We start from the raw sequence: 57,390 nt of genomic DNA, 5'->3' as shown, positions 1-57,390 counted from the left end.
GCAAAATAGATTTATTCCTTATTTTTACCGGTTTTGGAACGTTTCATTCCAGGAGGAAAACGGCTGCGAGATTTTCCTTTACAATTTTATTGCATTCTATATTCCCGTTTGATAAAATATCACTTGTTCTTATTGTTGATGAAAATATCGAGTATAATAGATCTCGAATGCTTTTTAGGAGGTGAAACGAATGCCAAACATCAAATCTGCGATCAAACGCACAAAAACGAACGCTGAGCGCAATGCACACAACGCTACAATCAAATCTGCAATGCGTACTGCTATCAAAAGAGTAGAAGCTCTTATTGTTAACAACGATGCTGACAATGCTAAAGCTGCACTATCTGTAGCTGCTAAAAGAATTGACAAAGCTGCTCAAAGTGGACTAATCCACAAAAACGCTGCTGCTCGTTACAAATCTCGTTTAACGAAATCTGTAAACGGTCTTTCAGCATAATGTAAAAAATCCTCTTCACGGGAAGAGGATTTTTTTTATGCATTTTTACTGTTGAAAAGCTTCAGAAGGAATAACTCAATGGTCAGTTTCTTATCCATCTTTCCCGTTTTCATGACATAATCAGCTTCTGCCAGCTCATTCATGATGGCTGCAAGCTCGTTGCTTTGAAACAGCTGTGCCTGCGCCAGAGCAAGCTTGACTCTGAAAGGATGCACTTTGAGGTTCCCTGCTATCTGCTGCTGTCCATAGCCTTGTGCTGCAAGCTCTTTCGCCTGCAGCAGGAGCCTGAACTGATTGATTAGAAGGGACAGAATTTTAATCGGTTCTTCGTTTGCTTTCAGCAGGTCATAAAAGATCTGCATCGCTTTCGCCCGGTCTTTGCGGACAACTTTTTCAATTAGTTCAAAAATATTCTGCTCAAGTGTTCTCGCCACTAAAGAGGATACCGTGTCCGCTGTAATGGTTCCGCCTTCACCTGTATATGTACTCAATTTTGAAAGCTCCTGCGAAATGGCCATAAGATTTCCTGCAGTCAGCATATAAAGCATGTCCCGGGCCTCGTTTTGAAGAGTGATCCCATGCGTATCCGCCAGTTCATTCATCCATTTTTTCGTTTCACCTTCTGAAAATCCGTTCATTTCCACCGTTTCGGCTGTTTTTTTCAGGAGTTTTGTGATTTTTTTCCGTTCGTCAAGCTTTTCATACGGAGCTGCAATCACAAGAATGGTATAAGGTGCTGGGGAGTTTATGTACTCCTCAAGTTTTTCAATGCGGTGCTCAAGCTTTTCCTTCTTTTTCTCGCTTGTTAAAAACGCCGGGTTTTTTAAAATAACCACTCTCCGCTCACCGAGAAAGGGAAGCGTTTCAGCATCTTCTATTGCAGCTTCAAGCAGCGTTTCCGACAAATCGTACTGCGCAAGATTAAAATCCATTTCGGACGGTTCCAGTGCAGCATCTATGATCAGCTGAAGGGTTTCCTGAAGAAGATAGGATTCCTTGCCCAGCAGCAGATATACAGGCTTCAGCTTTTTATTTTTCAGGTCTTTCCAGACATTTACTACCATGTAATCACCCAGTTTCCATCATGCTTCTCTCATCGTATAGGTCCTTTGCTATTTTTTCAAGAGGAAAAGCCAAATGGAACAGGGAACCTGATGACAAGTCCCCTGATTTATATAAACGCCGCCGCACATGACCCGGGTTCCACATACTGGCTGGCGATCGATCTGATTTCTTATAGTCTCCTCTTGTCCCCATCTTTCTATAGGTGTAAAGTGTTGACAAATGGGCGATTGGAAAATGATAGATTTTTTGGCGGATTTGACTTATACTATAAGGCATAATAGGAGGGGTAAATTGTGAATGAATTTGAAAAGAATGTTCAAAGTAAACGCAACGACGCTGTAGACTCTGGAGTGGGATTTGTTGTATCATTCGGTTTTTTCGCCACGATCTTCATCATGGCAACTGTTATTAAGTTAATCGGTTCATGACAACCCTTACATAGAGGCTGCCGGGCAGTCTCTTTTTCATTTTTCCTTTCCTGATACGCTATCGTATGGAGGGTGGATAGAAAATGTTCCATTGTCCCCCTTAAATTTATAAGCAATTGACCCATCCCGGTCCGTCCGGTATGTTTTGGCCCCATTTTGCTCAAGGAGTTTCAGCACTTCCGGATGGGGATGATTGTATCTGTTTTTCCTTCCGGCCGAAATCACGGCTATCTTGGGCTGCAGCTGCTGAAGAAAGGGATTAGAAGTGGAACCTTTGCTTCCATGATGGCCAATTTTCAGAACATCCGCCCGTAATCCCCTGTAGGCTTCAAGGATCCGCTTCTCCCCCTCATGTTCAAGATCACCGGTAAAGATCCACTTCAGACCTCCTATTTCCGCGTACAAAACAAGTGAATCATCGTTTTCACTGTCTGTAAGCTCTGCAGGTGATAATGCTTTCCACTTGAAATATTTGTCATCCATAACATCTCCGCTTTTAAGAGCGGTTATTTTTATCCCTCTTGCCAAAGCCTCATCTACAATTTCTTTTTCAAAATCCCCTCTGATAAATCCTTTTGGAACGACGATTTCCCTTACCTCCACTTCATCTAAAAGTTTCAGTGCTTCCCCTGCATGGTCCGCATCCCCATGAGTCAAAATCAGCTTATCGAGCGTGTTCTTACCTTTAGATTTTAAAAATGGCAGCAGCGTATCCTCGGCTATGGAGTAGGATGACCGTTTTTCCTGCCAGGCTTCCCTGCTGAACGAGAGGATGCCTCCGGTATCAATCAGATATGTTCCCTGATTATAAGGCGCAGACAAGAATATGGAATCACCCTGCCCGACATCCAGAATGACAACCTCTCCTTCTGCCTGAAAGTGTGCAGATTGATGCTGAAGGAAGAGAAGCAGAAAAATGGCTGCTGCCGGCCCTTTCAGCCGGCTGAAAAGGAAATTCCGTTCATATGCTGCAGCAGCAAAGCAAAAGCACATCGTGTAAAGGGAAAGCATCAGCCATGATGGCTTCCCGAATAAAAGCATAAAAGAATATTTGCTGCCTGCAAGCAGCACCGCATCATTGCTGATGGAAATGACGGCATCTGTCACTCCAATCAGCACTGCCCCTGCAGAAGGAACAGCCGCTTTTAAGAGAAAAGAGCCAATACAAAGTGGAAGGACGACCGCTGAATAAAATGGCACAAACAGCAAATTCACCAGTACACTTACCGCTGACATCTGATAGAAGCTGTGCAGAATGATCGGGAGAGAGGAAGCCTGTGCAATCACTGATACAGCTGTGAGCTGCTGCAGACGGCTTGAAAATGAGGATAAAATTTTAACGGATAAAAGAAGGGCCAGACTGACTGCAAAGGACAGCTGAAAACCGATGTTAAATAAATAATAGGGATCTGCGGCAAGCATCACGATAAATGCAATGGAAATCGCATCAGCAGCCGTGAGCTTTACTTTCAGCTGTTTAACCGCAAGATAAATCATACTCATGCCGGCAGCCCTCAGGACAGACGGAGCCCCGCCTGCAAGCAGGCTGTATACGGGAAGCAGCAGCAGAAGAATACGGGCAGTCCATTCATGTGTCACACCTGAGCGTATGAGAATGAAGTAAAAGCAGGAAACAAGAATGCTGACATGCAGTCCTGAAATCGCCAGCAAATGGATGATGCCCAAATCCCGGTACGCCTCGTTGATCTCCTCTGGAATAAGCTCTCTGTATCCAAAAAGCAGCGCCGCAGCAATGCCTCTTGATTGGGGAGAAAATTCCGAGGCAGCAAACTTAATCCCTTTTTCTCTGTACTCAGCCAGCTTTTCAAAAAAAGATGATGCCCCGCCGCTGCAGTCTTTGATCGAATCCGGGGTCATAATCCAGTGAATTCTGCTATACCTCAAATAATCATGATAGTCAAACGCATTAGGCACAGTCGCTTCTAATGGATGCGTGAGATTGCCATTAAATGTACAGGAGGTGCCTGCTTCAATCTGTTTGGCCAGGTTCATAAGTTCCCGTTCAGACTGAACGTAATAGACGGCAGACAGCTTCTCCCCATGCGCAAGAATCACGCCTTTCATCTGATTTCCGTCAAACTCAGGCGGTTCTAAAAAGGCTGCGCGGAGAACGGTTCTGCCTTCTGTAAATTGTGAAACATTTCGATTGTCGGTTTGGGTGTAGTAAATGGTAAAGAACATAAACGTGAGAAGTGTAAGAATGAAAAGGGTCTTTTGTTTACGGAGTAGAAGATAGGAAAAGAAGAAGAACAACAATATGAGCATATGGGGATGATCAGGAGATTTTGCAGCAGCAACACCTAAACCGGATGCTGCCGCAAAATAGATAAGCCTTCCCTGATAGCTTATTTTAGAGATCTGCAAGATATTCACCTTTTAAACAGCTTGTCTGCTTTTTTTATGAGCATGTCGCGGGCATCCGCATCATCAGCACTTACACGTTGAAGAAGTTCTTCTACGAACTCCCTTTGCTCCGCTTCAAGGGAATCCGTCTCGCCTACCACTTGCTCTACTGCAACTCCCGCCTGTTCAAATAATTCGATAGCATAAGGGTGATTCCTATAGCTTTTTGCATAATAAACTTTCTTTATACCGCTTTGAATAAGAGCTTTGCAGCACTGCAGGCAGGGAAAGTGGGTCACATATATTTCTGCTCCCGCCGCCGGAACGCCGAATTTTGCACATTGAAGCAGCGCATTCATTTCCGCGTGGATGGTTCTTACACAATGGTTGTCAATGACGTAGCAGCCTTCATCTATGCAGTGCACCCCTCCCGCAATGGAGCCGTTGTACCCGCCTGCTATAATCCTCTTGTCTCTTACAATGGTCGCTCCTACTGCAAGCCTCGTGCACGTGCTTCTTAATGCGAGCAAGTGGCTCTGGGCCATAAAATACTGATTCCAGGAAATTCTGTTCATATTATCCCCCATTTGTAAAAGTGCATGATCTTCTTCTAGTGTACTGATACTTCTAAAACGCAGTCAATTCATTTTACTGAAATACTGTCTTTCACTTTTTCAAACGATTTTTCTCCGATTCCTGAAACATTCATAAGATCTTCAACGGCTTTAAAACCGCCTGCTTCCTCCCTGTAGGCAATAATGGCCTCTGCTTTTGCCGGGCCTATCCCTGTAAGGGTCTGCAGTTCCTCAGATGACGCCTTATTCAGGTTCACCACTTTCTCTCCTCCCCCGCCCGAAGCATTTGCCCCTGCAGGCTGCTGAGTGAGCTCATTCGGGATTTCTCCAATCTTCGGAACCTGAACCACCATACCGTCTTCAAGCAGTGCGGCAAGGTTAATCTGTGCAGCATCCGCCTGTTCAGTAAGTCCCCCGGCAGCATCGATGACATGATGGTATCTTTCTCCAGGCTTCATTTCATAAACGCCAGGCGCTTTCACCTCACCCTTCACGTCCACAATGATTTCCTCCGGCTGACTTTCCGCACTTTGATCGGGTGTGGTTTCGGGAGGTTCGAGTTCCATTGATAAAGCCTCTTCATCAAGCAATTTTGTCTTCTCGCCCCCTGAATCTTGCTCCTGAGATTGATAAACATACAGAAAAGCAGCTGCAGCGGCAATCAGAACAGCGATTTTATATTTTTTAAGTAATTTCATTTTAAGCTCCTTAGTTGTATTCATAAATGGGAAACAGATTTCATAAAGTGTAGGAGTAAGTATGATAAAAGGAGGGGATGACACATTGAACGCAGGTTTTATTGGAACAGGCAATATGGGGAAGATTCTGATTGAAGCGTTTATTGAATCTCATGCACTTAAGCCCTCAGACATTCATATTACAAACCGCACCTTTGAAAAAGCGGCAAACCTGAGAAAAGAGCATCCTAAACTGAACCTGTACTTAACGCCCGAAGAAATTGCTCGGCAAGCTGAGCTTATTTTTATATGCGTCAAGCCGCTTGATATTCACCCCCTGTTGCTGAAATTGTCACCCTATCTCCGGCATGATCAATGCATTATTTCCATAACGAGCCCAATCAGTGTGGAGCAGCTGCAGTCGGTTGTCAGCTGTCAGGTCGCCCGTGTTATACCGAGTATTACAAACCGGGCACTGTCAGGAGTGTCACTGCTGACGTTCGGAAGATGCAGCGGGGATATGCGAAAGAAAATTGAAGAACTCTTCCAGACCATCTCTCATCCATTTACAATTGACGATCAGATTACACGTGTCTCCTCAGATATTGTAAGCTGCGGGCCGGCATTCTTCAGTTATCTGCTTCAGCGGTTTATTGATGCAGCTGTCAGGGAAACAGACATCACAAAAAATCAGGCGGTACAGCTTACAAGTGAAATGGTCGTCGGTCTTGGGAAATTGCTTGAAAGCGAGAGGTATACACTGCCAACCCTTCAGGAGAAGGTGTGTGTAAAAGGCGGTGTTACGGGAGAGGGGATCAGTGTGATGGAATCTGAACTGGGCGATGTCTTTGAACACCTGTTTCAGAGGACCCATAAAAAATTCGATCAGGATCTGAGAGAAGTGGGAGAACAGTTCGGGAGATATGAGTGACTATACTAATCATTCTTCAAGCAGCCTTCTATTCCTTCTTCATACGAAAAAAAACCATCAAAAAAATGATGGTTTTTTAGCGGTTAGATAAGGCTTAACCCAGTGACCCGTTCTTCCGAGCGGTAAAAAAGATTCTCTCGGATTTTTCGTCAGGCTGATCCTGTGAAAAATCCACACTTATCTCAAGCAGTTCCAGCCCCGCAGCCGCAATCATATCTTTGTAGCAGTCAATGGAGTAGGTTCTTTGAATATGGAATTCATCGAAGCGCTCATAAAGAGAATCCCGCTTTACAAAAAAGGATAAATCGTGCTCGATGCTGCCGGGCTCATCGCCCAGGAAACTGTTCCAAATAAAGCTTACATCCTCATCATTTCCTGCAAAAGTAGCGCCATTAAAAATTTCATGAATTTTATATAATGAGTGCACATCAAAAATAAGCAGACCGCCATCAGCCAGCTGGTCAAAGGATGCTTTAAGAGTATTTTGGACATCTTCTTTTGACTGCAGATAATTCAGGGAATCACAGCAGATAAAGACACCGTCAAATGATTGATTCAGATCGCTTTTCTCACGCATGTCATGCTGAAGATACTGGATGCTGAGACCCAGTTCTGCTGTCTTCTGATAAGCGACTGAAAGCATCTCTTCACTGATGTCCATGCCGGTAACGCCGTATCCTTTTTGCTTGAGCCTGATGGATATCTCCCCGGTGCCGCAGCCTAAATCAAGAATGCGGCTGCCTCCGTTTCCATATCGCGTCATTCTTTCATGAAGAAAATCCGTCCACTGTCCGTACGGGACGTCTTTCATCAATTCATCGTAAATTTCAGCGAATCCTTTATAGATCATGGAGCGAGAACATTCTCCAGATTCTCATGCGGAGCATCTCCCCAGAGCTTTTCAAGCTTATAGTAACCCCGCTCTTCTTTATGGAAAACATGAGCTACAACATCTCCCATATCAATCAGTACCCAGCGTGCTTCATCGAAGCCTTCCAGACGTTTCACGTTAATCCCTTTTTCGCCTGCCTGATCTTTCATCTCTCTTGCGATGGCCTGAACCTGTTTATCTGAATTCCCGTGACAAATCAGAAAGTAATCCGCAATTAATGAGATTCCTTCCATTTTAAGGGCAACAATGTCTTCCCCTCTTTTATCATCTGCTGCTTTTGCCATGATTTCCAATGTTTCTTTACCAGTCAATAGCTTGTTCCTCCTTTTTCTTCAAACACTAAATAATTATATGATTGCAGAGTCTGCGGATAGATGGGCTGATTTTTTTTCAGCAAAAACAGGATCGTGTTTTTCATCGATGCAATCAGCGCCTGATTCAGATTCGTTTCAGCGATTTTGCGCACTTCCTCAGCACCAGGAAAAATTCTTCCTGGCTCAATGTAATCTGCCACATAGATGATTTTATCGAGCAGCGTCATGTTTTCTCTGCCTGAGGTATGATAGCGGATCGCATCAAGGACTTCTTCATCCTCTATCCCCGCTTCCTTTTTCACAAGGTACGCCCCTACAGGAGCATGCCACAGCTCTGGACTGTGAATCAGCAGATCAGGGGACATCTTCTGCTCCGTAATAATCTGCTTCATTTCTTCCTTGCTGCGGAACTTTGCATAATCGTGAAAAATAGCAGCTGTTTCTGCTTTTTTGAGGTCTCCCCCGTACCTTTGAGCGAGCTCGGCCGCCGTTTCCATCACGCCGATTGTATGAACATATCTGTGTTCTGTTAATTGTTCTTTTACAATAGCAAGTGCCTGATCACGATTCATATAAATGATTCTCCTCTATATACCCTATCACTTCTTCAGGCAGCAGAAAATCCGCCGACTGCTGCTGCCTGAACCGTTCCCTGATCATTGTGGAAGAAATCTCAATGATCGGAGCAGTGACTTCACAGACAGGATAGGTTGTCTCTGTTTGATATCCTTCCCGTTTCACTCCGACAAATTGAACAAGTTCAGTAAGCTTGTCTATATTATGCCACTTCGGCAAATATTCGATCATGTCCGCTCCAATGATAAAATAAAACGAGCAGTCAGGGTATTGTTCCTTCAAAAGGACAATCGTGTCATACGTATAAGAAGGTCCGACCCGCTCAAACTCAATACTCTGAACCTTAAATTCCGGCTTCTTTTCTGTACACAGCCTGAGCATATGCATGCGGTGAAGGCTGTCTGATATTTCTTCTGAGTCTTTATGGGGAGGGTTCTGGTTCGGCATGAACCAGATCTCATGAAGGTGAAGAGCACTTAGAACTTCATTTGCCATAATTAAATGTCCAAAATGAGGAGGATCGAATGTTCCTCCGAATATCCCAACCTTCTTCATCCTTCAACCTCCTTGTTATCTAGGCAGCTTCAGCTGCTTATTCTCTCTGGACTCTTTGTACAGAACAATCGTATTGCCGATCACTTGTACAAGTTCAGCTCTTGCGCCTTTTGAAAGGGCTGCTGCAACTGTATCTCTGTCTTCTTCGCAGTTTTGCAGCACACTTACTTTAATTAGTTCTCTCGCTTCAAGCACATCTGCAATTTGCTGAATCATATTGTCATTGACCCCGCCTTTGCCTACTTGAAAAATCGGGTTCAAATGGTGAGCTTCTGAACGCAAAAAGCGTTTTTGTTTTCCTGTTAACATGAATTTCCTCCTAATTGTGCAAATACCAGCTTACTCATTCTTGCAGTATCCGGTTTTTCACCGGTCCATATTTCAAATGAAAGGGCCGCTTGATAAACAAACATGCCAACCCCGTTCAGGATTCTCGCACCTGCTTTTTCCGCTTCTGTCAAAAAAGCGGTTTTTACTGGGTTGTACACGATGTCGCTTACAATCGTCCCTTTTCGGATGCTGCTTGCCGCAAAGGGCTTTTCTGTTTCATTTGGATGCATGCCGATGGCCGTTGTCTGAATGATGACATCATAATCAGATAAAAGGGATTCCGCCTCGTTTAATGAAAAGACGTTTCCCTTTACCTTATGCGGACACTCCTGCATAAGCATGCGGGCTTTTTCAGGCGTCCGGTTGGCAAGATCAATGGCTGATGCGCCTTCTGATGCTAGTGTGTAAAAAATCGCCCTGGCAGCCCCTCCAGCACCGATAATCAAATACCTCTGCTCATGCAGAGGCTTTTCCGTCAGCTGCTTCAGTGATTCCAAATATCCCTGTCCATCTGTATTATACCCGATTAATCTGCCCTCTTTATTCAAAACCGTATTAACAGCGCCAAGCAGCTCTGCGCTTTGATCAAGTTCATCCAAAAAGGGGATAATGGCGATTTTATGAGGGATGGTAACATTAAATCCGGCAATGCCAAGCGCTCTTGCACCTTCAACCGCAGCTTTAAGGTGTTCTTTTTCCACATGAAAAGCATGATAGGCCGCACTTATTTTCTTATGCTGAAGCTGATCATTATGAATCAGCGGCGACATGGAGTGTCCGACCGGACATCCAATAAGACCGTATACTTTGTTCAAAAGAATCTCTCCCCGTTAAATTAAGGATGATCTTAATGTAACATTTACACCTTTAGGCGCATAAGCCGTTACTTTTTTGTTTCCTTCGTTGACAGTCACCCATCCAAGCCCGGAAAAGACAATATCGGTCTTATCATCCTTAATTGTAAATTCATGAGGTGTCAGTTCCGGGAAGCTTCCGAGCTGGTCTGTTCTTGGCGGAGTCAGCATGTCTCCTGCATGGCGTTCATACAGCTCGTCTGCATTTTCAAGCTTTGTGCGGTGGATCGTTATTTCTGCAGGCACATAGCACGTAAGAGACGTTCTTCCGCCGCTTACATAGTCAAGACGGGCTAGACCGCCAAAGAATAAAGTCTGAGACTCGTTCAGCTGAAAAACCTTTGGTTTGATCTCTTTTTTCGGAGACAGCAGTTTTAAGTCTCTTTTATCGACGAAATGGGCCATCTGATGATGGTTGATAATGCCCGGAGTATCATATAAAGCTGATCCGTCATCAAGCGGAATTTCAATGAGATCTAGAGTTGTGCCAGGAAAATGCGATGTGGTAATCACATCTTTTTCACCCGTCACCTCTTTAATGATGCGGTTGATGAAGGTGGATTTGCCGACATTTGTGCAGCCGACCACGTAGACATCCTGTCCGTTCCGGTACTCTTCAATCGCTTCAGTGACTTCAGGAATGCCCTGACCTCTTGCAGAGCTGATCAGAAATACATCCACAGCGTTTAATCCGAGTTCCTTAGCTTCCCTTTTCATCCAGTTGGTCAATTTTTGTCTTTTGACCGACTTTGGAAGAATATCTGCTTTATTGCCGACGAGCAGAATCGGATTGCCTCCGACAAAACGCTGAAGGCCGCTCAGCCAGCTGCCGTTAAAGTCAAAGATATCAACGATTTTCACCACAAGTGCGTTCGTGTCGCCGATACTGTGAAGGATTTTCAGAAAGTCATCATCTGTCAGGGAAACATCCTGAATTTCATTATAGTTTTTTAGGCGGAAGCACCTTTGGCAAATAATCTGTTCCTTTTGCAAAGCACTCTCCGGTGCATATCCAAGCTCGTCCGGATGTTCTGTCTGTATTTTCACACCGCAGCCGATGCAGACAAATTGTTCCTCTGTCACGTTTAATCCTCCCACTGAATCAAGCCTTTTCTTTTCAGAACAGCAAGAATTCTTCTTTCAATTTTGCGGTTAAGTCTCGTTACAAAACCGTCAGTAGATGCAACAGGCACGACTAAAATCGTATGAAAACCGTTGCGGTTGCCACCGAGGACATCTGTCAGCAGCTGATCGCCAATCACAACAACATCCTTTTTATCAAGCTCCATGTTTTTCAGAGCTCTGCGGAATGCTTTGCCCATCGGTTTTCTTGCTTTATAGATGAAAGGAATTTGAAGGGGGTCTGAGAAAGAGCGCACCCGTTTCTCTACATTATTAGAAACAATGGTAACCTTGATGCCATGTTCTTTTACATCTTTGAACCATTCAATAAGCTTCGGAGTGGCACTTGGACGGTCCCATTCTACCAGGGTGTTGTCAAGATCCGTAATGATGCCTTTTACTCCCTTGTCTTTTAATGCCTGTGGAGAGATTTCATAAATATTCTTCACGTACTCTCCCGGCAGAAATAATTTCAACATTCTATAAACACCTCATCGGACATTTTTTAGCCAAACTACATCATATCTGATTTTAATCTTTCTTTCAAAAGAAACTTGGCGTTCTGCAGAAATTCAGAAGAAATCCGGTAAATTTTTCGACAATATGTTCGGCCTTCCGTTCTGTGGATAAGTCTATTCACATTGTTCACTCATATAGATTCCTCTGCTGGCAGGATTATAAACAAGATATTAACAGCTTATCCACTTTCTTCTGTGGATAACAGAACGATTGTTCTATTTTATATTTCGTGTTAGATTAAATTTACTAGAAGAAAATAACATAAAAGTATATGCATGGTGCTTATTTTATAGAACATTATTTCCATAATGGAGGTGCAAGCCGGCAAGCCGGCGATCCTATGAGAAAACTTTCCGATGAACTGCTCATTGAATCCTACTATAAAGCGACAGAAATGCAGCTGAGCGAAGATTTTATAGAACTGATCAAAAAAGAGATCAAACGCCGGTCATTGACTCACGTTTTAAAAGCTTCGGGCTGACTTTTAAAACGTGAAGCTCCCTTCTTTAACGCTTAACAGCCAATCCCCCGAAAACCTAAACCTCTCTCCCCCAGCCTCTGCAAATACCGCTTTTTTCTTTTCAAAAAGGAGAACAGCAGTCGGTCCAAAAGAGAAATAAGCCAGCTCCTCTAATTTTTTAAGCCTTTCCTTAGCATGAGTCAATTCAATCGTATTTAAAACAGCCCCGGCATTAACATTAATTGATGATTAACCTGGACGAATCACATGATTTGGGTTATTATCAAATGTTCATGCTTCTTTTTTATGCTTTTCTAAAGAAATCATTGGAAAATTCTTGTTATCAATGCTCATCCTCCAAAAAAATATCTTTACTACTGTCAATATCATGCATAGAATAAAAGTAGGCCTGAATAGGTCATTTATGTTACTTAAGGAAGTGCCATTATGTTTTTAGCAGGCTATATCGATGCCACATTAAAAAAAATAAAAGCAAATACCGCCAACATGCTGACCCTTGTCAACCTAGGCCTGGGCGGCTTCGCCATAATCTATACTCTTAACGACGTGCTGAAGCTGAGTCTTCTGCTTATTTTTCTTGCTGCTCTCGCTGACAGGTTTGACGGAATGGTTGCCAGAAAATTCAACATCGAGTCCGAGCTCGGCAAACAATTGGATTCAATGAGTGATATTATATCATTTGGTGTTGCTCCGGCACTACTTATTTATAAAGGAATTCTTTTTGAACTTGGGGCGCCGGGAGCTTTTTTCGCCGTTTTATTTATAGGATGCGGTGCTTTCAGACTTGCCAGATTTAACATTACAGAAAACTGCGGATTTTTCAGCGGCCTGCCAATAACGGCAGCCGGATGCATTGCAACGCTCAGTTATTTATGGAAAGACTTCATGCCGGTGCATTTCTATATGTTCCTTCTGATGATTCTTTCTTTTTGCATGATCTCATCCTTCAGAATCCGAAAAATGTAAAAAACACCTCAGCCGAGGTGTTTTTTTTGGCTATTTGCAGTAATAGTTATTGTAGTAATAGCCTCCTCCTAAAACAAGCAGCAGGATCAGCAATACGACAATAAAAGCGTACCAATAGCCAAAGCCCGCATAAGGTGCATAGGGATAAGGATAAGGATATGGTGCAGGCGGTCCGTAGAATGGTGTGCATGAGCGCATAAGTAAGACCTCCTTTTGAGCTGTTCCCTCTAAATTATGTGATACTCAACTAATTTGTATAGGCTATAGCCATAGATTGTCAGCGCATTTAATAAATATTGCCTATTTTTCAAAAAAAGGGTTTACAATTTATCTGTTAGTGGATATAATTACCATTGTAATCAAAACCACGAAAAGGGAGGTCGAATCAAATGTCAATCATGTCAGCACAATCTAATTCAGCTCAATTGAATATACGTCTATTCGGCCGAACTGGTAAACGGTAATTATCCTATTGTCCTTACCGCCGCAGGTTGAGTAGCATCATCCTGCGGCGTTTTTATGTCCATTTTTATAAAACGCGACACGCCACAGGTATGCCCTGCGGCGTTTTTGTGTTCTCTGGGGATTTGAACAGCCTCTCCAGTGTATTGCAGCGGAAGGAACTTGACTCCTGCGGGATGAAGAGGGCACTGAAGATCCCGCAAGCGCAGCGAGGAAGCTTCAGGCACTCCCCGCGGAAAGCAAGTTCCTGGAGCGGAAAGGAACGGTATCGTTTACCAAAAACCTGTACTCATTTTTAACATTTCAAGGAGGTGAGAAAAAATGACGATCAACTTATTATTTGTATCACTTACAATCAACCGCAGAAAACAGACGCTTGAACAACTGCAGCATGAAGAACAAGTTTTCAAATCGTATGAAGCCATGCAGAATAAATGCTTCCAAATGTATAACGGCATCTAATGCACAGCCAAACTCATCAAGAAACAGCAGGAGGTGAAACTATATGACGATCAACCTATTGTTTGTAAGCCTGACAATCGAACGCAGGAAAAAATCAATCGAAGAGATCCACCACGAAGAACAGGTCTACAAATCTTATGAAGCCATGATGAACAAATGCTTCCAAATGTATAACGGAAACTAATACCCAATCATACTTAAAAAACGAAAGGAGAGAGCGAAAATGATGATTCAAATGAAACTCAGAATGCACCTTAATGTGGAGAAGGATACCGCGTAGCACGAAAAGCGGAATCAGCCGTTTAGCTCCGGGAGTCAGATAAGGAAGCGGCGGAAAAGGCGCTTTTTGCCTTTTTTGACGATTCCGTTCTGACAGAGGAGTTGGCTGATGGAGCTGGACACCACGAAAAGCGGAGCCGACCGTTCAGCCCTGACAGGCAGAAAAGAAATCACCGGAAAAGTCCGGGGTTGACTTTTTCGGTGATTTTGTTCTGACGGAAGGGCTGGGAGGCGGAGCTGGACACCACGAAAAGCGGAATCAGCCGTTTAGCTCCGGGAGTCAGATAAGGAAGCGGCGGAAAAGGCGCTTTTTGCCTTTTTTGACGATTCCGTTCTGACAGAGGAGTTGGCTGATGGAACTGGACACCACGAAAAGCGGAATCGCCTTGTTCAGCTCCGAAGGACAGAAAAGGATTCGACGGAAAAAGCCGGTTTTGCTTTTTGCGGCGAAGCCGTTCTGGCCGAGGAGTTAGGCGATGGAGCTGGACACCACGAAAAGCGGAATCAGCCGTTTAGCTCCGGGAGTCAGATAAGGAAGCGGCGGAAAAGGCGCTTTTTGCCTTTTTTGACGATTCCGTTCTGACAGAGGAGTTGGCTGATGGAGCTGGACACCACGAAAAGCGGAGCCGACCGTTTAGCCCTGACAGGCAGAAAAGAAATCCCCGAAAAAGTCCGGGTTTGACTTTTTCGGGGATTTTGTTCTGACGGAAGGGCTGGGAGGCGGAGCTAGACACCACGAAAAGCGGAGCCGACCGAAACCTGACATAAACCAACATAAAAAAGCGAAGATCTTTTTAAAGATCTTCGCTTTTTTCATCCCTTCCCCTTTTGCCGGCCCTTCTGCTGGCCCTTTTTTTCCTTTTCCGCCCGGTAAAATTCGTGGAACATCTTCATGAGAGCCCTCTTTTCGATCCTCGACACGTAGCTCCTTGAGATGCCCAGCTCCTTAGCGATTTCGCGCTGCGTTTTCTCTTTTTGCAGGTCAAGGCCGAATCTGCCTACAATCACTTCTTTCTCCCGCTCATCCAGAATATCGATAAATTCTTTTACTTTTTCAAGTTCCATGTTCAGCTGAATCGTATCGATGACGTCTTCTGACTCAGATTTAAGCACGTCAATCAGGCTGATTTCATTCCCTTCTTTATCCTGGCCGATCGGATCATGAAGGGAGACATCCTTTTTGGTTTTCTTTAATGCTCTCAGATGCATGAGGATTTCATTCTCAATACATCTTGCCGCATACGTAGCAAGCTTTGTGCCTTTGCCTTCTGAATAGCTCTCAATTGCTTTTATCAGACCGATCGTGCCGATTGAAATAAGGTCCTCCGAGTCCTCGCCTGTATTTTCAAATTTCTTAACGATGTGCGCCACCAGCCGCAGATTGTGCTCGATCAGCATATTACGGGCATGCTCATCCCCTGTTGCCATCAGCCTTAAGTATTTTTTTTCTTCGCTAGCTGACAATGGCTGAGGGAAGGCATTGTTTTTGACATAAGATACTAAAAAAACCAGCTCTTTTAATAAGTATCCTAATGCAGCTAAAACTCCTGACATTGACCCACCTCCACGAACAGATTGTAGGCAGCTGCCTATAATCAAGTCTATGTCCGGAAGGGTGTGAAAGTGTCTGTACTACGAAAGATTGCGGAAGTCCTTCCAGTTTTTCACCAAAAATTAAGCGCATACATTATGACATTTTTGAAAACTCTATTGATTCTTCCTTCTTTTTCATCAATAATGAATGCTGGTGCTGTCAAGCCCTTAGCCATCTTATGTTGGAGGTTGTTTTTTTGAAAAAATATTTGTCTCTAGCCGCTTTTCTTTTGTTTTTTCTGCTGCTGATCAGCTGCGGAAACCGTTCAGATAGATATACCATTGTAGCCTTTGGCGACAGCAACACGCGCGGAGCAAACTGGACCATCCGAAATTATCAGGATACAGATAAATGGGTAAACCTGGTCAAATCCACTCTCCCTGTAAACGATGGACAGACGTTCATTCATAATGCAGGAATTGGAGGAGAAACGACCGAGGATGCAAGAAAACGGTTTAAACGGGATGTGCTGAACACAAAACCCGACCTTGTTTTCATCATGTTTGGAACGAATGATGCTGTGATTCTGCCAAATGGGCAGCCAAAAGTCACACACAGCCGCTTCAGGGAAAACCTGCTTTATTATGTAAATGAGATTAAAAAGAACGGCGGAAAGCCCGTTCTGATGACATGCCTTCCTATCGTTGAAGGAAACGGCCATGACAAGCTTTACTACACGAGATATCCTAAAAAACTCTATTCCCATACAGACGGGGCACGGAACTGGCATAATTCCTATAATGACATTACCCGTGAAATTGCGTTTAAAAATGACATCACCTTAATTGACAACTGGACTACTATGGTGCAGGCTGCAGGAGGCGACTCCGATGAACTGCTGCTGAAATCAGGAATCATTGATCCGTCCGGAAATCATATGACTCCTCATGGTGCAAAGCTGATCTATGAATCCATCTTAAAGAGCAAGGTGCTTAACCAATAAAAAGAACCCGTTCAGAAAACGGGTTCTTTCTTTATTTATAGTAGAAGACTATGCCTGGTCCTGTTCATCCAGCTGTTTTTTATAATCGAGAGACCGTTTAAAGCAGAAAAAAGCTCCGATCAGGAAGAGTGCAGTTGTGCCCATCATCGCGTATTCCTGAATATCGCCAGGTTCCCCTCCCTTTACAGGAATGAGCATGCCGATATATAAAAAGACGCTGACTGCAAGAAGGACAAAAGCATATCTCTTAAAGTCTGTCATTAAGTGCTTTACCTGTTTTGTATTCAAACCAATCACCTGCCTGAATATGTGTCTATAAAAACCTTAACATATCAGAGCAGGCAATGATGCAGGCAAATTCAGGCAGCAGAGGAATTAGTTTAATGCATTTTTCAGATCTTCAACAAGGTCTTCTGCATCTTCAATGCCCACGGAAATCCGGACAAGGCCATCTGTGATGCCAAGCTCTCTGCGGCGCTCTGCCGGAATGGACGCATGCGTCATTTTAGCCGGAACTGAAATCAGGCTTTCAACTGCGCCAAGACTCTCTGCCAAAGTAAAGTATTTTACTTTTGAAAGAACTTCTTCTGCCTTTTCTTCGCTGCCGACATCAAACGAAACCATTCCGCCGAATCCGCCTGACTGCTTTTTCGCGATTTCATGGTTAGGATGATTTTTAAGTCCCGGGTAAAATACTTTTTCAACTGCCGGATGCTGAACTAGAAAATCTACGATTGCTGCCGTATTCTTCTCATGTGCTTCCATACGGAGAGCGAGTGTTTTAATACCGCGCATCAAAAGCCATGAATCCTGAGGACCAAGTACTCCGCCTGTCGAGTTTTGAACAAAGTGAAGTTCTTCTGCCAGTTGTTCAGATCCTGCGACTACAAGGCCTCCTACTACGTCACTGTGTCCGCCAATGTATTTTGTTGCACTGTGCAGGACGATGTCAGCTCCCATTGAAAGCGGGGTTTGCCAGTATGGCGTGCTGAACGTGTTGTCTACGATCGTCAGCAGTCCGTGTTTTTTCGCAAGTGCCGCTGCTGCTTCAACGTCCGTAATTTTAAGAAGCGGGTTTGTCGGTGTTTCGATGAACAGGGCTTTCGTGTTTTCTTTTACCGCCGCTTCAATTGTAGAGAGGTCACTTGTGTCAACGAAGGTAGAATCAATGCCCATACGGTTAAGAACCTTTGTCATTACACGGTACGTTCCGCCGTAGACATCATCAGTCAAAATCACATGATCTCCGCTGTTGAAAAGCATCATGACACCGGTTATGGCAGCCATGCCGGAACCAAACGCAAAGCCTGCATGACCTCCCTCAAGGTCCTTGATCAGCTCTTCCAAAGCATGACGGGTAGGGTTTCCTGTGCGTGAATACTCGAATCCCTTGTGATTGCCGACCCCGTCCTGCTTATAGGTGCTTACCTGATAAATAGGTGTTGATACCGCTCCTGTGTGCGGGTCACCGACAATGCCCCCGTGAATCATTTTTGTTTTCTGTTTCATGCTAGATTCCTCCTTCGTAAATCTTTTTGCTTAAATACCGTTCGCTGCTGTCAGCAAAGATCGTCACAATGTGTGAGCCCGGGGCCGCTTTTTCTGCCTCAAGAAGCGCTGCATGCATAGCTGCACCTGCTGAGCTTCCGACTAAAAGGCCCTCTTTCATGGCAAGCTCTTTCACTCTTTTAAACGCGTCCGTGTCCATGACTGTATGAATACTGTCAAAATACGTTTCATCCATATAATCCGGAAGGAATTCCATTCCGATTCCCTCTGTTTTGTGCGGTCCTGATTCTCCGCCGTTCAAAATCGATCCCTCCGGCTCGACGATAACGGTTTTCACACCGGGGTTTACCTCTTTTAAATACTGCGCCGTTCCCATAAATGTTCCGCCGGTTCCTGCCCCTGCGAGAAACACATCGATTTTCCCTTCGAGCTGCTCCCACAGCTCAGGTCCAAGCGTTTTATAGTACGTCAGCGGATTTGCAGGATTCCCAAACTGCTGAGGGCAGTAGGATCCGGGTATCTTCTCACAAAGCTCATGCGCTTTCTTAATGGCGCCTTTCATCCCTTCTGCTGTCGGGGTATTTACAACTTCTGCCCCGAGCGCTCTCATGAGATCCTGTTTTTCCATGCTGAACTTTTCGGGGACGCACACAATCACATTTACATTCCTGCTGATTGCGGCAAGCGCAAGTCCAATGCCCGTATTGCCCGCGGTCGGTTCAATAATCGTTCCGCCTTTTTTTACCTTGCCTGTTCTTAGTGCTTCATCTATCAGTTCTGCGCCAAGACGATCTTTAATGCTGCCGCCCGGATTCATAAACTCCAGTTTTGCAAACAGCCGCACGCCGTTTGGAAGCGGAAACTGTGTCAATTCCATCAGAGGCGTTCTGCCAATCAGTTCTTCAATGCCTTTTACGACTTTCATTCTGTCCACTCCTGTGATAAGAATGTCTGCACTCTTATCCTGTTATCCTTAAAAAAGAGGATCATTGCGATCCCCTCTGTTTTTAGCTTTTTAATGCACGGACAATGCTTAAAACAAGCTCTGCAGAGTTTTTCGCAGCTGTTTCCAAGTATTGTTCGAATGAAACATCCGATTCTTTTCCTGCAATATCAGACAGGGAGCGGATGATGACAAACGGTACGCCGAATTGATGGGCAGTCTGGGCTATGGCCGCAGCCTCCATCTCAACAGCGTAAAGGTCTTCAAATTTTGTTCGGATGTATGCGACTCTTTCAGGATCATTCATAAACGAATCACCGGTGGCAATCAGACCTTTCACAACCTGAATGCCTTCCTGTTCCTCGGCCTGCTCGGCAGCAATTGCAACCAGTTTTTCATCCGGAAGGAAAGCAGCCGGCATGCCGGGCACCTGACCGTATTCGTAGTTAAATGCTGTCACATCTACATCGTGATGTCTTACTTCTGTAGAAATGACGACGTCTCCTACATTCAGGGATTGATGAAAACCTCCTGCTGAACCTGTGTTAATGACCACGTCCGGTTTGAAGCGGTCAAGCAGGATAGCGGTGCTTACTGAAGCATTTACCTTCCCAATTCCTGATTTCAGCAGGATGACGTCCATCCCGCTGTATGTTCCAGTTGTAAATTCGCTTCCAGCGATGGTTTCGGTTTTTGCATGTTCAAGCTGATCTCTTAAAATAGAAACTTCTTCTTCCATTGCTCCAATGATGGCTGCTTTCATTTATTGATCCATTCCTTTCAAAAGGGGTTTTTGGCCGGCATCAGCCTGAAACGCTGTCGGTATTATTTTTTTACGGCTTCTATCAGCCACACAAATTCGTTGAGCTGCGTGAAGTCGGCAGTGAATGAATGTTTTTCAAGGATGCCGCGCATGACTGAATGTGTCGTGTAATATTCTGTTTCAAGGTCGGCTGCCAAGTTTAAGTAGTGCTGTTTTTTTGCTTTTTCGATCATGGCCTCGTAAGCCTCCTGATCTTCAAACATTGTGTCAGCAAACACTATTTTACCACCTTTGCCGAGAAGACGGGCATAAATTGCGACAGCTTTCTCTTTTTCTTCATCTGTTAGATGATGAAAAGCATATGTGCTTACAACCGTGTCAATTTCCCCTTCTGGAACAGGGAAGGTGAGAAAATCACCGTCGCTGATCTGAGCCACGTTCCCAAGCTTTTCAGCTGCTTTTTCTCTCATGGTCTTTGATGGTTCAATTCCGTAGACCTGCTTTCCTTTTTTCAGCAGTTCTGCTGTCAGGTTGCCGGTTCCGACTCCAAATTCAAGGACGGATTTTCCGGATTTGGATGCTACAGCATCAAGAATGGCGCTGTAGCCGCTGAACACTTCTTTATATTCTTCATCATGTCCGACTACTGTCGAATCATACGAGTGAGCCCAATCTTCAAATAGTTCTACAAATTCTCTTCCCATCATGCACCAATCCTTCGATGATAATTTAAATAATTCCTATGTGTATACTATGATTTAAAAATAGAACTGTTCTTAATTTACCACATGGTTTGTTTCAGAGGCAATGAAAAGACTTTCCAGAAGGGTATTTTATGCGATATTCTATAGAAAAGCGGAAGCGCCCGTTTTGCTCCGGCAGTCAGATAAGAAATCACCCGAAAAGTCCGGGTTTGACTATTTGGGGGATTTTGTTCTGACAGAGGAGTTGGGCGCTGCAGCTGGACAAGGTGTCAAGTCCCTTTCCGCTGCAATCCACTAAGGTTCAAACTTAATAACGTTTCTAAACAGCAGATGAGAATACAATTGGAGGCATCTAATATGTTTAAACTGGAGTTTATCAAAGATAAAGTCGAATTTTTCGAGTCGGAGAAGCTTTCAGATCTTGAGAAGAAGATCAGCGAGCAGATTGAGATCAATAAAGCGATTCTGCTTGAGGTGCATTCGGTTTCCCACCAGATGCATGTAAGTGAAGAAGGAAGACGGTTTTACAGCGCTGCGGTCCATTTTAAGGCAAAGTAAAAAGGTGAGACGCGTGTCTCACCTTTCATTAATTTTCAGGCTGTTTCAGTTTTTCGACTCTGACCGGCTTCCAGCCTTCATTTTCAACCCAGGTAATCTCTACTTTGTAATTTTGTGTTTTGTCTTTTGAAGAAATGGTTCCTTTTGCATCATTCGGACTGCCGTTGTTTCCGATAAACCAGATGGTCATATCTGATTCACTCAGTCCAGTAGCATAGCTCATAGCCTGAATCATTTCAGCCCAGTCCTGTGAGCTTTTGTCATATTGGGCAACGTGAGGCTCAGATTGCGAAGTTCCAACCGGTTTCCAGCCTGGATTTTCAATAATCTGATCTACGTTTGAATTCGGATCGCCTTCTGTTACGACAGGTTCTCCGGCTTCTTCATTTTCTTCGCCGTTTTCTTCGGCGGTTTCTTCTTTGTCAGCTTCATCTGCATCTTCTGTGCTGTTTTCTTCGCTGTTCTCTTCAGACGCTTCAGCCTGTTCTTTTTCTTTATCTTGTTGTCCTTTATTCTCATCATTCTTGACGGTACCTGATGCCGTCTCTTCGTTTGCTTTTTCTGACGCCTTTTCGCTGTCATTTCCGCCTAGCAGCAGCTGTGATCCAATGACAAGAATTAAAATGGCTACAATTCCAATTAAAATGTTCAGGACAACATTTGCTTTCCGGCGTTTATCACGGTTTTCAAAGCGTGATCCTTTACTTAGATTGCTCAAGTGCATTACACTCCTTTATCCCTCTAACATTCTGTCTTATTCTATCATTAGATTGCAATTCTATCTAGTAGAAGCATTTTCTAATCGGGATAATTCAGCTGCAACATCATAAAAGATGCTGTTGGCCGAGGATGTTTCACTTTGCGTATCCAGTTCAACAACTGCAAGGGCATATTTGGGATTGTTTGACGGGAAATAGCCTGCAAACCATTTGTGGACAGTTTTATGTCCTGTTTCAGCCGTGCCTGACTTTCCCGAAACTTCAAATGGCAGCGACTGAAATCTTCTGCCGGTTCCGTCTTTATCTGTTACAACGAGCCTGAGCAAATGCTGAAGTTTGGACGCTGTATAAGGAGAGATGCCGTCACCTTCCATATCCTGATCCGGAAATTCAAACATGGTTGTCCCGTTTTTATAAAGAATGCTGTCAGCAATCTTCACCTGCTTTTTTTCTCCTCCGCGCGCAATCGTCGCCATCATGTTCGCTGCTGCAAGCGGGGTTACGCGGACGTTTTTCTGCCCGATTGCCGTCTGCGCCACAGCACGAAACGCTCCTTTATCACGCGGGTCGTCCCAAATAGAAGGAGACTTCTCTTCAGGAAACTGCCTGAACTGGTTATAATGAAACACATTTCCGCTCCAGCCATTTTTTTCAGTCAAGCCTAATTTCCCTGCAAATTCCTCAATGGTCTGTTTGTCTTTTTCAATCAGCTCATCAGCTGTCGTTGTAAACGTGTAGTTGCAGCTTCTTGCAAAACTGCGTTCGAAATTGAGGATTCCCATGTCAGAATCATCGTCATGTTTACCATACATATCCAGCTGGCAGTTATACGAATTTTTCAGCTCCAGCCCGCTTTCAATCGCGGCAGCTGCAATGACCGTTTTAAAAACGGAGCCCGGGATTTGCGGAGTCAGCATATGGTTTATATGTGAACCGGAGTCTGACCTTTCAATCGCCGGTTTGCTTACCATCGCCAGCACTTCACTCGTTTCAGCGTCCAGGAGCACAAGCCCCCCTTTTTTAATGCCGTATTTCGTGACGACCGCATCCGCCATATTCTGTATCCTGCTGTCAATGGTCGTTTTGACGCTTACAGGATAAAAGGGATTTGCGTTTGCAATATACTTGACGTTTATGCCAAAGAGCGGATTTCCATCGCCGTCCACATGGTATAAAAGCTTTGTTTCTGCATCCGGAAGCAAAAATTCATCAAATGCTTTTTCAAGCCCGGTAAAGCCGACCTGCGTTTTGGAGGAAAGCTCCTTCTTATCCGGGTAGCGTTCTCTCAGTACATCCGGACTTTCTCCTGTGATGCCGATCATATGGTTTGCTGCTTCATCCTTCTTTTTTGCCTGCTGGTAAATGGCGAAAACTCCCGGAATCTCAAGGTCATTGATCGTATCCATTTCGGACTCGGTCAAGGTAATTCCCTCTGCAGAACCCATGATCAGCGGTTTGTGAGCATCCTCAAGCATATTTTCGAGGTCAAATGCAGAGTATCCGGTTATCTGAGCCAGTTTTTCTTTTGGCCACTCAATGTTTTTCAAAAACGGAAATAATACGAGTTTGGATTCCTGAAAATTTCCGACAGGAAGGAGATTTCTGTCCACAAACCGGCCGCGGCCGTCGTCAATCATGACTTCCTGCGTTCTCTGGCCTACACTCTCTTCAATTAAATTGACGTTTTCTCCCCCAAAGGATTCAGTGTTTATAAGCTGGATGTCAGCAAGTCTTGCAATCAGTACAAGCATGCATATAAAAATAAAAGCACCCGTCCATTTCATTCTCTTCTTCATTATCATCAAAAAAACACCTCGCCTTTGACTAGTGTCGACGAGGTGTTTTCTTATTAAACCTGCTTACTTAACGTTTGTGATTCTTACTTGCATTTCTCCGCCCGGAGTCTGCACGTTTACTTCATCTCCAACCTGGCGGCCCATGAGGCTCTTTGCGATTGGGGAATCATTTGAGATTTTGCCTTCAAATGGATCAGCCTCAGCGCTTCCGACGATTGTATATGTTTCTTCATCGCCGTTTGGAAGTTCAATAAATGAAATGGTTTTGCCGAGAGTGACAACATTTGAATCTGCATCATCCACAATGATTTTAGCATTGCGGATCATATTCTCAAGTGTTGTTACACGTCCTTCAACAAAAGCCTGTTCTTCTTTGGCTGAATCATATTCCGAGTTCTCAGACAGGTCTCCGAAGCTGCGCGCAATCTTGATTCTTTCTACAACTTCTTTGCGTTTGACCGATTTTAAGTATTCAAGTTCCTGCTCAAGCTTTTCTTTACCTTCAAGTGTCATAGGAAATACTTTTTCTTGTGCCATGATCTCACTCCTTCTAGTATAACTGCCCCCAAAATCAATTGGTATGTAAGACTGCACTGTGATAACGGCGGAGCAGTTGCTGCTCCCGCACGGTTTATGCATATGCTGAAGTGTCAGGTCATCTCAAAAACGACTGGCCGGGTATTTGCTTTATGTAGCTTAAAAGCAAGCCCTGGGCTTGCTTTTAAGACATCGTTCTTTTTCCGATGAAGCTTTCTGAACATGGGGATTTTCATCCGGTTCATAAAAGCTGTGAGAAACTTTAACAGCCTATACATAATATGGTCACAGTACTCTTTATCTATGCTATGTTATTACAAAATTGCGTTTAGTTCAAGAATTGTTTGAATCTTTGTAACCATAAGGTCGATGGCCACATGGTTCTGGCCGCCTTCAGGTATGATAATATCCGCATAGCGCTTTGTCGGCTCAATGAACTGGTTATGCATTGGACGGACAACGGAAACATACTGCTCAATGACAGAGTCAATCGTTCTTCCGCGCTCTTTTATGTCGCGAAGCATGCGTCTGATGATCCTGATATCTGCATCTGTATCAACGTACAGCTTAATATCCATCAAATTGCGCAGTCTCTCGTCCTCAAGAACAAGAATGCCTTCAAGAATAATGACGTCTTTCGGCTCAACGAGCAGGACATCTTCCGAACGGGTATGAAGCTTGTAGTCATAGACAGGCTTGTTGATGGCTTCGTAATTTAAAAGCTGTTTAATATGCTCAATCAAAAGCGTGTTGTCAAACGCAAGCGGGTGATCATAGTTTGTATTCAGCCTTTCCTCAAACGGAAGATGGCTTTGATCTTTATAATAAAAGTCCTGCTCCAGCATTAAGATGGAATGGCCTTTAAAGTAATCATAAATGGACTTTGTCACACTGGTTTTTCCGGAGCCTGAGCCCCCGGCTACCCCAATGACAATGGGCTTTTTCCCCATCAGTTCACTTCCCCTTCCGCATCATGTTATTTGGGAAGACTTTTCGGTCTGCTTTAAACCTCACAATTTGCAGAGGGTGACGGGCTGCATCAAGAACGTTTCCATCTTCATCCCACAGCTGCTCAATTTTTTGCGTGAAGTTTTCCATTTCAGGGCCAAAGAATTCAACTTCGTCTCCAGGCTTGAAATAGTTGCGCTGCTGCAGTGTAACCATGCCAGTCTCTTCATTGTAATCAAGTACAAGACCAACGAAGTCAAACGTTGTTTTCTTGCCGTGAATGCCGAACATTTGCTCCTCTGTTCCTGGAACACCTTCAAAGAAAGCAGGAGCTGTGTCGCGGTTTGCACACTTATCAAGCTCATCAAGCCATTCTTTTTGGATGACAAAATTTTCCGGATCAGCGCAATAAGCATCGATGACCTTGCGGTAAACACTGACTACCGTTGCAACATAGTGAATGGACTTCATGCGGCCTTCAATTTTCAGGCTGTCAATTCCAAGCTCAATCATTTTCGGAATGGACTGAATCAGATTTAAGTCTTTCGGACTCATGGCAAACGCAGCGTCATCCCCGCTGAACAAAGCTTCTTCCCCATTATCTGAGAGCTTGTAAAGATCGTAGTCCCAGCGGCATGACTGACAGCATCCCCCGCGGTTTGAATCACGCGCAGTCATATGATTGCTCAGTACGCAGCGTCCTGAATACGCAATGCACATTGCTCCGTGGATAAAGGTTTCAATCTCAATATCAACTTTTTCTTTCATTTCTTTTATTTCTTCAGCGCTTGTTTCACGTGCAAGCACCACCCGCTCAAGTCCCTCTTCTTTCCAGAACTGAACAGCTTTCCAGTTGGAGAGAGACTGCTGTGTGCTCAGATGCACTTCAAGTTTCGGAGCTACTCTGCGGCATGTTTCGATAATCATCGGATCAGCCACGATAATGCCAGAAACGCCTGCTTCCTGAAGGCCCATAAGGTACTCTTCAAGCCCGTCCATGTTTTCGTTATGGGCAAAAATGTTGGTCGTAACATAAATTCTTGCACCGTATTTGTTTGCAAACTGCACACCTTCAGCCATTTCTTCCAATGAGAAATTATCTGCATTAGAACGGAGGCCGAATTCTTTTCCGCCGATAAAAACGGCGTCTGCACCGTAGTGAACGGCGATTTTCAATTTTTCGAGATTGCCTGCCGGCGCAAGCAATTCCGGTTTTTTCACAATGACGCGTTTGCCGTCTATGATCTGTGAAATGTTATCTGCAGCAGTCACCATCATTTATTCCTCCTTGTTTCATTCCAGCTTCTATTAATAAACGGTTTCTTTAAAGAAAAATCCTGTATCGAGCGGGCGGTTTTCAGGCTGAATGTCTTCAATTTCTGAAAGAAGATCATCTTTTACATTTTCATACTCATCGCGGTCTTCCACGCAGAGATCGATCGCCTTGCGGTATTTTTTGGTTACCTCAATCAAATACTCAGACGTTTGTAGGACACCGTCAATTTTGAAAGAGTCAATGCCTGCATCAATCATGTCAGAGAGCTCATCAATAATGCACATATCATTCGGGCTCATGATGTGTGTGCCGTTTTCGTCCTCATAAATCGGATATTTGTTGCTGCGTTCCTTGTCGTGCAGGAACATCGCTTTTTCACTCTGAATGTTTTCAATCTTCATTGCTTTTCCCTGGTATTCGAAGTAGTTTCCAATGAGGGAGCGCTTGGACTGGAACATGCATGTCATTCCGTGGACCTGAACTTCAATTTCCACTTCTGCATGTTCTTTCGTGTCGATAATCGATTCCATGCTTAACTCACGTGCAAGAACCGCCCGTTTTGCCCCTTTTCTTCCCCAATAATTGCATGTATACCAGTTTGTAGCCGTCGTTTCCGTATTCCAGTGAAGAGGAAGCTCAGGAGCAGCTTCTTTTGCCGCCATGAGAACGGCAGGATCTCCAAATAAAACAGCATCCACGTTGATTTCTTTCAGAAAACGAAGATAATCATACAGATCTTCTATCTTTTCGTTATGAAAAATCGCATTCACAGCGGCGTATACTTTTACATCTTTAGAGTGGGCAATGGCGGTTGCCTCTCTCATTTGGTCACGATTAAATTCACCTGCAAGTCTTAGCCCGAAGCGCTGTTCTCCGAGAACAAAAGCAGTAGCCCCTGCATCTGCAAGGGGGATTAAATCTTCCATCTTGGTTGGTGTGACAATTAATTCAGGTTTATTCATCTTGTTCACCTCTTTTTATACTTACGGCCATTCCATCTCCGACAGGGAAAATCGCTGTGTGATAAGAAGGATGGGACATCAGCCATTCATTGTAGCTGCGGATTTTCCTGAGCAGTGCACGCCGTCTCCGGTGAAACGACATGTCCTCCTCTTCATTCGCAACAAGTCCTTTAAACAGGACGTTGTCCGTTATGATGCAGCCGTCTTTAGAGAGCATCGGCTCGTACATTTCAAAAAATCTCATATACTGACCCTTGGCAGCATCAATGAAAATAATGTCATACGGTCCTTTTTCAGCAATCTGCTCTTTCAGCTGAAGGGCGTCGCCGTGGAGAGCCGTTATTCTGTCACCGAGGCCATTTTCCGTGATATTCTGGGAAGCCTGTTTATAGCGTTCTGCATTTCGCTCAGCCGTAACAATTTCCGCTTGCGGAAGCGCCCTGCACATGCGGATGGCAGAATAGCCGATGGCTGTGCCAATTTCAAGTATTTTTCTTGGCTGTTTCAGCACAAGGAGACTGATCAAAACTTCGATCCCTGTCTTTTCCATAATCGGAACGACGTGCTGTTCTGCATATTTCTCCATCTTTCTGATGGATTCATCCTGCTCGGGAAGAAGGCTTTCTATATATGTTAAAATTGATTCGTTTTCCATTGTCTTCTCCTTTAAACGCCGCACTGGCGGGCGTTCAGGTCTATCTTATCTCATGAAAATAAGAGTTCTACCGAAGAACTCTTGGCTGTATTTATCGTTTTGTTTATCTTTGTCTTTGCAACTCGATATATTTTACCACAATAGAAAAGGGAATGCGAATTTTTTCGCCTTCCCCTGTTTCTTATTTATTCGTGATGTGTTCAGCTTTTGCTTTGTTATGTTCTGCAAGTGTTTTCGTGAAAATCACTTCGCCTTTTTTCGTTGCGAGGAAGTAGAGATATTCCGTTTTGGCAGGCTCAATTGCCGCCTTCATCGACTGGCTTCCCGGATTTGCAATCGGTCCCGGCGGAAGTCCCTGTACTTTGTACGTATTATAGGGTGATTCTACTTCAAGATCTTTGTAAAACACGCGGTCTTTATGCTTTCCAAGTGCGTATAGTACGGTAGGGTCGGTCTGAAGCGGCATTTTTTTGCTGATCCGGTTATAAAAAACGCTTGAAATCTTTTCCCTGTCAGCTGACTGGGTCGCTTCTTCTTCGATGAGAGAGGCCATCGTCAAAAACCTGTGAACCGGCATGTTTTTTTCTTCGAGCTGGTCTGCATAAGGCTTGACCACTTCATCTGTTTTCTTGATCATTTCTTCTAAGATCAGATCAAGCGGAGGTTTTTCCTCATAAAACGGATAAGTTGCCGGATAAAAATAGCCTTCAAGCGGGTACTTAATATCCTGGCCGTAAATTTCTTTTGTCACGGTTTCCGGATATTTTTTCTGCATAGCCGAAATAAATTCTTTGCTGTTCATTCTGTTCAGCACTTCTTTTTCAGGGTAGCCGGAATGTTTGGCAACCTGTGCTGCAATCTGTGTGAGCTGAATACCTTCAGGGACGGGAATCTGAAACACAACGTCTGTTATCACCCGGCCTGATTTAAGGCTTGCGATGATATCTTCAAGTTCCATCGCTGGAGTAAGTTTGTAGTCACCAGCCTGAAAACCTGATTCGTTTTTAAATTTCACATAGTATTTGAAAACCCTTTTATCTTTAATAATCTTTTCTTCTTCCAGAATAGCTGCAATGGATGAGACAGATGAACCTATAGGTATCTTTACATTCACTGCCTTTTTATCTGTTTCATCAGCCGGCTCAAGCGCGGATTTGATATATAAATAGCCTCCGCCGATCAGCCCTGTCATAGCTATAAGCAGCACAGCGACAACAATCAGGACAATCTTCCGGATGACTCTTGCTTCCTGCTGTTTTTCCAGGAGTTTGTGCTGCAATGTATGTTTGTTCGAATCTCCCTCTGACATTATGGACGAGCTCCCCCTTTCATCATCATGATTATACTACATAATGACCATTTTTTCGCCAAATTCCACCACATTTTTACGGGAGCGCCTGTCACGTCCCGCAAAAACAGAGAATTTCCCCTTTCAAGAGTGTTCCCTTTATACGGTATTAAAAGCAAAAAAAATAAACCGTCAAATGACGGTTTATTCTCATCTGACGATTTAATTTTCTTCCTCTTCGTTGTCAAGGAATGTATTCAGCATTTCTTCTACAAGATCCCACTCTTCTTCTGTTTCAATCGGAGCAAGTTCCCCGTCCACGCCGTCTGCAGTAGGCTCAAAGCTTGATGCATGAATTTCGATTTCTTCCTCGTCATCCTGTTCGCCAAGCGGATAGTAAAGGACGTAAGACTTTCCGAACTCCTCAGAAGCGAAAGTGAAAAGAATTTCGCAAAGCTGCTCGTTGCCGTTTTCGTCTACTACTGTAATTTGTTTTTCTCCGTGTTCCATGTAAGTCACCTCATCTATAGTTTGCTGCCGGTTAGTTCAGGCTGTCAAGGTAGCCCTGAAGGATCATGACGGCAGCCATTTTATCAATTACCTTTTTTCTCTTTTTTCTGCTGACATCCGCTGAGAGCAGAACACGTTCTGCAGCCATCGTGGATAATCGTTCATCCCAGAGGATGACCGGGATGCCGAAGGTTTTTTCAAGCTTTGAAGCAAACCTCTGGCTTGCTTCTCCCCTTGGTCCGACCGTTCCATTCATGTTCTTTGGAAAACCGAGAACAAATTTCTCTGCATGATGCTCATTTACAATCTGAGTCAGCCTGGGAAGCCCAAAATTCCCTGCTGTTTCATCAATTTTAATTGTCTCGATTCCCTGTGCTGTCCAGCCAAGTTCATCGCTGACAGCGACTCCGATTGTTTTGGAGCCATAGTCAAGCCCGATAATTCGCATATTAATCCTCTCTATGATGGTGTAAGTACGATTTGACCAATTCCTCAATGAGTTCGTCGCGCTCAAGCTTGCGGATTAAATTTCTTGCATCGCGATGCCGCGGAATATAAGCGGGATCTCCGGATAGCAGGTAGCCTACGATCTGATTGATCGGGTTATACCCTTTTTCCTTTAAGGCATCATAAACAGTGAACAGCACTTCATTTACGTTCGTCTCCACTGCTTCCTCAGAAAAATTAAACTTCATTGTTTTGTCAAAGGAACTCATCACACGCACCTCTTTCCCAGATTCGTCTGTTTGAATCTGCTTGTCCATTCTTATTACCATTCTACACTAAGTATGGAAATTATAAAACGGATTTCCCTTGCAGGAAGAAAAATCAGACGCTTTTCACCCATTCTGAAGCATATTTCAGGGCACTTTCAAGTTTATCAGGGTCTTTTCCGCCGGCCTGAGCCATATCAGGGCGCCCTCCGCCGCTTCCGCCGCACCGAGCCGCGACTTCTTTGATCAGTTTGCCGGAATGATAGCCTTTCTTAACTAGATCGCCTGTTACACCAGCTGCAAGACTGACTTTCCCGTCATGTGCAGCACCAAGAATAACAACCGCTGATCCAAGTTTTTGCTTCAGCTCATCCACCATAGAACGCAGACTGTTCATGTCTTTTGCACTTACTTTACTTGCAAGAAGAGTAACTCCGTCAATTTCAGCAGCCTGGCTCAGCAAGCTTCCAGCTTCTACGTTACCCAGTTTAGCTGTCAATGATTCATTTTCCCTCTGAAGAGAACGAACTTCCAGAAGCAGCGCGTCAACCCGGTTTGCAGCATCTTTCGGACTTGATTTAAGTTTTCCTGCAACGTCTGAAAGGATAGACAGCTGATCTTTGACAAGCTGATACGCACCTTGTCCCGTTACAGCTTCAATTCTTCGTGTGCCTGCGCCAATTCCTGATTCAGCCACAATTTTAAACATCCCGATGGACGCTGTATTGTCAACATGGCAGCCGCCGCACAGCTCAAGGCTGTAATCGCCGACTTGAACGACCCGCACAATATCTCCGTATTTCTCTCCGAACAGAGCCATCGCACCCATTTCTTTTGCTTCAGCGATCGGCTTAAGCTCAATATTTACTCCGATGCTTTTCCAGATCTGTTCGTTGACGATCTGTTCAATTTGCTCAAGTTCCTCAGGCTGCACCTGTCCGAAATGAGAGAAGTCAAAGCGGAGTCTTTCACCTGTTACAAGGGAGCCCGCCTGATTGACATGTCCTCCAAGGACATCTTTAAGAGCCTGATGCAAAAGATGTGTCGCTGTATGATTTTTAATAACGGCACTGCGTGTTTTTTCATCAACAGAAGCTGTTACCTCGTCATTTGTTTTCACTGTTCCGCTTACAACAATGGCCGTATGAAGGTTCTGGCCGTTTGGCGCTTTTTGGACATGCTTGACCTGAAGCTTCACAGCATCACTTTCAATTGTGCCCTCATCTGCAATCTGTCCGCCGCTCTCTGCATAGAATGGCGTTTCATTCAGAATCAGCTGCACTTCGTCTCCTTCATGCGCTTCATTGATGATCTCTCCGTTTTTCAAAAGAACGGAAACGGCAGCTTTTGCTGTAAGGCTGCTGTAGCCGACAAACGTGCTGTCCGCTTTAATTTCGCCGAGCACACCGCCCTGAACCTGCATGGAATCAACATCCTGCCTTGCAGCACGCGCTCGCTCCCGCTGGCCTTCCATCTCTCTTTTAAAGCCTTCATGATCGATTTCCATCTGCTCTTCCTGTGCATATTCCTCTGTTAATTCAACAGGGAAACCGTACGTATCGTAAAGACGGAATACATCCGCACCAGGAATAACTGAGCTGCTTTTCGCTTTTTGGACTTTGACCACTTCAGATAAAATAGCCAGGCCGTCATTCAGTGTTTCATGGAAACGTTCTTCTTCGTTTTTAATCACCTTTTGGATAAATTCCGTTTTAGCCTGCACTTCCGGATAAAAATCAACCATAATTTCTCCCACAACCGGAACGAGATCATACATGAACGGACGGTTGATGGAAAGCTTTTTGGCATACCTTACAGCACGGCGGAGAAGACGTCTCAGTACATAGCCGCGGCCTTCATTAGAAGGAAGTGCTCCGTCACCGACTGCGAATGTCACTGTTCGGATATGATCGGCAATCACTTTAAAGGCCTCATCTTTTTCAGCATCCACGCGGTATTTTTCGCCTGATGCGTTTTCTGTTGCGCTGATGATCGGCATGAACAGATCTGTATCGAAGTTAGTCGGCACATCCTGAATGACAGAAACCATCCGCTCAAGGCCCATACCCGTATCGATGTTTTTCTTCGGAAGCGGAGTATACGTGCCGTCGGAATTATGGTTAAACTCAGAGAACACAAGGTTCCACACTTCAAGATAGCGTTCATTTTCGCCGCCCGGATATAGCTCAGGGTCCTGCGGGTCATTTCCGTATGACTCTCCACGGTCGTAGAAAATCTCTGTATTCGGTCCGCTTGGACCTTCTCCGATATCCCAGAAGTTACCCTCCAGACGGATAATCCGTTCTTCCGGAACACCGATTTTATCTTTCCAGATCAGGAACGCTTCATCATCTTCCGGATGAATTGTAACCGAAAGCTTCTCAGGGTCAAAACCGATCCAGTTCTTGTCCGTCAGAAATTCCCATGCCCATTCAATCGCCTCTACTTTAAAGTAGTCGCCGATGGAAAAGTTGCCCAGCATTTCAAAAAACGTATGATGGCGCGCCGTTTTTCCGACGTTTTCAATGTCATTTGTGCGGATTGATTTCTGCGCGTTGCAAATTCTTGGATTTGCAGGGATCACCCGTCCGTCAAAGTATTTTTTCAATGTAGCAACCCCGCTGTTGATCCATAAGAGCGACGGATCTTCATGCGGCACGAGAGATGCACTTGGTTCCACTGCATGTCCTTTTTCTTTAAAGAAGTCCAAGAACATTTGGCGTACTTGTGCTGAGGTTAATGTTTTCATACTTTATTCCTCCTTATGTAAGATGCAAATAAAAAACTCCCGCCTCTGTGAAAATCGCGCTTGATTTTCACAGGGACGAGAGATTGCTCGCGGTACCACCCTGATTATAGACATACTAGTCCATCACTTCATTAAAACCGTAACGTGGTTTCACCGGCAGGTTTTGCCCGCACTCCGGAATAGCCTTCTGTTCCCCTTCATCTCAGGGCTCTCTCAGCGTACAAGCCCCTCTCTTGTCAGATGGTCTGAAACATACTCGTTCCTTCATCGTTTTCCTATTTGCGCTTTATACGCTGAATTATAGTTTAACGCCAACCCATTGTCAATGCTGTCTTCTCAGCTGCATGAGATGCATGAGTGTGACTTTCAGCACAGCAAGCACCGGAACAGCCAGAATCAGTCCGACGATACCTGCTATTTCACCGCCGGCAAGCAAAGCCAGCATAATCACAATCGGATGCATGTGAAGGCTTCTCCCGACGATCAGTGGACCGAGAATGTTCCCTTCAATAAACTGCAGCGTGAAAATAATGGCGGCAACAATTAAGACGGTGTTTACAGACATAGATGCAGCAATAATGACAGCGGGAATCGCCCCGATGACAGGCCCGAAATACGGGATAACGTTCGTAACCCCAATCAGAATTCCGATAACGAGCGGATACTTAATATCAAAAAACCAAAGAGAAACAAACGCAAGAAGTCCAATAATCACACAGACGAGCAGCTGACCTCTTATATAGCTGCCAAGCGACTGATCTACATCTCTGACAAAAACGGAAGCCTCCGCTCTCCATCTTTTAGGAGTCAAATACCAGGCTGCTTTTTTCAATTGCCCATAATCCTTCAGCATATAAAAAACCAGAAATGGAATCAGCGCGAGAACCAGAATGTAATCAACAGCCTTGCCCAGACTGCTCAGAATTTTATCAATCCAGTATGAAAACCATGCTTCAACATTCTGAAAACCCTCTTCAATTCTTGTATGAATTTCATTAGGGAACCGGTCCGTCTGGGTGTGAACCATCTCAAGCCAGCCTTGGTATTTCTGCTCAAGCACAGGAAAACTGGCCGATAATTCCTTCAGCTGAATAATCATCACCGGAATGCCTTTATAGAGGCCGTACCCGACCCCGCCAAAGAAAAGGGTGTAGATAATCAGGATCGAAAGTGTCCGGGGCACACCTGTCGAGTGGAGCTTTTCAATTACCGGATGGAGCAAATATGTAATAAAGCCTGCAATTAAAAAAGGGATCAGGATGGCCTTTATCATCATGTACAAAGGATCCCACAGTACTCTCAGCTTCATAAAGAGAAAAACAGAAAGCAGGGTCAGAAGGAATATTGCGATTCTCAGCAGCCATTTGACATATCGTTCTCTCAAGTTGCATCCCCTCCTCGTCTTTAGTTTGGTGATGGAGGGGGGAATTATTCATGGGCTGGGAAGAATGACGCGAACTCATTATCCTCTCTTTACTAATTGCAGGCTGTTTTTATGATAAATATAAATCTCAAACTGTACCTGTACCCGTTCCCTTTCGCTCCAGTCACTTGCTTTACGCGGGGAGCGCCTGGAGCCTCCTCGCTTCGCTTGTGGGGTCTCCAGTGCCCTCTTCATCCCTCAGAAAAGCGGAAGCGCCCGTTTTGCTCCGACAGTCAGATATGAAATCCCCCGAAAAGTCAGGGTTTGACTTTTTGGGGGATTTTGTTCTGACAGAGGAGTTGGGCGCTGCAGCTGGACAAGGAGTCAAGTGCCTTCCGCTTCAGTTCACTGGTGTTTTACGGGAGTTAAGATAGAGGAAAACTCTTTAAAGAAGTTGTTCTAGCTGCACTATTTTCTGACCTTCGTTTTACCTGTTGTCCTATACTATTGAAGCTTGTATTTATAGGGATGCATTTTCCCTTTTTAGTACCCCATATTTCCGCTGCTCCTTTTTATAGGAATGCATCCCCTTTATTCAAATGAAAAAGCAGCCAGGAGCCCTGACTGCTTTTCATCATGCGCGCATCAGAATAGTTTCTTAATGCGTTTTTTCATTTTTTTCATGTCTCGCTTAGAAACGGAAACACGTCCAAGTAAATCTGTAAGCATTGAGGTCATTCGCCGGTTCATACTCATTTCCCCCTTGCTGCTGCGTTTACATGCTGATTGTTCGGTCATCATCTGAGAAAAGATCATCAAGAGAACTTAACGAACCGTCCTCTTCCACCTGGTGGGTGAAAATCTGTCCTTTAGATACAGACAGCTCTATGAAGCATCCCCAGCAGTAATACTGGTTTACGCCGATTTTCCCTATATCTTTGCTTTTGCAATTCGGGCATTTCAACAATTTGGTGCACCTCGCTAATGAATAAAATCCATGACGATTGCATCTTTGCTGATCGTTAAAGTCCCTGGAGGATCAAGTTTCTTCTTTCCCTCCATCATGTCTGCAAAGAATCCGTCCGTCAGTTCATATGCTACAATGGTGCCCAAATGTTCAGAAAAATATACATCTGCGAGAAGACCAAGCTTCTCGCCCTCTGCAGAAAAAACCTCTTTGTATTGGATTCGGCGGCGTGATGTTAGGAAATAAGCTTCTCTGAATTCAGACAGCGATTTCAGCGTGCTTCTTCCTTTCATCATGATTCCGTCCTTGCCGATGGTGCAAATCGATTCACTCGGTACGATGCGCCCTTTCTTAAAAAAACCTTTTTCATGCAGCAAAAGTCCGGTGAAACGGCCGTTTTTATCAAGGCATGCATCACATACATACCCCGCTATATACCCGTCTTCCAGATCGACTACAGGAAGGCCTCTGAGCTCTGTGAATGTCCGCAGGAGAAACTCCCCCTTTCCGAACACTCTTAGATTCTGCTGTCTTCCATAAAGTCATACGGGGTAATGCCTTCCATTCCGATCATGGCATCTGCCGAACCGAAAGGAAGCACTGACTCCAGCTGCTTTTCTTCCTCCTGCTTTTGGGAAAGCTTCATTTTTAAAGACGTCTGCCTGCTCAGATGATCGCGGTTTTCAATTCCCCGGAGAAGCGCATCCTGCTCGCCGCAAAGGATCAGAAACTGCTTGCTCCGGGTGATGGCCGTATAAATTAGGTTCCGCCTGAGCATCCGGTAATAGCTCTTGACAACCGGCACAACCACAATGGGAAATTCGCTGCCCTGGGATTTATGGATGGAGCAGCAGAACGCATGCGTAAACTGAGTAAATTCTGATTTTGTATAAGTCACTTCATTTCCGTCGAATGAAATGACGATCATATCTTCTTTTTCCGTGTTTTCCTTTGCATAAAAGATCGAAACAATCTCCCCGATATCGCCGTTGTACACATTGCTTTCAGGCTGATTGACAAGCTGTAGGACTTTATCGCCCGACCGGTACACCGTTTCTCCAAACTTCATTTCGCGCTTGCCGGAGGATTTTGGATTGAACAGTTCCTGCAGCATCACGTTCAGCTGGTCTATGCCTGCAGGCCCTCTGTACATAGGAGCAAGAACCTGCACATCGCGTGCGGTATACCCTTTCTTAATAGCATTGGCGATCACTTTTTCCACCACTTCCTTTACCTGCGTGCCGCTGCACCTGATAAAGGAACGGTCTTTCGTCGGGGAGGCAAGGTTTTCTGGCAGCCTCCCTTTTTTGATATCATGGGCAAGCTCAATAATGGATGATCCCTCTGCCTGTCTGTAAATATCCGTCAGGCGCACGACTGGAACGGCATCCGACTCAAGAAGATCCCGCAAAACCTGGCCGGGTCCAACAGAAGGCAGCTGATCTTCATCACCGACCATAATCACCTGAATCTTTTCAGGCAGGGCTTTAAAAAGCTGATGGGCAATCCAGGTATCCACCATGGACATTTCATCTACAATCAGAAGCTTGGCCCCAATCGGGTTGTCCTCGCAGTGGTCAAAGCCTTCTGCCCCGTTCCATTTAAGCAGCCTGTGAATCGTGACGGCAGGAAGTCCCGTCGCTTCTGTCATCCGCTTTGCAGCACGTCCGGTAGGCGCCACCAGTGAAATGGGAAAAGGCTCTTCTTTTTTATAGTCCTTTGGGTCAAGAGAACACCCGTGCAGATCGGCATACAGCTCGACAATCCCTTTAATTACGGTCGTTTTTCCTGTTCCCGGTCCTCCTGTAAGAAGAAGCATCGGCGACATCAGAGCTGTCTGAATCGCCTCTTTCTGACTGGAAGCATACTGAACGTTCATCCGTTCCTCGAGGTTTCCAAGTGACAGGAGAAACTCTGACTCGGGAAAAAGGCTGTCATACTCCGTTTGCAGAAGAACCCGCTGAATGCTCTTCACAAGCCCCTGCTCCGCAAAATAGAGCGAAGGCAAGTACGTTCTGTCCTCTTCGATGATGATGCCTCTGTCTTCTGCAAGCTTAATAATCTGTTCTGAAATATCCGTTTCAATCACTCTCATGTCACTGGACTGATTCAGAAGATCCATTGCTTTTACAATAAGCTGTTCAGTTGAAACATATGTATGGCCTTCTTGAAGGCAAAGGTGTTCGATCGTGTAAAAGCAGGCTGCTTTGATTCGCTCGGGATGATTTCCCCCAAGCCCCATGCGGCCCCCAAGTTCATCTGCCCGCACAAAACCGATGCCTTCTATATCCTTTACGAGCTGAAACGGGTTTTCCTGAATGACCTGTACCGTTCTGTCCTGATAGGCCTGATAAATTTTCATGGACAGCTGCGGGCCGAATCCGAGCTGATTCAGGATAATCATGGCCTGTTCAAGTCCCTGATGCTCCTTCAGCTGATCGAGCAGCAGCTTCGCCTTGTCGTTCCCGAGTTTCGGGACCTTATCAAGAAGGGACGGATCCTCCATCATTTTTGAAATGGCCCCTTCCCCAAGCTCGTCCACAATGGCTTCAGCCGTTTTTCTCCCTATGCCTTTAAAAAGATCACTTGAGAGATACTGGATGACCCCGTCTCTCGTTTTAGGTATCTCTTTTCTATAGTGCTCTGCCTGAAACTGCTGGCCGAATTTTGGATGCTGCGTGACCATCCCAAAGAAGGTGTACGTTTCATCTTCATGCAGAAGCGGAAAATAGCCTGTCACGGTCATCTCTTTTTGATCAATGTTTTCACTTGTTTCAAGAACCTCCGTCTTCAGGACGGTGTAATGATTTTGCTCATTCTGAAAAATAACCGTGATGATTTTTCCTTTTAGAAACCGTTCCTGTTCCTGAAACAGATCCGCCTGTTGCTGCACAAGATCTCCTCCCCGCTACATCTCTTGCAATAATTGTTTCAGATTGGCAGCCATCGCGTGACCGGGCTGAATCTCAAGCGCGAGCTCAAGCATTTGGAGCGCTTTTTCAGGTTTTTCCTTAAATGCATATCCAACGCCTAGATTGTAAAAAGCATCAGCATGTTGGGGGTCCTTCTCAGCCACAATGCCAAATTGCTTAATTGCTTCATCGAGCGCATCCTGCTGGGCAAGACAAAGAGCATACTGAAAACGTGCTTCTGTATCTTCTTCATTTAATTCTGCCGCTCTCTGCAAATAAGGAAGCGCCGGCAGAGGCTGTTCCGTCACCACATAGCTCATTCCCAGCATGAAGTAGACATCTGAGTTGTCCATTCCTTTTTGTATCGCTTTTACGAACATGTTTTTCGCCTGCTCATAGCGTTCCTGATCGTAATAAACACTTCCTGCTCCGTAATAAGCCGTAGTTGCCTCTTCATCAAGCCCAATGGCTTTTTCAAAAAACGAAATCGCTTTTTCAGGTTCTCCCACTGCTGCAAGCAGGTTTCCGAAATTCACATAACAAACAGCATCATTTGGATTTTCTTCTATGGCTTCCGAAAAAAATCCTGCCGCCTTTTCAAAGTCGCCTTTTTGCATCGCTTCAATGCCCATTTTGTTTTTATCGCTCATCTTTGGCACTTCCTTTCCCTTTAAAAGAAAAACCTCAACCGTTGCTGTTGAGGTTTTCATAAGTCTGCGTTATCCGACATACCAGATTTTATCATCTTTTTTAAACACTTCGTCAATGGTTCCGCCGCCAAGACACTCGTCTCCGTTATAAAAAACGACCGCCTGTCCAGGTGTAATGGCTCTTACCGGCTTATCGAAGATAACCTGTGCTGTTTCAGCATCCGTCATTTTAACCTGAACGGCATGATCTTCCTGACGGTATCTGAATTTAGCCGTGCATGTAACCGTGCCCTCAGGCATCTTTCCTGACACCCAGCTGATGCTTGTGGCAGTCAGAGAATCAGAATAAAGCAGATCATTGTCAAAGCCCTGATCAACGTAAAGAACATTTTTTTCGAGGTCTTTGCCGATGACAAACCACGGATCTCCGCTTCCGCCGATTCCAAGGCCGTGGCGCTGGCCGATTGTATAATACATCAGCCCGTCATGCTTGCCTTTTACCTCTCCTGAAAGAGTCTGCATCAGGCCTGGCTGAGCAGGAAGATATCCGCTCAGGAATTCCTTGAAGTTCCGTTCGCCGATAAAGCAGATTCCTGTGCTGTCTTTTTTGGAAGCTGTCGCAAGGCCCTCTTCTTTTGCAATCTCGCGGACTTTTGATTTTGGAATATTTCCGATCGGGAACATTACTTTGGAGAGCTGATCCTGCGAGAGCTGATTGAGGAAATACGTTTGATCTTTGTTTGCATCCGCGCCTCTCAGCATTTTATATTCGCCGTCCCGGAATTCAACCTGCGCGTAGTGTCCTGTTGCAAGATAGTCTGCTCCAAGAGAAATCGCATGCTCAAGAAACGCCTTGAATTTGATTTCCTTGTTGCACATGACATCGGGATTTGGCGTTCTTCCCGCTTTGTATTCATCCAGGAAATAGGTAAATACCTTGTCCCAATATTGCTTTTCAAAGTTGACGGCATAATACGGAATTCCGATCTGATTGCAGACCTGAATGACATCATCATAGTCTTCAGTTGCCGTGCAGACGCCGTTTTCATCCGTATCATCCCAGTTTTTCATAAAGATGCCGATCACATCGTATCCCTGCTGTTTTAAAAGCAGTGCCGCAACGGAGGAATCGACTCCGCCTGACATCCCGACAACGACACGTGTGTCTTTAGGTGATTTTTGCATCTTTTCCACCTCCATAGTTCCTTCTAAGCTGTAAGCCGCTTTACAATGCGGGCTGTTTCGCGTGCTGTTTTTTCAATCTGTTCAAGTGTATTACCGTAACCGAAGCTGAACCGGATGGATGCTTTTGTCCGCTCGTGATTGCCGTACATTGCTGTCAGCACATGAGAGGGTTCAATGGAACCTGCTGTGCAGGCAGAGCCGCTGGAAACGGCGATACCCGCAAGATCCATGTTTACAAGCATTGCCTCTACATTTGTTCCCGGGAAATAAAGGTTCAGCACATGAGGAAGACTGCTTTCAAGAGTTCCGTTCACTTCAAACGAAACCTCTTCTTCCTTCAGTACTTCCATTAATTTCAGTTTAAACTCTCTATATTGAGCAGCTTTCTCCTCTTTCGTTTTCAGAGCAAGCTCCGCTGCCGCCTTTAATCCATAAATGCCTGGAACATTTTCTGTTCCGGCGCGTCTTTTCAGTTCCTGTTCACCGCCGTATGACTGCTGTTTAAGGGATATTCCTTCCCTCAGGTACAGGAATCCCGTGCCTTTCGGGCCGTTGATTTTGTGGCCGGAAGCAGAGAGCATATCAATTCCGTACTCTTTGACATTGATGTCAAGAAGACCGTAAGCCTGAACGGCATCCGTGTGAAAAAGAGCAGGATGGTTCTTTAAGACCGCTCCAATCTCCTGGACCGGCTGAACCGATCCTGTCTCATTGTTTCCGTACATGATCGTCACAAGGATCGTTTCGGGCTTCAGTGCATTTTTCAAATCCTCGATGGATATGCTGCCGCCTGTGTCAACAGGGAGATAGGTAACCTCAAACCCCTGTTTTTCCAGGTGCTTGCATGTATTTAAAACGGCATGGTGCTCAGCCTGAGTCGTAATAATGTGGTTCCCTTTATGCCGGTTAGCTGATGCAGTCCCGAGGATCGCCATATTATCGGCTTCCGTGCCGCCGCTTGTGAAAATAATTTCTTTCGGTCTGGCATGAAGACTTGCGGCAATAGCAGTTCTCGCCTCATCAAGCAGCCTTCTGCTTTCACGCCCGAACCCGTGGATGCTTGAAGGATTTCCAAATACGTTCTGCATATACGGAACCATCTGCTCAATCACAGCGGGATGCATGGGAGAGGTTGCAGCATGGTCCAAATAAATTCTATCCACAGTAAACCCACCTTTTAAATATAAAACATGTAAGATTCCTGCTCATCATCCGTATAATTTGCAAGATCTTCAAGTGTTGTGCTGTCCAGTACATCTTTGACAGCATCTCGTATCCTAACCCACAGATGACGCTTGGCAGGTTCTTCATCTTCCAGAACTTCAACGGGGCTTATAGGCCCTTCAAGCACACGGATAATATCCCCTGACGTAATAGCTGCCGGTTCATTGCCGAGCACATATCCTCCGTAGGCTCCGCGGATGCTTTTAACCAGTCCCGCATTGCGCAGAGGTGCAATCAGCTGCTCAAGATAGTGTTCAGACAGATCATGGGTCTGGGCAATGCTCTTTAATGATGTCGGCCCTTCGCCGTGTTTTTTCGCAAGCTCAATCATAATAGTAAGACCGTAGCGGCCTTTCGTTGAAATCTTCATTCTTCCACCCCTATTTATCTAACTGACTTGTTGAACCCTTTGTCTTTTTTCTGCTGTTCTCAAAAGCAAGGCATCGGTTGCCTTCTGGCAATATGGCAGAGTAAAGCCGATAATATAGCCGATTGACAGCGTACAGACGATTGTGCCGAAAAAGACAGGGCCCCCAAGTGACCAGCCTATAAGCAAAACAATCACTTCAATGCTGCTTCTGATCCTTGATACCTTCATTCCCGTTTTTTCAACAAGGGCAAGCATGAGTGTATCACGCGGCCCCGCCCCGCAACCTGCTGATATATATAACCCGATGCCATACCCCATGACCAGAATGCCAAGAAGCAGCATTCCGATTTTCCCGGCATAGCCGGGAGGCGTCTGCAAAAACGGAATCATCATATATAAATCGATAAAAAGGCCAACTGTAAGCATATTTACAAACGCACCGGCCTGCGGCATCTTCTTTGTAAAAATGGATGACAGGAGAAGAATGCCTCCTCCTACAATAATTGCCCAAGATCCGATCGTTAAACCAAGCTGATAATACAATCCTATATGAAGAACATCCCACGGCGATGTGCCGAGGTCTGCTTTAATGGTCAGCACAATGCCGAAAGCCATGATGAGGAGTCCGGTAAAATAAATACTCCATCTCACTCTCAGCTCAGCAAGTGATTTCCCTGGACGCATACGTTCCAACGCCGCCTTTCAGTCAACACCGTTTTCATTAAAATGAACCTAAGCCATTATAGCATATTTCCTATTACCCGAGCATTCAAATTGACTTATTAAGCATTTGGAAAGACAAATTGGTATACTGGAGTGAAAGAGCTTGAACCACCCGGGAGTGATGGAAATGAAACCACTGGCATTCAGAATGAGGCCGGAATCAATTGATGAAATCATCGGACAGGAGCACCTGGTCGGCAAAGGCAAAATGATCGAGCGGATGGTTAAAGCACGGCACCTGAGCTCCATGATTTTGTATGGCCCGCCAGGAATCGGCAAAACGTCCATAGCAACAGCCATAGCAGGAAGCACCAATACAGCTTTCAGAAAACTGAATGCTGTTGTAAATAATAAAAAAGACATGGAAATCGTTGCAGAAGAAGCCAAAATGTCGGGGAAAGTCATTTTGATTCTTGACGAGGTACACCGCCTAGACAAAGCCAAACAGGATTTTCTCCTCCCTTATCTTGAGGACGGAAAAATCATTTTAATTGGAGCAACAACGAGTAACCCTTATCACGCCATTAATCCTGCAATCAGAAGCAGATGCCAGATCTTTGAGCTGAAGCCGCTTGAAGCGGACGACATTAAAAAAGCCCTGATCAGAGCCCTGTCGGACGACAAAAAGGGGCTTGCCAAGTACAGGGCAGAAGTGGCAGACGACGCGCTCGATCATTTCGCCTCAAGCTGTGCAGGCGATGTTAGGTCGGCATTAAATGCCCTTGAACTTGCCGTCATTTCATCTGAACCGGATGATGAGGGCATCATCCACATTGACCTGAAAACCGCTGAGGAGTGCCTTCAGAAAAAGAGCTTTGTGCACGACAAGGATGGAGATGCCCACTACGACGTGCTCTCTGCTTTTCAAAAATCAATCAGAGGGTCTGATGTGAATGCAGCTCTTCATTATCTCGGAAGACTGATTGAAGCCGGCGACCTGATCAGCATTAACCGAAGACTGCTCGTCATCGCCTATGAAGATATCGGCCTTGCAAGCCCTCAGGCAGGAGCAAGAACACTTGCAGCCATTGAAGCAACAGAGCGCCTGGGACTTCCGGAAGCAAGAATTCCGCTCGCAAACGCAGTGATCGAACTGTGCCTTTCGCCAAAATCAAACTCGGCCTACAAAGCACTCGATGCAGCCCTTGCCGATATCCGTTCAGGCAAAAGCGGAGAAGTGCCTGATCACTTAAAAGATTCCCATTACAAAGGTGCAGGCAAACTGGGCCGGGGCATCGACTACAAATATCCGCATGACTATGAAAACGGGTGGGTCAAACAGCAGTACCTCCCCGACTCGTTAAAAAAGAAAAAATACTATGAGCCAAAACAGACTGGTAAATTTGAACTGTCACTTGCCCAGATTTACGAAAAGCTGATGAGGAACTAGTCCGGAAACAAAAAGCAGGCAGGAAAACGTCCGTTTTCCTGCCTGCTTTCTTATTGTCTATTAACCGTTTACCCGTGTAATTTTAATATCTTTCAGAAGGTCCATAATGACATGACCGCCCATGATCAGCCCTGCAACGGATGGCACCCATGCGTTGGATGACGGCGGCATTTTAGCCTTGCGGATTTGCGCAGCGTCATTTCCAACCTTTACCCGGACATCTTCGCGGATCACAATCGGACTTTCATCAGAAAACACCACTTTAATCCCTTTTCGGATGCCTTCTTTGCGGAGACGGGTGCGGATGACCTTCGCAATCGGGTCTGTGTGGGTTTTTGAAATGTCTTCAATCTTAAATCTCGTCGGATCGGTTTTATTAGCGGCGCCCATGCTTGAGATGATCGGAATCTCTCTTCTCAGACACTCTTTCATCAGATGGATCTTATACGAAATCGTATCAGAAGCATCAATCACATAATCAAGCCCGTGGCTGAAAAACTCTTCATATGTTTCTTCCGTATAGAACATCTTCAGTGCGATGACGTCACAATCGGGATTGATTTCTTTAATTCTGTCTCTCATCAGATCCGCTTTTGGCTTCCCTACAGTCGACACAAGCGCATGGATCTGGCGGTTTACATTCGTGATATCCACATCATCTTTATCAACAAGCACAATACGTCCCACTCCAGAACGCGCAAGAGCCTCTGCCGAAAACGATCCGACTCCGCCGATTCCAAGAACAGCAACCGTGCTGTTTTTTAAAATTTCAATTCCTTCTTTTCCAATCGCAAGTTCATTGCGTGAAAATTGATTCAGCAATCCTCTCAACTCCATTTATAGAATCCATGTCAGTATTTTTCCTGAAAATGAATATATCATACTTTCGGTGAAAAACAAGAGGGAATTCTTGATTGTGCATTGGGGGGCAGCGGCTGGTACAAGAATATTGTTTCCAGGTGCCATTCCGGTTTCGTTATTCGATCAATGCACGGATCTCCTATTTTGATGACACTATCGTGTTTTTCAGTTCCACCAAATCACTCTTTTCCTTCCTGGCACTTATCTCGTTTTTAAGTACCGCCAAAACGATTTTCTCCTTCCTTGGTGGCACTTATCTGTTTTTTGCGTACCACCAAATCGTTCTTCTTCTTCCTTGATGGCACTTATCTCGGTTTTCAGTTCCACCAAATCGTTCTTCTTCTTCCTTGATAGCACTTATCTCGTTTTTCAGTTCCACCAAATCGTTCTTCTTCTTCCTTGGTGGCACTTATCTGTTTTTTGCGTACCACCAAATCGTTCTTCTTCTTCCTTGATGGCACTTATCTCGTTTTTCAGTTCCACCAAAACGATTTTCTCCTTCCTTAATGGCACTTATCTCATTTTTCAGTACCACCAAAACGATTTTCTCCTTCCTTGATGGCACTTATCTCATTTCCAGTTCCACCAAGTCACTCTTTCCCTTCCTTGGTAGCACTTATCTCGTTTTTCAGTTCCACCAAATCACTCTTTCCCTTCCTTGGTAGCACTTATCTCGTTTTCAGTTCCACCAAATCACTCTTTCCCTTCCTTGGTAGCACTTATCTCGCTTTTCAGTTCCACCAAATCGTTCTTCTTCTTCCTTGATGGCACTTATCTCGTTTTTCAGTTCCACCAAAACGATTTTCTCCTTCCTTAATGGCACTTATCTCATTTTTCAGTACCACCAAAACGATTTTCTCCTTCCTTGATGGCACTTATCTCATTTCCAGTTCCACCAAATCACTCTTCAGTGCCCTCAAATCCCTCACAAAAAAATAAAAAGCCCCCACAAGCAAATGCTCATGAAGGCTGTACGTTCTATTCGGCAGAAGTCCCAATTGTGCCGTCGCGGCTATCTTGGTTTTGAACCCGCTCACAGCAGGTGGGTGTCCTGTTCCACGGGTGATAAGTCCTCTGATCGAATGATGAGGCATTTACACCGCAATGGAAACTTGAACTCCCGGATCAAGTAATGTTGGATCAAAACTAAGTGTACGACGTACACATCAGGACTTCTTTTTATCTTGTAAAAAGATTACCACATTGGAACGGTCTTTTCAAGCAATTCCAAGTAGGCATTATTCACCCTTTTTAAGCTTAAGGGCAAGGTTAAGGTCGTTCAGCTGGGCTGTGCTGACCTCGCTTGGCGCATGTGTGAGAAGGTCGCTTGCGCTCGCTGTTTTAGGGAATGCAATCGTGTCGCGAAGGTTCGTTCTGCCTGCAAGCAGCATGACGAGACGATCAAGACCAAGAGCGATTCCGCCGTGCGGAGGCGTTCCGTATTCAAACGCTTCAAGCAGGAATCCGAATTGCTCCGTTGCTTCCTCTTCTGAGAAGCCGAGCATTTTGAACATTTTCTGCTGAACATCTCTTTCAAAAATACGGATGCTTCCTCCGCCAAGCTCATAGCCGTTAAGTACGAGGTCATACGCCTGCGCTTTCATAGCTGCCGGATTGGTTTCAAACAGCTCCAGATCCTCGCGTGCAGGCATTGTGAACGGATGATGGGCTGCGAAATAGCGCTGTGCTTCCTCGTCGTATTCAAGCAGCGGCCAGTCAATGACCCACAGGAAGTTGAATTTGCTCTCATCAATCAAGCCAAGCTCTCTTCCAAGTTTGAGGCGGAGGGCGCCAAGTGCATCTGCCACAACTGATTTCTTATCGGCAACAAACAGCAGCAGATCTCCTGCTTCAGCTTCGGTTACCGTTCTAAGGGCAGCCTGCTCTTCTTCAGCGAAGAATTTTGAAATCGGGCCTTTCATCTCCTGTTCTTCTGCTTTCAGCCATGCAAGTCCTTTTGCTCCGTACTGGGAAACGAACTCTGTTAAAGCATCAATGTCTTTGCGGGAATAAGAAGCGGCCGCGCCTTTTACATTGATGACTTTCACTTCTCCGCCGTTTCCGACAGCGCCGCTGAACACTTTAAAGCCGCTGTCTTTTACAAGTTCAGAAACATTTACGAGTTCAAGGCCGAAGCGAGTATCCGGTTTATCCGAACCATAGCGGCCCATCGCTTCGTCATACGTCATCCGCGGAAGCGGAAGGGCAAGCTCCACACCTTTTGTTTCTTTCATGATGCGGGACATCATTTTTTCCATCAGTCCCATGATTTCTTCCTGGCTCATAAATGACATTTCAATGTCCACCTGAGTGAATTCAGGCTGGCGGTCTGCACGCAGGTCTTCATCGCGGAAGCAGCGGGCAATCTGATAATAACGGTCGAAGCCTGAAACCATCAACAGCTGTTTGAAAATCTGCGGTGACTGTGGAAGAGCGTAAAACTCTCCTTCATGTACACGGCTCGGCACAAGATAGTCGCGCGCTCCTTCAGGCGTGCTTTTAGTCAGAATCGGTGTTTCAACGTCAAGGAATCCGTTCTCGTCCAGGAAATTGCGGATTGATTTGGACACATTGTGGCGCATTTTAAACGTATCAAGTAGTGCAGGTCTTCTAAGATCCAGATAGCGGTATTTTAACCGCACATCCTCTGAAACCTCTTCAGACTTATCTTCAATCAGGAAAGGCGGGTTTTTTGCTGCATTGATGATTTCAGCTTTCTCTACCATGATTTCAATTTTGCCTGTAGCAAGGTTTGGATTAACTGTTCCTTCAGAACGCGCTGCGACTGTTCCTACGATGTCGAGGACGTATTCGCTGCGGGCTTTTTCTGCAATTTTCAGCGCTTCCTCTGAAACTTCAGGATTCACGACAATCTGCACGATGCCCGTTCTGTCTCTCAGATCAATAAAGATCAGACCGCCAAGGTCGCGTCGTTTTTGCACCCAGCCTTTAAGTGTTACTTTTTCTCCGATTGCTGCTTCTGTTACTTCGCCGCAATAATATGTTCGTCCAAACATCATTTCTCTCTCCTTTTGACTATCCTTTTATATACGCTGCAAGGTCCTGCAGGGAAATTTCTTTCTGTTCGCCTGATTCCATGTTTTTAACAGAAATCATGTTCTTTTCAAGCTCATCTTCGCCAAGCACAGCAACGTATCTTGCATTAAAACGGTCTGCCGCTTTAAATTGAGCCTTCATTTTTTTATCATCATAATCCTTTTCAGCTGTCAGCCCCGCTTTGCGCAGCTCATATACAAGGGATACAGAGCGGTCTTTCGGCTTGTCCCCGAGCGTCACGACAAAGCAGTCAATCGACTGGTCTACAGGCAGTTCCACGCCTTCTGCATCAAGAGCTGCGAGCAGGCGTTCAATACTTAGAGCAAAGCCGATGCCGGGCGTTTCCGGTCCGCCGATTTCCTGGACGAGGCCGTTGTATCTTCCGCCGCCGCAAAGGGTCGTAATGGCGCCGAACCCTTCTGCATCGCTCATGATTTCAAACGCAGTGTGATTATAATAATCAAGACCGCGCACAAGATTCGGATCAACTGTAAAATCGATTCCAAGGTCTGTTAAGTATGCCTGAACCTTTTCAAAATAAGCGCGGGACTCATCGTTCAGATAATCCATAATCGATGGAGCAGTTTTCATCAATTCATGATCACGGTCTGTTTTGCAGTCAAGAATGCGAAGCGGATTTTGCGTCAGTCTTTTTTGGCAGTCTGAGCAGAACTCCCCGATTCTAGGCTCGAAGTGCGCAATTAATGCTTCCTTGTGAGCTTTTCTGCTGTCTGCATCTCCAAGGCTGTTGATGATTAGCTTCAGTTTCTTCAGTCCAACAGCGCGGTAAAGCTCCATTGCAAGGGAAATGACTTCTGCATCCATAGCTGGATTGCTGCTTCCGAGAGCTTCCACCCCGAATTGCACAAACTGGCGGAAACGGCCGGTCTGAGGACGTTCGTATCTGAACATCGGTCCAATATAATAAAGCTTTGTCGGCTGTGCAGGCTGTGCGTACAGCTTTTTCTCAACGAATGCGCGGACTGTTGAAGCCGTTCCTTCAGGACGAAGCGTAATGTTTCTTCCTTTGCGGTCCTGGAACGTGTACATTTCCTTTTGAACGATGTCCGTTGATTCGCCTACTCCCCTCTGGAACAGCTCAGTGTGTTCAAAAACGGGTGTGCGGATTTCCTTGTATTGATACAATTTGCATATTTCACGTGCTGTATTTTCAATATACTGCCAGCGTTCAACTTCTCCAGGCAGAATATCCTGCGTGCCTCTCGGTATTTGAAATGCCATGTTAGATTCCTCCGATTTTTTCAAAAAATAAAAAAACTCCCGCCCCTACATAAAAATGTAGGGACGAGAGTTTGTATCCCGTGGTGCCACCCTAGTTGAAGCAAAAAAGACTGCTCCCGCTCAAAGACAGTTAACGCCTGTCACGTTCTCCTCCTACTAAAAACAAGATCGTTCAGAGGGAAACCTAGAGAGTGTTCTCTTCATCAAGTCATCATGGGAAAGCTTACAGCCAAGGCTTTCCTTCTCTGGTCATGTGTCATCCTGATTACTCTTCTCCGTCATCGGTTCTGATTATGTAATTCCAGTTAAGATTTATATACTATCATACGAATGTTCCGTAACTTGTGTCAAGAGCGATTTACCCGTTTTTTCAATTTCTTTGCTTCTTTTGCGTTCAGACCGTACTCTCCCGCGAGTTCATACAGGTTTGAATGCTGATCCTTCGTCAGTTCCCGTGAATTCACTCCGAAAATATCATGATTATTGTAATGCGACCCTTCGCTTTTTTCACTGTGCCTCATTTTTTTCTCCTTTACAGCAACTGTCTTTTCTCTAGTCTTTCCTGTTTAGCGAAAAAATATATCAAATGTCACAAGGGATATCCGATATAATAAAAGAATCTTTATAAGGTTAGTCAAAAAAAGGAGGACCGGTCATTGTTTCGAAAAATTCTATATCCCGTCATTTGTGCCCTGCTGCTTTTCAGCCAGCTGCCAATGATGCCGGGAACTGCGTCAGCTGAGTCGCAAAAAGCTGTAATCGCAGCGGACGGCCTAAACATCAGGAGCGGTCCGGGTTTAAGCTATCCGGTCATCGCAAGTGTAAAAAAAGGGGCTGTCTACAGCATTACGGATGAGAGCAAAGGCTGGTATGAACTGCAATTATCAGGCGGAAACAAAGGATGGGTTGCCTCGTGGCTTGTTACCCTTCAGAATAAATCCGCACCTTCAAAAGAAAGCAATTCAGACGGCACGGTCATGTCGAATGCCGAGGATCTCAGAATGAGAAGCGGCCCGGGAACAAGCTTTCAAGTGACCGGCACCTTCGACAAAGGAAAAAAAGCATCATTCGTGCAGCAAAACGCCAATTGGGTAGAAATTTCCTTTAATGGTGAGCGCGGATGGGTTTCAAGCCAGTTTGTCACCATCAGCAAGAAAACACAAACAGCTTCCCCATCTTCATCCGGTACGAAAACAGGGAAGGTAAAAGCCACCTCACTTAACGTGCGGAATAAGCCATCCACCTCGGCATCAACCATTGGGAGCCTGAAGAAAAATGCATCTGTTGCGATTTCAGGAACCGATGGCAAGTGGTTAGAAATTCGTTATAATGGCCAAAGAGGATGGGTACATAGCGATTTCATTTCAACTGAAACAGAAAAACAGACAGAAAAAACCGGACAGACAGGAAAAGTTACGGCAAGCTCCCTCAATGTCAGAAGCAGCGGCAGCCTGAACGGAAAAGTGATTGGCTCTGTTGCAAAAAACACTCAGGTTACCATTCTTGAATCAGCAAACAGCTGGCTTCATATTCAATATTCAGGCAGTAAAAAAGGATGGGTTTCAAGTTCATATGTTTCCCTCTCATCAAAGGGAAAAACAGAAGAGAACAAAAGTGGCACATCAAAAGTCAGCATTCTGCAAAACGGCACGAATATCCGCAAAGGACCGTCCACAAATGAAAAGATTGTAAGACGGGCCAATGCAGGCGAGCAATTTTCTGTTGTCAGTAAAGTTGGTGACTGGTATAAGATCCAGCTTTCCGGCAGCACAACAGGATATGTAGCAGGCTGGGTTGTGTCTTCATCAGGCAGCTCCGTATCAAGGCCCGGCGGAGATGTGACGTCTTATTTGAAAAACAAAACGGTCGTTCTTGACCCTGGTCACGGCGGACGCGATGGCGGGGCCATCGGAACGAGGGGTACCCTTGAGAAAGATTTGACCATGTCTACTGCAAAACTTGTGTACGACAAACTGAAAGCATCAGGTGCCGATGTTCATCTGACACGCAGCAGCGACAGCTACATCAGCCTCAGCTCTCGGGTCAGCACCGCTCACTACCGGGATGCAGATGCATTTATCAGCCTTCACTTTGACAGCATCGAAAACCGGAGCGTACACGGAATGACAACTTATTATTACAGCTCATCAAAAGACAAGCCTCTTGCCTCTCCCGTTCATGATGAACTGCTGAAGCAGGCTAGGCTTAAAGACCGCGGCACCAAATTCGGAGACTATCACGTCATCCGTGAAAACAGACAGCCGGCAGTCCTGCTTGAACTTGGCTATGTGAGCAACAGCGCTGAAGAACTCACCGTCAGCTCAGGCTCCTACCAGGAACGGGTTGCACAGGGCATCTATTACGGATTGGCCCAGTACTTCAAATAACAGCAAAACACCATCCAGGAAGCCTGGGTGGTGTTTTGGCTTTTATGAGCATAAAAAAAAGCCGGGTTCTCCCCGGCATTCAGCTTTTTGATTCTAATATCAGCGTAACCGGACCGACGTTTGTAAATGTCACGTCCATCATGGCGCCAAACTCTCCGGTTTGAACGCTGATGCCCTTCTCACGCAGCTTCTGGTTGAAATAATCATAGAGCGGCTGTGCGTGATCGGGTTTTGCTGCAGCCATAAAGTTCGGCCTTCTCCCTTTTCTGCAGTCACCGTAAAGCGTAAACTGAGAAATCGACAGGACCTCGCCGCCAACGTCCAGCAGGGAAAGATTCATCTTATCATCTTCATCTTCAAACACTCTGAGATTGGCCACTTTTTCTGCAAGGTAATCTGCATCCTGCTCATCATCATCATGCGTGACGCCGACCAGAAGCATGAACCCCTGTCCAATTTTTCCGACTGTGTCATTTTTGACTTTCACTTCTGCATCCTTAGCGCGCTGTAAAACAATTTTCAAACCGAACGAACCCTTTCTAGTTCATGATTCTTCTTACAGAATAGATATCTGAGATCTGCTTGATTCTCTCAACCACTTTATGAAGGTGGCTGATATTGGAGATGGCAATCGCCATATTGATTGTCGCCACTTTGTTGCGGTCGGATTTCCCTGCAACAGATGAAATGTTCGTCTTCGTCTCGTTGACAGCCTGAAGCACCTCGTTCAATAGGCCTCTTCTGTCATACCCAAGAATTTCAATTTCCACGTTGTACTCTTTTCGTGCATCAAGCTGCGTTTCCCATTCGACCGGAATTAAACGGGCCTGTGCCTCGTCCGTGTGTACATTCGGACAATCATCTCTGTGAACGGAAACTCCCCGGCCCTTCGTGATAAAGCCGACAATTTCGTCACCCGGAACCGGATTGCAGCATTTGGATAGACGGATCAGAAGGTTGTCAATACCTTTGACTCTTACCCCGCTGTCCCGCTTTTTGGACGGATACGGACGCACCTCAGAAATGACCTCTGAGATATCTTTTTCCTGTTCCATATCCCGCTTTTTGCGGAGCTTTTCCGTCAGTCTGTTGGCAACCTGGGCTGCCGTAATGCCGTTGTACCCGACAGCAGCATACATATCTTCGTCATTTGAGAAATTGAATTTCTCAGAAACGCGCTTCAGATTCTCCGTTGTCAGGATGTCCTTCAGTTCAAAGTCGAGATTTTTAATCTCTTTTTCAACCATTTCTTTTCCCTTTTCAACGTTTTCCTCGCGGCGCTGCTTTTTGAAAAACTGGCGGATTTTGTTTTTAGCCTGTGACGTCTGGGCAAGCTTGAGCCAGTCCTGGCTTGGTCCATAAGAATGCTTGGACGTCATAATTTCAATAATATCGCCTGTTTTGAGTTTATAATCAAGGGTCACAATCTTTCCGTTCACTTTTGCCCCGATTGTTTTATTGCCTATTTCTGAGTGAATACGGTAGGCAAAATCGATCGGCACTGAGCCTGAAGGCATTTCAATGACGTCGCCTTTTGGCGTGAAAATGAAGACCATGTCAGAGAACAGATCGATTTTAAGAGACTCCATAAACTCTTCGGCGTTTGTCGTATCATCCTGGAACTCCAGAATTTCACGGAACCAGGTCAGTTTCTGCTCAAGTGTTGACTGCTCTTCTGTCTCTTTGCCTTCTTTATACGCCCAGTGTGCAGCAATCCCGTATTCTGCAATCGTGTGCATATCCTTCGTGCGGATCTGCACTTCAAGCGGATCTCCTTTAGGACCGATGACGGTTGTATGAAGGGACTGGTACATATTCGCCTTCGGCATGGCAATATAATCTTTAAATCTCCCAGGCATAGGTTTCCAGCACGTATGAATAATTCCGAGTACGGCGTAGCAGTCTTTTATGCTGTTTACAATAATTCTGACGGCTAATAAGTCATAAATTTCATTAAACTGCTTATTCTGCAGGGCCATTTTCCGGTATATGCTGTAAATATGTTTTGGACGTCCTGAAAAATCCGCCTTAATGTTGACTTCCCCAACGCGGTTTTTCACTTCATCAATGACTTCGTCCAAGTAGGCTTCGCGCTCTGCACGCTTTTTCTTCATCAGATTGACAATTCTGTAGTACTGCTGCGGATTCAAGTAGCGGAGAGCCGTGTCTTCAAGCTCCCACTTAATTTTTGAAATTCCCAGACGATGAGCGAGCGGTGCAAAAATTTCCAGCGTTTCATTTGAGATCCTGCGCTGCTTTTCCTGCGGCAGATGCTTCAGTGTGCGCATGTTGTGGAGGCGGTCGGCGAGTTTAATCAAGATCACACGAATGTCCTGTGCCATTGCGACAAACATTTTACGATGATTTTCAGCCTGCTGTTCTTCGTGTGATTTATATTTAATTTTTCCGAGCTTTGTCACCCCATCCACGAGCATGGCGACTTCATCATTAAATGTTTGTTTCAAGTCATCAAGTGTTACATCTGTATCTTCTACGACATCATGTAAAAACCCACCCGCGATTGTTGACGGATCCATGTCCAGGTCAACCAGTATCCCTGCGACCTGTATTGGATGAATAATATATGGTTCACCCGATTTCCGGTATTGTTCACGATGCGCCTCTTCTGCATAATCATAGGCTTTCTGGACAAAGACGAGGTCTTCTCCGGTTAAATAGCGCTTCGCCTTTTCTATGACCTGCTCGGCAGTCAGTACTTGTTCATTAGCCATGGAATCACCTTTACAATGAGAACTTTATTGTACCTATTATCATGAAAAACACAGAAGATGTAAAGAGTTAGACCGTCTTTTCTGTGCCAAGCTTTCGGCCGGTACTTTGCCTGCAGTTAAATAAGAGAAAAAGCACCCATTCCCGAGTGCTTTTTTCTATGTGATTAAAACTTCATTAAAGTTAAGATATCGTATTTATCAAGCTTGCTGCGACCGTCAAGATAGCTGAGCTCAATCAGGAACGCAATCCCTGCAACAACTCCGCCAAGCTCCTCAACCAATTGAATCGTAGCTTCGATGGTGCCGCCTGTAGCAAGCAGATCATCTGTGATCAGAACGCGCTGACCTGGCTTGATTGCATCCTTGTGCATAGTCAGTACGTCTTTTCCGTACTCAAGTCCGTATTCAACACGGACTACTTCGCGCGGAAGTTTGCCTTCTTTGCGGACTGGTGCAAAACCTACTCCAAGAGAATAAGCAACCGGACATCCGATAATAAATCCGCGTGCTTCCGGTCCTACAATTATATCAACGTTTTGTTTGCGTGCATAGTCAACAATTTGATCTGTTGCATAGCGGTATGCATCACCGTTGTCCATCAACGTTGTAATATCTTTAAACTGGATACCCTGCTTCGGGTAATCCGGAACAACTGTCACGTATTTCTTTAAATCCATATTAAGTTTGTCCTCCTCATGCATTGACAAGCGCCTTCGATTGTTTCATCCGATCATCAAACCACTTCTTTAAGTCCTGGTACGACGAATACAGCAGCGTATTCTCAAGCTCCAGCTGGCGGAGTTTGGCAGAATACGAAGAAGATTCGGAGAGGTCTCTTTTAGGCGGCTGATGATTGACAGAAATAATGCCATTGTCTATTGTAGCAAATTCTAAGTCAAAAAACACCTGTGACATGAAATTGATTGTTTCACTTGACCATCCTTTGTGGCGTGCAAGGGCTTCTGCGTGCTTTTTTAAGTCAAATGTTTCTTTTTGCTTCAGGAAGCCATAGTACCATTTAAAGTGGTCTCTTGTCGGAATGGTGGCGAAAAAATGATCGGTATGCTGATGAAAAACCGCATAGATGCGTTCAGGAAGCACATTTTCAAACAGTGCGTCAAGACTTTCGATGGATGTCGGGGTATCAACAAAGGTGATGTACTTGCCTTCAATTTTTTCAGCCGAACCCTCATCTTCGAGATAGACGATATTTTGCCCTGAATCCTTAAGCATAGTCAGTGTCTCTTTTTGAAAAACAAGATAAACGTTTTCTTTATCCTTCATCTTATCAAGCGTTTTATTCAGATCGCGCGATCCTCTTGCATCAAACAGCTGCCACTCGTTTACCGCGAGATCCTGAATCATGAGCTGCGGTTTTCTGAAATTGTTCCATTCATTAATGGACAATTCCCCGACAAGTGACACTTTTGCAAGCGGCGCCATGTGATCATGCAGATGCCCGAATCCGAATCCGATGCAGTCAAGCTGTTTTTGATCCTGCTCCACTGCAAGCTTTAAGTGGGTCTGGTCAGAACCGATTTTTCTCATTGACCCCACTTGTACAGACTCGAGCAAAAACAGCGGTTTTGGATTTCCCATGCCAAACGGGGCGAGCTTCGCTATTTTCTCAATCGACTCCACAGAAACGTCAGAAACATTGCATGCAGCATCAATCGTTTTTATCGGAATAAAATCTTCTTCTTTCAGCGAAGCGGAGGCCAGATTATTCAGTCTGTCTCTCAGCTGATCGACATGCTGGAGCTCAAGAGTCATGCCTGCTGCCATTGGATGACCGCCAAAGTGAGGAAGAATATCACGGCATTCTGAGAGATTGGCAAACAGATCGAAACCTGCAATGCTTCTTGCAGATCCTTTTGCCGTTCCTTTTTCAGCATCAATGCTCAGAATAATTACCGGTCTGTAGTATTTTTCCACTATTCTTGAGGCTACAATTCCTACGACACCCGGATTCCAGCCTTCTTTCGCAAGAACAAGCACAGAATGCTGATCTGTTGGGTACAGGGTCTCAACCTGTTCGATCGCCTCGTCTGTAATCTGCGAAACAATTTTCTGTCTCTCTTTGTTTAAGCCATCAATGTAGGCGGCAAGCTCTGCCGCTTCCTCACTATGCGCAGACATCAGGAGCCGGACGGCGGGATCTGCTGTCTCAAGGCGTCCGACTGCATTGATGCGGGGACCAACCGCAAAACCGATGGTCTCCTCATTCACTTCTTTCCCGTCAGCTCCTGCTGCTTTGAGAAGTGCTTTTAATCCTGTCCGTTCTGTCCGGTTCATCTGCTGAATACCCAGTCGTGCAATAAGACGGTTTTCCCCGTGAAGCGGCACCAGGTCGGCAATTGTGCCGATAGCTGCTATCTCAAGCAGGTGTTCAGGAACACTTCCTGAAAGCGCATGGGCAAGCTTAAAAGCAACTCCTACACCCGCAAGCTCCTTAAATGCATATGTGCAGCCGGGCTGCTTCGGATGGATGATAGCATACGCATCCGGTAGGACCGGCCCCGGTTCATGATGATCCGTAATGATCAGATCGACTCCAAGCTCTTTTGCAAGAGCCGCTTCGTTGACAGCAGAAATACCTGTATCAACCGTAATAATCAGTGCATAGCCATCTTCACGGGCTTTGCGGAATGCAGGTTCATTCGGACCGTAGCCCTCTGTGAACCGGTTCGGAATATAAAAATCGGCGTTGGCTCCAAGTGAAGCAAGCGTCTCAAGCATGACGACCGTCGAGCTTACGCCGTCCGCGTCATAATCTCCGAAAATCAGAATTTTTTCCCCGCGCTCAATGGCGCTGTGAATACGCTGCACAGCTTTATCCATGCCGAGCAGT

General features: G+C 45.2%; 59 protein-coding genes, 1 other RNA gene, 1 pseudogene and 2 other annotated features (1 of these 63 running past the window's edge). Of the genes and pseudogenes, 11 read left to right on the top strand and 50 right to left on the bottom strand.

All coding sequences use genetic code 11. The annotated features are described in order from the left end of the window. Nucleotides 1–190 precede the first annotated feature (190 nt). Nucleotides 191–457 carry a 30S ribosomal protein S20 gene (rpsT, locus tag MHB63_15290; protein MEK3807884.1) on the top strand — a complete coding sequence of 89 codons (267 nt, stop codon included), beginning with the start codon at nt 191–193 and terminating at the stop codon, nt 455–457. 35 nt (nt 458–492) lie between these two features. On the opposite strand, the gene holA is transcribed toward rpsT, so the two are convergent. Continuing rightward, nucleotides 493–1,521 (bottom strand): DNA polymerase III subunit delta, encoded by a 1,029-nt coding sequence (holA, locus tag MHB63_15285; protein MEK3807883.1) that lies wholly within the window; start codon nt 1,519–1,521, stop codon nt 493–495. 294 nt (nt 1,522–1,815) lie between these two features. Between holA and MHB63_15280 the strand changes: the two genes are divergently transcribed. Then, the gene (locus tag MHB63_15280) at nt 1,816–1,950 is read left to right on the top strand and encodes a YqzM family protein (GenBank protein ID MEK3807882.1); all 135 of its coding nucleotides are present in this window, start codon (nt 1,816–1,818) and stop codon (nt 1,948–1,950) included. 36 nt (nt 1,951–1,986) lie between these two features. Here MHB63_15280 and MHB63_15275 read toward each other — a convergent pair whose 3' ends face one another. The 3 genes from MHB63_15275 to MHB63_15265 form a co-directional block, all read right to left on the bottom strand. Continuing rightward, a complete protein-coding gene (locus tag MHB63_15275) occupies nt 1,987–4,335 on the bottom strand; it encodes a DNA internalization-related competence protein ComEC/Rec2 (protein ID MEK3807881.1) in 2,349 nt (782 codons plus the stop codon). 5 nt (nt 4,336–4,340) lie between these two features. Continuing rightward, entirely contained in the window at nt 4,341–4,889 is a 549-nt protein-coding gene (locus MHB63_15270) for a ComE operon protein 2 (GenBank protein MEK3807880.1), read from the bottom strand. A gap of 68 nt (nt 4,890–4,957) precedes the next feature. Beyond that, the gene (locus tag MHB63_15265; protein ID MEK3807879.1) at nt 4,958–5,587 is read right to left on the bottom strand and encodes a helix-hairpin-helix domain-containing protein; all 630 of its coding nucleotides are present in this window, start codon (nt 5,585–5,587) and stop codon (nt 4,958–4,960) included. Between the two features lie 85 nt (nt 5,588–5,672). On the opposite strand from MHB63_15265, the gene comER reads away from it, so the two are divergent. Continuing rightward, entirely contained in the window at nt 5,673–6,497 is an 825-nt protein-coding gene (comER, locus tag MHB63_15260) for a late competence protein ComER (protein MEK3807878.1), read from the top strand. 94 nt (nt 6,498–6,591) lie between these two features. Here the strand turns inward: comER and MHB63_15255 are convergent, their stop codons facing one another. Genes MHB63_15255 through MHB63_15220 form a run of 8 tightly spaced genes read right to left on the bottom strand, consistent with a single transcriptional unit; the run spans nt 6,592 to nt 11,619 of the window. Beyond that, nucleotides 6,592–7,347 (bottom strand): class I SAM-dependent methyltransferase, encoded by a 756-nt coding sequence (locus tag MHB63_15255; GenBank protein MEK3807877.1) that lies wholly within the window; start codon nt 7,345–7,347, stop codon nt 6,592–6,594. After that, nucleotides 7,344–7,673: a ribosome silencing factor gene (gene rsfS / locus MHB63_15250; GenBank protein ID MEK3807876.1), complete on the bottom strand. Its 330-nt coding sequence runs from the start codon at nt 7,671–7,673 to the stop codon at nt 7,344–7,346. Before rsfS ends, MHB63_15255 begins: the two co-directional genes overlap by 4 nt. Nucleotides 7,674–7,696: 23 nt before the next feature. Next, nucleotides 7,697–8,275: a bis(5'-nucleosyl)-tetraphosphatase (symmetrical) YqeK gene (gene yqeK, locus MHB63_15245; protein MEK3807875.1), complete on the bottom strand. Its 579-nt coding sequence runs from the start codon at nt 8,273–8,275 to the stop codon at nt 7,697–7,699. Further along, the gene (locus MHB63_15240; protein ID MEK3807874.1) at nt 8,265–8,834 is read right to left on the bottom strand and encodes a nicotinate-nucleotide adenylyltransferase; all 570 of its coding nucleotides are present in this window, start codon (nt 8,832–8,834) and stop codon (nt 8,265–8,267) included. Before MHB63_15240 ends, yqeK begins: the two co-directional genes overlap by 11 nt. A gap of 15 nt (nt 8,835–8,849) precedes the next feature. Continuing rightward, nucleotides 8,850–9,143 (bottom strand): ribosome assembly RNA-binding protein YhbY, encoded by a 294-nt coding sequence (gene yhbY, locus MHB63_15235; GenBank protein ID MEK3807873.1) that lies wholly within the window; start codon nt 9,141–9,143, stop codon nt 8,850–8,852. Continuing rightward, a complete protein-coding gene (gene aroE, locus MHB63_15230; protein MEK3807872.1) occupies nt 9,137–9,979 on the bottom strand; it encodes a shikimate dehydrogenase in 843 nt (280 codons plus the stop codon). Before aroE ends, yhbY begins: the two co-directional genes overlap by 7 nt. A gap of 15 nt (nt 9,980–9,994) precedes the next feature. Continuing rightward, complete coding sequence (yqeH, locus tag MHB63_15225; protein ID MEK3807871.1) at nt 9,995–11,101, bottom strand: ribosome biogenesis GTPase YqeH; 1,107 nt, start codon at nt 11,099–11,101, stop codon at nt 9,995–9,997. A 2-nt stretch (nt 11,102–11,103) separates the two neighbouring features. Then, a complete protein-coding gene (locus MHB63_15220; GenBank protein MEK3807870.1) occupies nt 11,104–11,619 on the bottom strand; it encodes a YqeG family HAD IIIA-type phosphatase in 516 nt (171 codons plus the stop codon). A 380-nt stretch (nt 11,620–11,999) separates the two neighbouring features. Between MHB63_15220 and MHB63_15215 the strand changes: the two genes are divergently transcribed. Beyond that, nucleotides 12,000–12,140 (top strand): sporulation histidine kinase inhibitor Sda, encoded by a 141-nt coding sequence (locus MHB63_15215; GenBank protein MEK3807869.1) that lies wholly within the window; start codon nt 12,000–12,002, stop codon nt 12,138–12,140. Nucleotides 12,141–12,236: 96 nt separating this feature from the next. On the opposite strand, the pseudogene MHB63_15210 reads toward MHB63_15215, so the two are convergent. After that, nucleotides 12,237–12,347: pseudogene (locus tag MHB63_15210) on the bottom strand (phosphatidylserine decarboxylase). 219 nt (nt 12,348–12,566) lie between these two features. Between MHB63_15210 and pssA the strand changes: the two are divergent. Continuing rightward, the gene (pssA, locus tag MHB63_15205; GenBank protein ID MEK3807868.1) at nt 12,567–13,106 is read left to right on the top strand and encodes a CDP-diacylglycerol--serine O-phosphatidyltransferase; all 540 of its coding nucleotides are present in this window, start codon (nt 12,567–12,569) and stop codon (nt 13,104–13,106) included. Between the two features lie 30 nt (nt 13,107–13,136). On the opposite strand, the gene MHB63_15200 is transcribed toward pssA, so the two are convergent. Next, nucleotides 13,137–13,304: a hypothetical protein gene (locus MHB63_15200; GenBank protein ID MEK3807867.1), complete on the bottom strand. Its 168-nt coding sequence runs from the start codon at nt 13,302–13,304 to the stop codon at nt 13,137–13,139. Between the two features lie 585 nt (nt 13,305–13,889). Between MHB63_15200 and MHB63_15195 the strand changes: the two genes are divergently transcribed. Then, nucleotides 13,890–14,030, top strand: coding sequence for a YrzI family small protein (locus tag MHB63_15195; protein MEK3807866.1), 141 nt, complete (start codon nt 13,890–13,892; stop codon nt 14,028–14,030). A 43-nt stretch (nt 14,031–14,073) separates the two neighbouring features. Beyond that, nucleotides 14,074–14,214, top strand: a complete 141-nt coding sequence (locus MHB63_15190; GenBank protein MEK3807865.1) for a YrzI family small protein — start codon at nt 14,074–14,076, stop codon at nt 14,212–14,214. Nucleotides 14,215–15,122: 908 nt separating this feature from the next. On the opposite strand, the gene sigK is transcribed toward MHB63_15190, so the two are convergent. Then, on the bottom strand, nt 15,123–15,863 hold the full coding sequence (sigK, locus tag MHB63_15185) for an RNA polymerase sporulation sigma factor SigK (protein MEK3807864.1): 741 nt from the start codon (nt 15,861–15,863) through the stop codon (nt 15,123–15,125). A gap of 218 nt (nt 15,864–16,081) precedes the next feature. On the opposite strand from sigK, the gene MHB63_15180 reads away from it, so the two are divergent. Further along, nucleotides 16,082–16,846, top strand: coding sequence for an SGNH/GDSL hydrolase family protein (locus MHB63_15180; GenBank protein MEK3807863.1), 765 nt, complete (start codon nt 16,082–16,084; stop codon nt 16,844–16,846). A gap of 48 nt (nt 16,847–16,894) precedes the next feature. On the opposite strand, the gene MHB63_15175 is transcribed toward MHB63_15180, so the two are convergent. The 5 genes from MHB63_15175 to MHB63_15155 all read right to left on the bottom strand — a co-directional run bounded on the left by MHB63_15175 (nt 16,895) and on the right by MHB63_15155 (nt 20,765). Next, on the bottom strand, nt 16,895–17,134 hold the full coding sequence (locus MHB63_15175; protein ID MEK3807862.1) for a YrhC family protein: 240 nt from the start codon (nt 17,132–17,134) through the stop codon (nt 16,895–16,897). Between the two features lie 87 nt (nt 17,135–17,221). Then, on the bottom strand, nt 17,222–18,355 hold the full coding sequence (locus tag MHB63_15170; protein MEK3807861.1) for a bifunctional cystathionine gamma-lyase/homocysteine desulfhydrase: 1,134 nt from the start codon (nt 18,353–18,355) through the stop codon (nt 17,222–17,224). Nucleotide 18,356: 1 nt separating this feature from the next. Further along, nucleotides 18,357–19,280 (bottom strand): cysteine synthase family protein, encoded by a 924-nt coding sequence (locus tag MHB63_15165; protein MEK3807860.1) that lies wholly within the window; start codon nt 19,278–19,280, stop codon nt 18,357–18,359. Nucleotides 19,281–19,362: 82 nt separating this feature from the next. Beyond that, nucleotides 19,363–20,061, bottom strand: coding sequence for a 5'-methylthioadenosine/S-adenosylhomocysteine nucleosidase (gene mtnN / locus MHB63_15160; protein ID MEK3807859.1), 699 nt, complete (start codon nt 20,059–20,061; stop codon nt 19,363–19,365). 62 nt (nt 20,062–20,123) lie between these two features. Then, nucleotides 20,124–20,765 carry a class I SAM-dependent methyltransferase gene (locus tag MHB63_15155; protein MEK3807858.1) on the bottom strand — a complete coding sequence of 214 codons (642 nt, stop codon included), beginning with the start codon at nt 20,763–20,765 and terminating at the stop codon, nt 20,124–20,126. A 357-nt stretch (nt 20,766–21,122) separates the two neighbouring features. Here MHB63_15155 and MHB63_15150 point away from each other — a divergent pair, with 357 nt between their 5' ends. Beyond that, a complete protein-coding gene (locus MHB63_15150; GenBank protein ID MEK3807857.1) occupies nt 21,123–21,323 on the top strand; it encodes a DUF2536 family protein in 201 nt (66 codons plus the stop codon). A gap of 28 nt (nt 21,324–21,351) precedes the next feature. Here MHB63_15150 and MHB63_15145 read toward each other — a convergent pair whose 3' ends face one another. The 21 genes from MHB63_15145 to MHB63_15045 all read right to left on the bottom strand — a co-directional run bounded on the left by MHB63_15145 (nt 21,352) and on the right by MHB63_15045 (nt 42,831). Beyond that, complete coding sequence (locus MHB63_15145; GenBank protein ID MEK3807856.1) at nt 21,352–22,041, bottom strand: DUF1510 family protein; 690 nt, start codon at nt 22,039–22,041, stop codon at nt 21,352–21,354. Between the two features lie 60 nt (nt 22,042–22,101). Then, the gene (locus MHB63_15140; GenBank protein ID MEK3807855.1) at nt 22,102–23,844 is read right to left on the bottom strand and encodes a penicillin-binding protein 2; all 1,743 of its coding nucleotides are present in this window, start codon (nt 23,842–23,844) and stop codon (nt 22,102–22,104) included. Nucleotides 23,845–23,901: 57 nt separating this feature from the next. Then, nucleotides 23,902–24,375 carry a transcription elongation factor GreA gene (gene greA / locus MHB63_15135; protein ID MEK3807854.1) on the bottom strand — a complete coding sequence of 158 codons (474 nt, stop codon included), beginning with the start codon at nt 24,373–24,375 and terminating at the stop codon, nt 23,902–23,904. Between the two features lie 314 nt (nt 24,376–24,689). Beyond that, a complete protein-coding gene (gene udk / locus MHB63_15130; GenBank protein ID MEK3807853.1) occupies nt 24,690–25,325 on the bottom strand; it encodes a uridine kinase in 636 nt (211 codons plus the stop codon). Nucleotides 25,326–25,329: 4 nt separating this feature from the next. Beyond that, nucleotides 25,330–26,598, bottom strand: a complete 1,269-nt coding sequence (locus MHB63_15125) for a U32 family peptidase (protein ID MEK3807852.1) — start codon at nt 26,596–26,598, stop codon at nt 25,330–25,332. Between the two features lie 33 nt (nt 26,599–26,631). Continuing rightward, a complete protein-coding gene (locus MHB63_15120; GenBank protein MEK3807851.1) occupies nt 26,632–27,561 on the bottom strand; it encodes a peptidase U32 family protein in 930 nt (309 codons plus the stop codon). Further along, nucleotides 27,554–28,216, bottom strand: coding sequence for an O-methyltransferase (locus MHB63_15115; protein MEK3807850.1), 663 nt, complete (start codon nt 28,214–28,216; stop codon nt 27,554–27,556). The genes MHB63_15120 and MHB63_15115 overlap by 8 nt, the downstream gene beginning before the upstream one ends. Nucleotides 28,217–28,397: 181 nt before the next feature. After that, on the bottom strand, nt 28,398–29,525 hold the full coding sequence (gene mltG, locus MHB63_15110) for an endolytic transglycosylase MltG (GenBank protein ID MEK3807849.1): 1,128 nt from the start codon (nt 29,523–29,525) through the stop codon (nt 28,398–28,400). A gap of 201 nt (nt 29,526–29,726) precedes the next feature. Then, nucleotides 29,727–30,014 (bottom strand): DUF1292 domain-containing protein, encoded by a 288-nt coding sequence (locus MHB63_15105; GenBank protein ID MEK3807848.1) that lies wholly within the window; start codon nt 30,012–30,014, stop codon nt 29,727–29,729. A 31-nt stretch (nt 30,015–30,045) separates the two neighbouring features. Further along, entirely contained in the window at nt 30,046–30,462 is a 417-nt protein-coding gene (gene ruvX, locus MHB63_15100) for a Holliday junction resolvase RuvX (protein MEK3807847.1), read from the bottom strand. Nucleotide 30,463: 1 nt separating this feature from the next. Further along, nucleotides 30,464–30,730 carry an IreB family regulatory phosphoprotein gene (locus MHB63_15095; protein ID MEK3807846.1) on the bottom strand — a complete coding sequence of 89 codons (267 nt, stop codon included), beginning with the start codon at nt 30,728–30,730 and terminating at the stop codon, nt 30,464–30,466. Nucleotides 30,731–30,842: 112 nt separating this feature from the next. Next, a complete protein-coding gene (gene alaS / locus MHB63_15090) occupies nt 30,843–33,476 on the bottom strand; it encodes an alanine--tRNA ligase (protein ID MEK3807845.1) in 2,634 nt (877 codons plus the stop codon). Between the two features lie 68 nt (nt 33,477–33,544). Continuing rightward, nucleotides 33,545–33,753: a binding site (T-box leader), on the bottom strand. A 45-nt stretch (nt 33,754–33,798) separates the two neighbouring features. After that, nucleotides 33,799–34,860: an AI-2E family transporter gene (locus MHB63_15085; protein MEK3807844.1), complete on the bottom strand. Its 1,062-nt coding sequence runs from the start codon at nt 34,858–34,860 to the stop codon at nt 33,799–33,801. 754 nt (nt 34,861–35,614) lie between these two features. After that, on the bottom strand, nt 35,615–35,806 hold the full coding sequence (locus tag MHB63_15080) for a hypothetical protein (protein ID MEK3807843.1): 192 nt from the start codon (nt 35,804–35,806) through the stop codon (nt 35,615–35,617). 14 nt (nt 35,807–35,820) lie between these two features. Then, the gene (locus MHB63_15075; protein MEK3807842.1) at nt 35,821–36,321 is read right to left on the bottom strand and encodes a PRC-barrel domain-containing protein; all 501 of its coding nucleotides are present in this window, start codon (nt 36,319–36,321) and stop codon (nt 35,821–35,823) included. Nucleotides 36,322–36,323: 2 nt separating this feature from the next. Then, nucleotides 36,324–38,699 (bottom strand): ATP-dependent RecD-like DNA helicase, encoded by a 2,376-nt coding sequence (locus MHB63_15070; GenBank protein ID MEK3807841.1) that lies wholly within the window; start codon nt 38,697–38,699, stop codon nt 36,324–36,326. Nucleotides 38,700–38,714: 15 nt separating this feature from the next. Then, the gene (locus tag MHB63_15065) at nt 38,715–39,368 is read right to left on the bottom strand and encodes a tetratricopeptide repeat protein (GenBank protein ID MEK3807840.1); all 654 of its coding nucleotides are present in this window, start codon (nt 39,366–39,368) and stop codon (nt 38,715–38,717) included. Nucleotides 39,369–39,437: 69 nt separating this feature from the next. Then, nucleotides 39,438–40,553, bottom strand: coding sequence for a tRNA 2-thiouridine(34) synthase MnmA (mnmA, locus tag MHB63_15060; protein MEK3807839.1), 1,116 nt, complete (start codon nt 40,551–40,553; stop codon nt 39,438–39,440). Nucleotides 40,554–40,576: 23 nt separating this feature from the next. Further along, the gene (locus MHB63_15055) at nt 40,577–41,716 is read right to left on the bottom strand and encodes a cysteine desulfurase family protein (GenBank protein ID MEK3807838.1); all 1,140 of its coding nucleotides are present in this window, start codon (nt 41,714–41,716) and stop codon (nt 40,577–40,579) included. A 14-nt stretch (nt 41,717–41,730) separates the two neighbouring features. Further along, the gene (locus tag MHB63_15050) at nt 41,731–42,147 is read right to left on the bottom strand and encodes an Rrf2 family transcriptional regulator (GenBank protein ID MEK3807837.1); all 417 of its coding nucleotides are present in this window, start codon (nt 42,145–42,147) and stop codon (nt 41,731–41,733) included. Nucleotides 42,148–42,165: 18 nt separating this feature from the next. Then, nucleotides 42,166–42,831, bottom strand: a complete 666-nt coding sequence (locus MHB63_15045) for a YitT family protein (protein MEK3807836.1) — start codon at nt 42,829–42,831, stop codon at nt 42,166–42,168. A 166-nt stretch (nt 42,832–42,997) separates the two neighbouring features. Between MHB63_15045 and MHB63_15040 the strand changes: the two genes are divergently transcribed. Beyond that, complete coding sequence (locus tag MHB63_15040) at nt 42,998–44,260, top strand: replication-associated recombination protein A (GenBank protein ID MEK3807835.1); 1,263 nt, start codon at nt 42,998–43,000, stop codon at nt 44,258–44,260. A gap of 60 nt (nt 44,261–44,320) precedes the next feature. Here the strand turns inward: MHB63_15040 and MHB63_15035 are convergent, their stop codons facing one another. The 5 genes from MHB63_15035 to MHB63_15015 all read right to left on the bottom strand — a co-directional run bounded on the left by MHB63_15035 (nt 44,321) and on the right by MHB63_15015 (nt 49,941). Then, nucleotides 44,321–45,082, bottom strand: coding sequence for a tRNA threonylcarbamoyladenosine dehydratase (locus MHB63_15035; protein MEK3807834.1), 762 nt, complete (start codon nt 45,080–45,082; stop codon nt 44,321–44,323). A gap of 1,026 nt (nt 45,083–46,108) precedes the next feature. Then, nucleotides 46,109–46,297, bottom strand: a non-coding RNA gene (ssrS, locus tag MHB63_15030) — 6S RNA. Nucleotides 46,298–46,359: 62 nt separating this feature from the next. Continuing rightward, nucleotides 46,360–48,138, bottom strand: a complete 1,779-nt coding sequence (gene aspS, locus MHB63_15025; GenBank protein ID MEK3807833.1) for an aspartate--tRNA ligase — start codon at nt 48,136–48,138, stop codon at nt 46,360–46,362. A gap of 19 nt (nt 48,139–48,157) precedes the next feature. After that, nucleotides 48,158–49,420, bottom strand: a complete 1,263-nt coding sequence (hisS, locus tag MHB63_15020; GenBank protein ID MEK3807832.1) for a histidine--tRNA ligase — start codon at nt 49,418–49,420, stop codon at nt 48,158–48,160. Between the two features lie 56 nt (nt 49,421–49,476). Further along, nucleotides 49,477–49,711 (bottom strand) — a binding site (T-box leader). 56 nt (nt 49,712–49,767) lie between these two features. Continuing rightward, a complete protein-coding gene (locus MHB63_15015; GenBank protein MEK3807831.1) occupies nt 49,768–49,941 on the bottom strand; it encodes a hypothetical protein in 174 nt (57 codons plus the stop codon). Between the two features lie 135 nt (nt 49,942–50,076). Between MHB63_15015 and MHB63_15010 the strand changes: the two genes are divergently transcribed. Further along, complete coding sequence (locus tag MHB63_15010) at nt 50,077–51,807, top strand: SH3 domain-containing protein (protein MEK3807830.1); 1,731 nt, start codon at nt 50,077–50,079, stop codon at nt 51,805–51,807. Nucleotides 51,808–51,886: 79 nt separating this feature from the next. Here MHB63_15010 and dtd read toward each other — a convergent pair whose 3' ends face one another. The 4 genes from dtd to recJ all read right to left on the bottom strand — a co-directional run. Further along, complete coding sequence (dtd, locus tag MHB63_15005) at nt 51,887–52,330, bottom strand: D-aminoacyl-tRNA deacylase (GenBank protein ID MEK3807829.1); 444 nt, start codon at nt 52,328–52,330, stop codon at nt 51,887–51,889. 16 nt (nt 52,331–52,346) lie between these two features. After that, on the bottom strand, nt 52,347–54,539 hold the full coding sequence (locus MHB63_15000; GenBank protein MEK3807828.1) for a bifunctional (p)ppGpp synthetase/guanosine-3',5'-bis(diphosphate) 3'-pyrophosphohydrolase: 2,193 nt from the start codon (nt 54,537–54,539) through the stop codon (nt 52,347–52,349). 164 nt (nt 54,540–54,703) lie between these two features. Further along, nucleotides 54,704–55,216, bottom strand: a complete 513-nt coding sequence (locus MHB63_14995) for an adenine phosphoribosyltransferase (protein ID MEK3807827.1) — start codon at nt 55,214–55,216, stop codon at nt 54,704–54,706. Nucleotides 55,217–55,232: 16 nt separating this feature from the next. Beyond that, on the bottom strand, nt 55,233–57,390 hold the 3' portion of the coding sequence (gene recJ, locus MHB63_14990) for a single-stranded-DNA-specific exonuclease RecJ (protein ID MEK3807826.1). The gene runs 185 nt beyond the window's last position; the window shows 2,158 of its 2,343 coding nt (coding positions 186–2,343); its start codon lies off the right edge, out of view — the gene reads right to left on this strand; its stop codon occupies nt 55,233–55,235.

It is taken from the genome of Bacillus sp. FSL H8-0547 (genome assembly GCA_038002745.1).
Taxonomy (GTDB): Bacteria; Bacillota; Bacilli; order Bacillales; family Bacillaceae; genus Bacillus_P.
This window is presented reverse-complemented; position numbering and strand designations above follow the sequence as displayed.

Coding starts and splice junctions, on each gene's coding strand:
- rpsT (MEK3807884.1), top strand. CDS start 191: ATGCCAAACATCAAATCTGCGATCAAACGCACAAAAACGAACGCTGAG.
- holA (MEK3807883.1), bottom strand. CDS start 1,521: ATGGTAGTAAATGTCTGGAAAGACCTGAAAAATAAAAAGCTGAAGCCT.
- MHB63_15270 (MEK3807880.1), bottom strand. CDS start 4,889: ATGAACAGAATTTCCTGGAATCAGTATTTTATGGCCCAGAGCCACTTG.
- MHB63_15265 (MEK3807879.1), bottom strand. CDS start 5,587: ATGAAATTACTTAAAAAATATAAAATCGCTGTTCTGATTGCCGCTGCA.
- MHB63_15255 (MEK3807877.1), bottom strand. CDS start 7,347: ATGATCTATAAAGGATTCGCTGAAATTTACGATGAATTGATGAAAGAC.
- rsfS (MEK3807876.1), bottom strand. CDS start 7,673: ATGGCAAAAGCAGCAGATGATAAAAGAGGGGAAGACATTGTTGCCCTT.
- yqeK (MEK3807875.1), bottom strand. CDS start 8,275: ATGAATCGTGATCAGGCACTTGCTATTGTAAAAGAACAATTAACAGAA.
- MHB63_15240 (MEK3807874.1), bottom strand. CDS start 8,834: ATGAAGAAGGTTGGGATATTCGGAGGAACATTCGATCCTCCTCATTTT.
- yhbY (MEK3807873.1), bottom strand. CDS start 9,143: ATGTTAACAGGAAAACAAAAACGCTTTTTGCGTTCAGAAGCTCACCAT.
- MHB63_15220 (MEK3807870.1), bottom strand. CDS start 11,619: ATGTTGAAATTATTTCTGCCGGGAGAGTACGTGAAGAATATTTATGAA.
- MHB63_15215 (MEK3807869.1), top strand. CDS start 12,000: ATGAGAAAACTTTCCGATGAACTGCTCATTGAATCCTACTATAAAGCG.
- pssA (MEK3807868.1), top strand. CDS start 12,567: ATGTTTTTAGCAGGCTATATCGATGCCACATTAAAAAAAATAAAAGCA.
- MHB63_15200 (MEK3807867.1), bottom strand. CDS start 13,304: ATGCGCTCATGCACACCATTCTACGGACCGCCTGCACCATATCCTTAT.
- MHB63_15195 (MEK3807866.1), top strand. CDS start 13,890: ATGACGATCAACTTATTATTTGTATCACTTACAATCAACCGCAGAAAA.
- MHB63_15190 (MEK3807865.1), top strand. CDS start 14,074: ATGACGATCAACCTATTGTTTGTAAGCCTGACAATCGAACGCAGGAAA.
- sigK (MEK3807864.1), bottom strand. CDS start 15,863: ATGTCAGGAGTTTTAGCTGCATTAGGATACTTATTAAAAGAGCTGGTT.
- MHB63_15180 (MEK3807863.1), top strand. CDS start 16,082: ATGTTGGAGGTTGTTTTTTTGAAAAAATATTTGTCTCTAGCCGCTTTT.
- MHB63_15170 (MEK3807861.1), bottom strand. CDS start 18,355: ATGAAACAGAAAACAAAAATGATTCACGGGGGCATTGTCGGTGACCCG.
- MHB63_15165 (MEK3807860.1), bottom strand. CDS start 19,280: ATGAAAGTCGTAAAAGGCATTGAAGAACTGATTGGCAGAACGCCTCTG.
- mtnN (MEK3807859.1), bottom strand. CDS start 20,061: ATGAAAGCAGCCATCATTGGAGCAATGGAAGAAGAAGTTTCTATTTTA.
- MHB63_15155 (MEK3807858.1), bottom strand. CDS start 20,765: ATGGGAAGAGAATTTGTAGAACTATTTGAAGATTGGGCTCACTCGTAT.
- MHB63_15150 (MEK3807857.1), top strand. CDS start 21,123: ATGTTTAAACTGGAGTTTATCAAAGATAAAGTCGAATTTTTCGAGTCG.
- MHB63_15140 (MEK3807855.1), bottom strand. CDS start 23,844: ATGATAATGAAGAAGAGAATGAAATGGACGGGTGCTTTTATTTTTATA.
- greA (MEK3807854.1), bottom strand. CDS start 24,375: ATGGCACAAGAAAAAGTATTTCCTATGACACTTGAAGGTAAAGAAAAG.
- udk (MEK3807853.1), bottom strand. CDS start 25,325: ATGGGGAAAAAGCCCATTGTCATTGGGGTAGCCGGGGGCTCAGGCTCC.
- MHB63_15125 (MEK3807852.1), bottom strand. CDS start 26,598: ATGGTGACTGCTGCAGATAACATTTCACAGATCATAGACGGCAAACGC.
- MHB63_15120 (MEK3807851.1), bottom strand. CDS start 27,561: ATGAATAAACCTGAATTAATTGTCACACCAACCAAGATGGAAGATTTA.
- MHB63_15115 (MEK3807850.1), bottom strand. CDS start 28,216: ATGGAAAACGAATCAATTTTAACATATATAGAAAGCCTTCTTCCCGAG.
- mltG (MEK3807849.1), bottom strand. CDS start 29,525: ATGTCAGAGGGAGATTCGAACAAACATACATTGCAGCACAAACTCCTG.
- MHB63_15105 (MEK3807848.1), bottom strand. CDS start 30,014: ATGGAACACGGAGAAAAACAAATTACAGTAGTAGACGAAAACGGCAAC.
- ruvX (MEK3807847.1), bottom strand. CDS start 30,462: ATGCGAATTATCGGGCTTGACTATGGCTCCAAAACAATCGGAGTCGCT.
- MHB63_15095 (MEK3807846.1), bottom strand. CDS start 30,730: ATGAGTTCCTTTGACAAAACAATGAAGTTTAATTTTTCTGAGGAAGCA.
- alaS (MEK3807845.1), bottom strand. CDS start 33,476: ATGAAAACATTAACCTCAGCACAAGTACGCCAAATGTTCTTGGACTTC.
- MHB63_15065 (MEK3807840.1), bottom strand. CDS start 39,368: ATGAGCGATAAAAACAAAATGGGCATTGAAGCGATGCAAAAAGGCGAC.
- mnmA (MEK3807839.1), bottom strand. CDS start 40,553: ATGCAAAAATCACCTAAAGACACACGTGTCGTTGTCGGGATGTCAGGC.
- MHB63_15050 (MEK3807837.1), bottom strand. CDS start 42,147: ATGAAGATTTCAACGAAAGGCCGCTACGGTCTTACTATTATGATTGAG.
- MHB63_15045 (MEK3807836.1), bottom strand. CDS start 42,831: ATGCGTCCAGGGAAATCACTTGCTGAGCTGAGAGTGAGATGGAGTATT.
- MHB63_15040 (MEK3807835.1), top strand. CDS start 42,998: ATGAAACCACTGGCATTCAGAATGAGGCCGGAATCAATTGATGAAATC.
- aspS (MEK3807833.1), bottom strand. CDS start 48,138: ATGTTTGGACGAACATATTATTGCGGCGAAGTAACAGAAGCAGCAATC.
- hisS (MEK3807832.1), bottom strand. CDS start 49,420: ATGGCATTTCAAATACCGAGAGGCACGCAGGATATTCTGCCTGGAGAA.
- MHB63_15015 (MEK3807831.1), bottom strand. CDS start 49,941: ATGAGGCACAGTGAAAAAAGCGAAGGGTCGCATTACAATAATCATGAT.
- MHB63_15000 (MEK3807828.1), bottom strand. CDS start 54,539: ATGGCTAATGAACAAGTACTGACTGCCGAGCAGGTCATAGAAAAGGCG.
- MHB63_14995 (MEK3807827.1), bottom strand. CDS start 55,216: ATGGATTTAAAGAAATACGTGACAGTTGTTCCGGATTACCCGAAGCAG.